40 protein-coding genes, 2 tRNA genes and 1 pseudogene (2 of these 43 cut by a window edge) are annotated in these 57,671 nt (G+C 58.3%); 24 read left to right on the forward strand and 19 right to left on the reverse strand.

Annotated elements, in window-relative coordinates; translation table 11 throughout:
• Window positions 1–788, reverse strand: the 5' portion of a protein-coding gene (locus BLT47_RS05470) for a serine hydrolase domain-containing protein (RefSeq protein ID WP_074662553.1). 124 nt of this gene lie to the left of the window's left edge; only the first 788 of its 912 coding nucleotides appear in the window; the start codon lies at window positions 786–788; its stop codon lies off the left edge, out of view.
• A gap of 289 nt (window positions 789–1,077) precedes the next feature.
• Here BLT47_RS05470 and BLT47_RS05475 point away from each other — a divergent pair, with 289 nt between their 5' ends.
• From BLT47_RS05475 to BLT47_RS05495, 5 genes are all read left to right on the forward strand, one after another.
• The gene (locus BLT47_RS05475; RefSeq protein ID WP_074662556.1) at window positions 1,078–2,478 is read left to right on the forward strand and encodes a GntT/GntP/DsdX family permease; all 1,401 of its coding nucleotides are present in this window, start codon (window positions 1,078–1,080) and stop codon (window positions 2,476–2,478) included.
• A 152-nt stretch (window positions 2,479–2,630) separates the two neighbouring features.
• Window positions 2,631–4,094 (forward strand): D-serine ammonia-lyase, encoded by a 1,464-nt coding sequence (locus BLT47_RS05480; protein WP_083330094.1) that lies wholly within the window; start codon window positions 2,631–2,633, stop codon window positions 4,092–4,094.
• Window positions 4,095–4,357: 263 nt separating this feature from the next.
• Entirely contained in the window at window positions 4,358–5,638 is a 1,281-nt protein-coding gene (serS, locus tag BLT47_RS05485; RefSeq protein ID WP_074662559.1) for a serine--tRNA ligase, read from the forward strand.
• 43 nt (window positions 5,639–5,681) lie between these two features.
• Window positions 5,682–7,040 (forward strand): L-serine ammonia-lyase, encoded by a 1,359-nt coding sequence (locus BLT47_RS05490; protein ID WP_256332543.1) that lies wholly within the window; start codon window positions 5,682–5,684, stop codon window positions 7,038–7,040.
• Window positions 7,041–7,118: 78 nt separating this feature from the next.
• The gene (locus tag BLT47_RS05495; RefSeq protein ID WP_049619517.1) at window positions 7,119–7,892 is read left to right on the forward strand and encodes an HAD-IIA family hydrolase; all 774 of its coding nucleotides are present in this window, start codon (window positions 7,119–7,121) and stop codon (window positions 7,890–7,892) included.
• Between the two features lie 319 nt (window positions 7,893–8,211).
• On the opposite strand, the gene BLT47_RS05500 is transcribed toward BLT47_RS05495, so the two are convergent.
• A complete protein-coding gene (locus tag BLT47_RS05500; protein WP_074662565.1) occupies window positions 8,212–9,078 on the reverse strand; it encodes an exodeoxyribonuclease III in 867 nt (288 codons plus the stop codon).
• A 200-nt stretch (window positions 9,079–9,278) separates the two neighbouring features.
• Between BLT47_RS05500 and BLT47_RS05505 the strand changes: the two genes are divergently transcribed.
• Window positions 9,279–10,049, forward strand: a complete 771-nt coding sequence (locus BLT47_RS05505) for an SDR family NAD(P)-dependent oxidoreductase (RefSeq protein WP_074662568.1) — start codon at window positions 9,279–9,281, stop codon at window positions 10,047–10,049.
• Window positions 10,050–10,186: 137 nt separating this feature from the next.
• On the opposite strand, the gene BLT47_RS05510 is transcribed toward BLT47_RS05505, so the two are convergent.
• A complete protein-coding gene (locus BLT47_RS05510; RefSeq protein ID WP_049619519.1) occupies window positions 10,187–11,182 on the reverse strand; it encodes a hypothetical protein in 996 nt (331 codons plus the stop codon).
• A gap of 440 nt (window positions 11,183–11,622) precedes the next feature.
• Between BLT47_RS05510 and BLT47_RS05520 the strand changes: the two genes are divergently transcribed.
• From BLT47_RS05520 to BLT47_RS05530, 3 genes are all read left to right on the forward strand, one after another.
• Entirely contained in the window at window positions 11,623–12,333 is a 711-nt protein-coding gene (locus BLT47_RS05520) for a TrmH family RNA methyltransferase (RefSeq protein ID WP_083330102.1), read from the forward strand.
• 536 nt (window positions 12,334–12,869) lie between these two features.
• Complete coding sequence (gene aroB / locus BLT47_RS05525; RefSeq protein WP_083078470.1) at window positions 12,870–14,015, forward strand: 3-dehydroquinate synthase; 1,146 nt, start codon at window positions 12,870–12,872, stop codon at window positions 14,013–14,015.
• Between the two features lie 4 nt (window positions 14,016–14,019).
• Window positions 14,020–14,946, forward strand: a complete 927-nt coding sequence (locus BLT47_RS05530) for a cation diffusion facilitator family transporter (protein WP_074662574.1) — start codon at window positions 14,020–14,022, stop codon at window positions 14,944–14,946.
• A gap of 57 nt (window positions 14,947–15,003) precedes the next feature.
• On the opposite strand, the gene BLT47_RS05535 is transcribed toward BLT47_RS05530, so the two are convergent.
• Both BLT47_RS05535 and BLT47_RS05540 read right to left on the reverse strand, forming a co-directional pair.
• A complete protein-coding gene (locus tag BLT47_RS05535; RefSeq protein ID WP_074662577.1) occupies window positions 15,004–15,477 on the reverse strand; it encodes a RidA family protein in 474 nt (157 codons plus the stop codon).
• A 164-nt stretch (window positions 15,478–15,641) separates the two neighbouring features.
• Window positions 15,642–15,980, reverse strand: coding sequence for a WhiB family transcriptional regulator (locus BLT47_RS05540; RefSeq protein ID WP_065415050.1), 339 nt, complete (start codon window positions 15,978–15,980; stop codon window positions 15,642–15,644).
• A 358-nt stretch (window positions 15,981–16,338) separates the two neighbouring features.
• Between BLT47_RS05540 and BLT47_RS05545 the strand changes: the two genes are divergently transcribed.
• The 4 genes from BLT47_RS05545 (at window position 16,339) to BLT47_RS05560 (ending at window position 26,806) form a co-directional block, all read left to right on the forward strand.
• The gene (locus tag BLT47_RS05545) at window positions 16,339–18,603 is read left to right on the forward strand and encodes a transglycosylase domain-containing protein (RefSeq protein ID WP_074662580.1); all 2,265 of its coding nucleotides are present in this window, start codon (window positions 16,339–16,341) and stop codon (window positions 18,601–18,603) included.
• A gap of 175 nt (window positions 18,604–18,778) precedes the next feature.
• A complete protein-coding gene (locus tag BLT47_RS05550; protein ID WP_074662583.1) occupies window positions 18,779–19,915 on the forward strand; it encodes a metallophosphoesterase in 1,137 nt (378 codons plus the stop codon).
• Window positions 19,916–19,976: 61 nt separating this feature from the next.
• Window positions 19,977–20,050: transfer RNA gene (locus tag BLT47_RS05555), tRNA-Pro, on the forward strand.
• An 816-nt stretch (window positions 20,051–20,866) separates the two neighbouring features.
• Window positions 20,867–26,806 (forward strand): Rib/alpha-like domain-containing protein, encoded by a 5,940-nt coding sequence (locus tag BLT47_RS05560; protein ID WP_074662586.1) that lies wholly within the window; start codon window positions 20,867–20,869, stop codon window positions 26,804–26,806.
• Window positions 26,807–27,312: 506 nt separating this feature from the next.
• On the opposite strand, the gene BLT47_RS05565 is transcribed toward BLT47_RS05560, so the two are convergent.
• The 6 genes from BLT47_RS05565 to BLT47_RS05590 all read right to left on the reverse strand — a co-directional run bounded on the left by BLT47_RS05565 (window position 27,313) and on the right by BLT47_RS05590 (window position 33,032).
• The gene (locus BLT47_RS05565; RefSeq protein WP_143021783.1) at window positions 27,313–27,984 is read right to left on the reverse strand and encodes a hypothetical protein; all 672 of its coding nucleotides are present in this window, start codon (window positions 27,982–27,984) and stop codon (window positions 27,313–27,315) included.
• 473 nt (window positions 27,985–28,457) lie between these two features.
• A complete protein-coding gene (locus BLT47_RS05570) occupies window positions 28,458–29,135 on the reverse strand; it encodes a Crp/Fnr family transcriptional regulator (protein WP_049619530.1) in 678 nt (225 codons plus the stop codon).
• A 282-nt stretch (window positions 29,136–29,417) separates the two neighbouring features.
• Window positions 29,418–29,954: a type II secretion system F family protein gene (locus tag BLT47_RS05575; RefSeq protein WP_049619531.1), complete on the reverse strand. Its 537-nt coding sequence runs from the start codon at window positions 29,952–29,954 to the stop codon at window positions 29,418–29,420.
• Window positions 29,951–30,667 (reverse strand): type II secretion system F family protein, encoded by a 717-nt coding sequence (locus BLT47_RS05580; protein ID WP_065415044.1) that lies wholly within the window; start codon window positions 30,665–30,667, stop codon window positions 29,951–29,953. The genes BLT47_RS05575 and BLT47_RS05580 overlap by 4 nt, the downstream gene beginning before the upstream one ends.
• Window positions 30,664–32,034 carry a TadA family conjugal transfer-associated ATPase gene (locus tag BLT47_RS05585; protein ID WP_083330096.1) on the reverse strand — a complete coding sequence of 457 codons (1,371 nt, stop codon included), beginning with the start codon at window positions 32,032–32,034 and terminating at the stop codon, window positions 30,664–30,666. The genes BLT47_RS05580 and BLT47_RS05585 overlap by 4 nt, the downstream gene beginning before the upstream one ends.
• Entirely contained in the window at window positions 32,031–33,032 is a 1,002-nt protein-coding gene (locus BLT47_RS05590; RefSeq protein WP_141670128.1) for a CpaE-like family protein, read from the reverse strand. Before BLT47_RS05590 ends, BLT47_RS05585 begins: the two co-directional genes overlap by 4 nt.
• A gap of 396 nt (window positions 33,033–33,428) precedes the next feature.
• On the opposite strand from BLT47_RS05590, the gene BLT47_RS05595 reads away from it, so the two are divergent.
• Entirely contained in the window at window positions 33,429–34,952 is a 1,524-nt protein-coding gene (locus tag BLT47_RS05595) for a hypothetical protein (RefSeq protein WP_143021784.1), read from the forward strand.
• A gap of 18 nt (window positions 34,953–34,970) precedes the next feature.
• Here BLT47_RS05595 and BLT47_RS05600 read toward each other — a convergent pair whose 3' ends face one another.
• The 4 genes from BLT47_RS05600 to BLT47_RS05615 all read right to left on the reverse strand — a co-directional run bounded on the left by BLT47_RS05600 (window position 34,971) and on the right by BLT47_RS05615 (window position 38,724).
• Window positions 34,971–35,879, reverse strand: coding sequence for a metal ABC transporter permease (locus BLT47_RS05600; protein WP_074662595.1), 909 nt, complete (start codon window positions 35,877–35,879; stop codon window positions 34,971–34,973).
• Complete coding sequence (locus BLT47_RS05605) at window positions 35,876–36,934, reverse strand: metal ABC transporter permease (protein WP_074662598.1); 1,059 nt, start codon at window positions 36,932–36,934, stop codon at window positions 35,876–35,878. The genes BLT47_RS05600 and BLT47_RS05605 overlap by 4 nt, the downstream gene beginning before the upstream one ends.
• A gap of 5 nt (window positions 36,935–36,939) precedes the next feature.
• Window positions 36,940–37,677: a metal ABC transporter ATP-binding protein gene (locus BLT47_RS05610; RefSeq protein ID WP_074662601.1), complete on the reverse strand. Its 738-nt coding sequence runs from the start codon at window positions 37,675–37,677 to the stop codon at window positions 36,940–36,942.
• Window positions 37,678–37,758: 81 nt separating this feature from the next.
• The gene (locus tag BLT47_RS05615) at window positions 37,759–38,724 is read right to left on the reverse strand and encodes a metal ABC transporter substrate-binding protein (RefSeq protein ID WP_049618905.1); all 966 of its coding nucleotides are present in this window, start codon (window positions 38,722–38,724) and stop codon (window positions 37,759–37,761) included.
• Window positions 38,725–39,151: 427 nt separating this feature from the next.
• Between BLT47_RS05615 and BLT47_RS05620 the strand changes: the two genes are divergently transcribed.
• The 3 genes from BLT47_RS05620 to BLT47_RS05630 all read left to right on the forward strand — a co-directional run bounded on the left by BLT47_RS05620 (window position 39,152) and on the right by BLT47_RS05630 (window position 41,077).
• Window positions 39,152–39,331, forward strand: coding sequence for a DUF4244 domain-containing protein (locus BLT47_RS05620; RefSeq protein WP_049618906.1), 180 nt, complete (start codon window positions 39,152–39,154; stop codon window positions 39,329–39,331).
• A gap of 343 nt (window positions 39,332–39,674) precedes the next feature.
• Window positions 39,675–40,097 carry a TadE family type IV pilus minor pilin gene (locus BLT47_RS05625; RefSeq protein ID WP_074662603.1) on the forward strand — a complete coding sequence of 141 codons (423 nt, stop codon included), beginning with the start codon at window positions 39,675–39,677 and terminating at the stop codon, window positions 40,095–40,097.
• A 557-nt stretch (window positions 40,098–40,654) separates the two neighbouring features.
• Window positions 40,655–41,077 (forward strand): Rv3654c family TadE-like protein, encoded by a 423-nt coding sequence (locus BLT47_RS05630; protein WP_074662607.1) that lies wholly within the window; start codon window positions 40,655–40,657, stop codon window positions 41,075–41,077.
• Between the two features lie 69 nt (window positions 41,078–41,146).
• On the opposite strand, the gene BLT47_RS05635 is transcribed toward BLT47_RS05630, so the two are convergent.
• Entirely contained in the window at window positions 41,147–43,531 is a 2,385-nt protein-coding gene (locus BLT47_RS05635; RefSeq protein WP_256332544.1) for a DEAD/DEAH box helicase, read from the reverse strand.
• Between the two features lie 164 nt (window positions 43,532–43,695).
• On the opposite strand from BLT47_RS05635, the gene BLT47_RS09420 reads away from it, so the two are divergent.
• The 6 genes from BLT47_RS09420 (at window position 43,696) to BLT47_RS05665 (ending at window position 52,748) form a co-directional block, all read left to right on the forward strand.
• The gene (locus tag BLT47_RS09420; protein ID WP_074662610.1) at window positions 43,696–45,657 is read left to right on the forward strand and encodes a methyltransferase; all 1,962 of its coding nucleotides are present in this window, start codon (window positions 43,696–43,698) and stop codon (window positions 45,655–45,657) included.
• A gap of 64 nt (window positions 45,658–45,721) precedes the next feature.
• Window positions 45,722–48,523 carry a type I DNA topoisomerase gene (gene topA / locus BLT47_RS05645; RefSeq protein ID WP_074662614.1) on the forward strand — a complete coding sequence of 934 codons (2,802 nt, stop codon included), beginning with the start codon at window positions 45,722–45,724 and terminating at the stop codon, window positions 48,521–48,523.
• 2 nt (window positions 48,524–48,525) lie between these two features.
• Window positions 48,526–49,233: a dTMP kinase gene (gene tmk, locus BLT47_RS05650; protein ID WP_083330097.1), complete on the forward strand. Its 708-nt coding sequence runs from the start codon at window positions 48,526–48,528 to the stop codon at window positions 49,231–49,233.
• Window positions 49,230–50,669, forward strand: coding sequence for a DNA polymerase III subunit delta' (locus BLT47_RS05655; protein WP_256332545.1), 1,440 nt, complete (start codon window positions 49,230–49,232; stop codon window positions 50,667–50,669). The genes tmk and BLT47_RS05655 overlap by 4 nt, the downstream gene beginning before the upstream one ends.
• 211 nt (window positions 50,670–50,880) lie before the next feature.
• Window positions 50,881–52,443: an alpha/beta hydrolase gene (locus BLT47_RS05660; RefSeq protein WP_049618911.1), complete on the forward strand. Its 1,563-nt coding sequence runs from the start codon at window positions 50,881–50,883 to the stop codon at window positions 52,441–52,443.
• Between the two features lie 229 nt (window positions 52,444–52,672).
• Window positions 52,673–52,748 (forward strand) — tRNA-Thr (locus tag BLT47_RS05665).
• An 803-nt stretch (window positions 52,749–53,551) separates the two neighbouring features.
• On the opposite strand, the gene BLT47_RS05670 is transcribed toward BLT47_RS05665, so the two are convergent.
• A complete protein-coding gene (locus tag BLT47_RS05670) occupies window positions 53,552–53,794 on the reverse strand; it encodes an IS30 family transposase (protein WP_065415031.1) in 243 nt (80 codons plus the stop codon).
• Window positions 53,795–54,063: 269 nt separating this feature from the next.
• Between BLT47_RS05670 and BLT47_RS05675 the strand changes: the two are divergent.
• A pseudogene (locus tag BLT47_RS05675) lies at window positions 54,064–54,558 on the forward strand (6-phosphofructokinase); the annotation flags it as partial.
• A 305-nt stretch (window positions 54,559–54,863) separates the two neighbouring features.
• On the opposite strand, the gene purH reads toward BLT47_RS05675, so the two are convergent.
• Entirely contained in the window at window positions 54,864–56,432 is a 1,569-nt protein-coding gene (gene purH / locus BLT47_RS05680; protein ID WP_074662623.1) for a bifunctional phosphoribosylaminoimidazolecarboxamide formyltransferase/IMP cyclohydrolase, read from the reverse strand.
• Window positions 56,433–56,480: 48 nt separating this feature from the next.
• A protein-coding gene (locus BLT47_RS05685) for an ABC transporter permease (protein ID WP_143021787.1) crosses the window boundary here: on the reverse strand, window positions 56,481–57,671 show its 3' end. Its footprint extends 1,332 nt past the window's final position; the window shows 1,191 of its 2,523 coding nt (coding positions 1,333–2,523); the start codon falls outside the window, past its right edge; it ends in the stop codon at window positions 56,481–56,483.

Raw genomic sequence — 57,671 nt, forward strand, 5'->3', positions numbered from 1 at the left:
GAAATACCAAAATGGCCAAAAGTGCGGGGAGAGAAATCATCTGCCAACCAGTGCGGGCGTTTATGACCGCGAATTTCGCAACCCAAACCCCACAAATTGTCTTCCTGATAGCCATAGCCAGGCAAAATCCCCGGTAGGCCCGCGTACTGGGCGCTTTGTGCGTAGCGTGCCAGCGGCTCCGAAATTAGTTGTGGATCCATTAGTTCGCGCACAAAAAGCCGCAAATCTTGCACATTAGAAAAAGCGCCGTGCGCGGGCGAACCGCGCAATTCGGAAGAAACCATGCCGAGCGGGCGAAATACGGAATCATGCACCCAGGTAGCAATCGGCATGCCCACCCGCTCCTCCACGTAACGGCCCAGCACTTCATAGCCATAGTTCGAATACACGCGCCGCTCGTACAGGCCGTGCGCGGGTGGGGTTATTGGCGCATCGGTACCCGGGCCCCACGCCTGGCCCATATCGGATTCCTTTCCGTAAGCGTAACGGGTGAGCCGGCGGGCGCCGTCGATCCGACGCCGAAACTCCCCATCCACCGGAAGCCCGGAAGCGTGCGCGAGCAGCGCGCACACGGGAAGCTGCCACGCCGTAACTTCATCATCTAGATCTAACTTGCCCGCTTCGATCGCCACCAAAACCGACCAGGCCACGATCGGCTTGGTAACCGAAGCTAGCGGCCACACGACTGCTGTGTCCGAATCCCGATAGGTGAGTTCGCCGCCGCGCTGCACCACCCCGAGAGAATGTTTGAAGGGGAGGGTATCCGAAGCCAGGCGTGCACGATTCATGAGGTTATTCTTCCACGCGCGGCGGCTGCCGGGCAGCGCTCTCGGGTCGCAGTTTTGTGGTACCCAGCGCCCGGCGCGCGGCGTTCGGTTAGTACGAACCCGGGCGGTGCCTAGCGCGCGGCGCGCGGCCTGGTACGTAGCTGAGCTGGGGCAATGCTCGGTGCAGGGTTGGTGGCACGCGGCGTTTAGCAGGTAGTAAACAAGCAGGACTAAAGTCTGAGAAAAATGAGGCCTGGCGAATAGGCTCTAAGCCACAAACCAGACCGCTTTCGAAGGAGAAGGAGGCACTATGGTGACTTCTACCGCGGGACTAGTGGGCGTGCTGATAGCCGCTATCCTGCTCATTGTTTTTCTGATTGTTGTCCTCAAAATGCACGGCTCGATCGCGCTGACGATTGCTGCCATCGCCGTCGCCCTCGTTACCGGCGTGAAACTCTCAGACGTGGGCGACCTGTTAGAAACCGGCGTGGGTGGCACGCTCGGCTTCCTGGTGCTGATTATTGGCTTTGGGGCTGTGCTTGGCAAAATGCTGGAAGTTTCGGGCGGTGCGGAACGGCTCGCAAACACTATGCTGCGTGTTTTCGGAGAAAAACGTGCCCCGCTAGTTATGTCCCTGTTGGGGATTATTGCCGGCATCCCGGTTTTCGTGGAGGTCGGTTTTGTGCTTTTGGTGCCCCTCGTTTTCGTGGTGGCCCGCCAGGCTGGAATGAGCAAGCTACGTATCGGCGTGCCACTAATTATTTCGCTCATGTGCGTACACTGCCTGCTTCCGCCCCACCCGGCTGCCACCGCAATTTCTAATACTTTGGGTGCCGATATTGGCCAGGTAATTATGCTCGGCCTGCTCGTGGCCCTGCCGGCTTCGCTGATTGGTGGGCCGCTGTACATGCGCTTCGCGGACCGCTGGTTCGCGCGCCAGGAAGCCAAAGCCGAAATCCGTGCCGAATCCCTCGCCGAAAACCAGGCTGAAATCCATACCGAAAGCAGCGGGCGGCACGCTGCGCCGCAAACCCCGGCGCGGGAGCTACCCGGCTTCGGGATTACTTTATTTACGATTTTGCTGCCGTTGCTTTTGATGATCGGCAAGACTATTACCGAGGCCACGCTGCCGGAGACGCATGCCTTGCAACACGCTTTTGCACTGGTAGGGCACCCGATTATTGCCTTGTTGCTCTCTACGCTTTTCGCCTATTGGTCGCTGGGATTGCACCGGGGTGCTTCGCTCAGTCAGCTTTCGGAAGTAACGGATTCTTCCTTCGGGCCGATTGCGGGCGTGCTGCTAATTATTGGTGCGGGCGGGGCTTTCAATGCGGTACTTACCGAATCAGGAGTGGCGCCGGCTTTGGCGGAAGCACTCGGAAACCTGCCGGTAAGCCCGGTGATTATTGCCTGGCTGATCGCGCTGGTTTTGCACTTTGCGGTCGGTTCGGCCACGGTGGCGATGATTTCCGCGGCCGGGATTGTGCTTCCGATGCTCACTACCAACCCGGATTTGAATCCGGCGGTGCTGGTTTTGGCGGTGGGTGCCGGGGCGATGGGGCTCACGCATGTTACGGATTCCCTGTTCTGGCTGTACAAGGAATACATGGGGATTTCGGTAGGCCGGGCCTTGCAAACCCTCACCGTTGGTACCACGATCGCTTCCGTGGTAGCCCTCGGCGGGGTGCTTATTTTGCACCTAGTTATATAACGACGCCGGCCGCCACCGTATCTGGCACGCCCGGACGGCGTCGTACCCGCTATCGCCGGTAGATAACCGGTGCATCGTACAAAGAGGCAAATCGCCAAAAGCACAAAAGCATAAGGGCGCAAAAGAACCAAGAACTAGAAAGGAAAACTCCCATGACGCAAACACCACAAACCCCAGAATCCAGCTCCGCGAACGCTGCTTCGCCCGCCGCCGCTAATACCGCCGCTAACCCGGAACCCAACCAGGCGAACTCCGCTCCGCAGCAGGTACTTGGCAAAGACCTTTCCGCGTGGGTGGCCGAATATCCGCTTCTGGAAACGCTCATGAATTATCAGGAGACCGCGTGGTTTAACCCGAAGGTCACCGGTGTTGCGGAAGGGTTGGAGCACGTGGGCCTATCCGCGGCGGATGTGGCAGATACGCGGCGCCGGCTCCAACGCTGGGCGCCTTATTTGGCGCAGGTGTTCCCGGAGGCGCGGGCTACGGGCGGGATTTTGGAATCCCCACTGGTATGCGTACCAGATTTTAAGGCGCGCTTGGAAACCCACTACGGCCAGGAAATTTCGGGCCAGTTGTGGGCGAAACTGGATTCACACCTGCCGATTTCGGGTTCGATTAAGGCCCGCGGCGGCGTGTATGAAGTGCTCAAACATGCCGAAGATATTGCGCTCAAACACGGGCTGATAGAACTGACGGACGATTACCGCGCCCTGGATACGCCGGCCGCGCGGGAAGTATTCGGCCAGTACAAAGTGGCCGTGGGTTCTACCGGAAACCTCGGCCTTTCCATTGGGATTATGAGCGCCCAGCTCGGCTTCCAAGCGTTTGTGCACATGTCTGCCGATGCCCGGCAGTGGAAGAAAGATAAATTGCGCGCGCACGGTGTTACCGTGGTCGAATACGAATCGGACTATTCGGTCGCCGTTGCGGAGGGCCGCAAACAAGCCGAATCGGATCCTTCCATGTACTTCGTGGACGACGAAAATTCCACCTCCCTATTCTTGGGATATGCGGTTTCCGGGGCGCGGCTGGCCGGCCAGCTGCAAGCCCTCGAAGTTACGGTGGATGAAGAACACCCGCTGTTGGTCTACTTGCCGTGCGGGGTAGGTGGGGGCCCGGGCGGCGTGGCTTTCGGTTTGAAGTCCGTGTTCGGAGAAGCTGTACGTTGCATTTTTGCGGAGCCAACCCACTGCCCGTCCATGCTGATAGGCGTAATGACGGGCCAGCACGATAAAGTTTCCGTGCACGATTTCGGGATCGATAATGTGACTGCGGCAGATGGTTTGGCCTGCGGGCGGCCTTCCGCTTTCGTGGGTGAACACATGCAGCACCTGGTGGATGGTTACTATACGGTGGACGACGCCGAAATGTACCGGCTCGTGGCCCTCTGTGCCGAAACCGAAAACCTGCGCATGGAACCTTCATCAGCCACGGCTTTTGCCGGCCCGGCACACATTCTTGGCAGTGGCGAAGCCGCTACCGCTTACCGGGAACGCCTCGGGCTCACGCCCGAAAAACTGGCCCGGGCCACCCACCTGGGTTGGGTGACGGGTGGCAATATGGTGCCCCAAGCTGAAATGGACGATTACATTAGCCGCGGCAAATCTTTGCTCTAAACGGCGTCTTTGCTGCGCCGGGCGGCGCGGAACGGCGTCGCCCGGGCATGCACGCAGGAAAGCCGATATACGGTGACTCTGGCGGCAAGCGGCGGGCGTCGCCCGGGCACGCACACAGGAAAGTGCCTGGGCGCGCGGACTGATTCGCGGCGCCGGGCGAGCCGGCGCGCTAAAGTGGTATGAATACAGCTAGGCGGGCGGCTATATCGCAGTTGAGCCCAGAGGGGCACTTATAGCCACCCGCGGACGCACAAAGGAGAAACATGCTTGATATTCGCCTCGTTCGGGAAAACCCGGATGCAGTTCGTCAATCGCAGGAAAAGCGCGGCAACGATCCGGCACTGGTTGATGCCCTGTTGCAAGCCGATGAAGCGCGCCGGGCCGCGCTGAATGCTTTTGAAACCGCGCGTGCGGAACAAAACGAAGTATCTCGCTCTATCTCCAAGGCCTCCCAAGAAGAACGGCCGGCAATCATTGCCCGGGCCAAGGAACTTTCGGAACGCGTCAAGCAACTGGAAGAAGCTGCGGATGTGGCCGAAAAGGCTTATGTGCATGCCAATTCGGTGATTGAAAACCCGATCCTGGAAGGCGTGCCGGCCGGTGATGAAACCAAATCGGAAGTAATCGAAACTATTGGTACGCCACGTGATTTCGCGGCGGAAGGTTTCACGCCGAAAGACCATCTAGACGTAGCCGAAGGTTTTGACGCCATCGATATGGCCCGCGGCTCTAAGGTATCCGGTTCGCGCTTCTACTACATGAAGGGGATCGGGGCCCGGCTGGAATGGGCGCTGCTCAATATGGCCATGGACCAAGCTCATGAGCACGGCTATCTGCTCATGAATACGCCTACGATCGTCAACCCTGATATTATGGCCGGCACCGGCTTCTTGGGCGAACATTCGGATGAAATCTACTATCTGAATGCGGACGATCAATATTTGGTGGGTACTTCGGAAGTAGCTTTGGCCGGCTACCACAAGGATGAAATCATTGACCTTTCGAATGGCCCCCTCCGTTACTCCGGATTTTCGGCCTGCTACCGCAGGGAAGCGGGTTCCTACGGGAAGGATACGCGCGGAATCATCCGCGTCCACCAGTTCAATAAGGTGGAAATGTTCGTGTTCTGCCGGCAGGAAGACGCCGTAGCTGAACATCAAAAGCTTTTGGCGATGGAAAAGGAAATGTTGGCCAAGGTGGAACTGCCGATCCAGGTGCTCAATATTGCAGCGGGGGATTTGGGCTCTTCTGCCGCACAAAAGTTTGATTGCGAAGCTTGGCTACCCAGCCAGCAACGCTATATGGAAGTAACTTCTACTTCGAATTGCACTACCTACCAGGCCCGGCGCCTCAATATTCGGGAACGTACCGAAAAAGGTACGCGAACAGTAGCTACGCTCAACGGCACTTTGGCTACTACCCGCTGGCTCGTGGCCATGTTTGAAAACCACCAGCAGGCAGACGGTAGCCTCTACATTCCGCAGGCAATGCGGCCCTACCTGGGCGGCCTGGAAGTAGTAGAACCGCTCGGCCGGGAAGAATAAATTAAACAGGAGGGAGTGCTTTTCGCTTTCGGGAGGATAAACATTGTTTGTCAGCGTTTTTGACATGTTCAAGATCGGGATTGGGCCTTCTAGTTCGCACACCCTCGGCCCGATGAAGATCGGCAAACAATTCGTAGATGAGCTGCAAGAGCAAGGCTTGCTCACACGGGTGGATAGCGCCGTCGTCGACCTTTACGGTTCCCTTTCCGCCACCGGAAAAGGGCACAATACTGACCTGGCGATCACGCTGGGTTTGGCCGGCGAAGAACCGGAAACTGTGGATGTGGACGCTATCCCGCAGTTCATGGCACAAGTGCAGGCCACCGGCCGGTTGAAACTGGCCGGTACGCAAGAAGTGAGCTTCCCGGAAGAAGCGATTCGCTACCGCACCGAAACTCTACCTTTGCATGAAAACGGGGTCACGCTAACCGCGTATGCGGGCACCGAAAAACTGTATGCGAATACGTACTATTCGATCGGTGGGGGCTTCACGGTGGATGAGGCACATTTCGGGGCGCCCGCGGTAAACGAAGTGGAAGTGCCCTACCCGTACAACAGTGCGGCAGACGTGCTCGCATTTTGCGAACGGGACGGTATTTCCATTTCGGAGATGCAGTGGCGCAATGAGATAGCGGTGCGGCCGGCGGAAGAAGTGCGGGCGCATTTGCGTGCCATTTGGAACGTAATGCAAGAAAATATTCGCCGCGGCACCAGCGTGGAAGGGCCTTTGCCCGGGCCGTTGCAGGTGCCGCGCCGGGCCAAAGCCCTCTACGAACGCATCAGCAAGAAGCGGGATAAAAGTGACCCGCTGCTCGCAATGTCGTGGCTGAACGTGTACGCGATGGCGGTCAATGAAGAAAATGCGGCCGGGGCGCGCGTGGTCACTTCGCCCACGAATGGGGCGTGCGGGCTGTGCCCTGCTGTGCTCGCTTACTATGATGCTTTCTTCGGCCCCACGGATGAAGAAAGCCGCGGCCGGTTTTTCCTCAACGCTTCGGTGATTGGCGCGCTCTACAAAATGAACGCTTCGCTTTCTGCGGCGGAGGTTGGTTGCCAAGGGGAAGTGGGCGTGGCCTGTTCCATGGCCGCTTCTGCCTATGCTGAGCTGCGCGGCGCCGACCCCGAAAAAGCGTGCAATGCCGCCGAAATCGGGATGGAACACAACCTTGGCCTCACTTGCGACCCGGTGAATGGCCAAGTGCAAGTGCCCTGCATTGAACGCAACGCTATGGGCGCGGTGAAAGCCGTGAACGCGGCCGCGCTGGCCATGCTGCGAGATTCCGATCCCATGGTAGGGCTCGACGCCGTAATCACCACCATGTACGAAACCGGCAAGGACATGCACCCGGACTACCGGGAAACTTCCCTGGGCGGGCTCGCCCGCAACGTGCCGTGTGCGTAAACGAGCTGTGGCGCACAGCCGGGCGCCGATTAGCTCCCATTTACCCAGAATTTGGGATTAACCCCGTATCCTTGAGGTATGACACGTGTAATCAAGAATTGGTTGACGGACATGGACGGCGTGTTGATCCACGAAGAGGTTGCACTGCCGGGCGCCGTCGAATTTATTGAGACTTTGCAGGAAAAGGAGTACCCCTACCTGGTGCTCACCAATAACTCGATTTTCACGCGGCGCGATCTTTCCGCGCGTCTGCACGCCGCAGGCTTGCAGGTGCCGGAAGAAAACATTTGGACTTCCGCGAGTGCTACCGCTAATTTCTTGGCCCAGCAGGTGGAGAATAAGCGGGCGTACGTGGTGGGAGAAGCCGGGTTGACGACGTCGATGTACAACGTGGGTTTCATTATGACCGATGTGAACCCGGAAGTGGTGGTGTTGGGGGAGACCCGCACGTATTCGATCGAGTCTTTGACCACGGCGATCCGGCTTATTGAAAAAGGAGCGCGGTTCATTGCCACCAATCCGGATGTGACCGGGCCTTCCGAGCACGGCCCGATTCCGGCCACGGGTGCGGTAGCTGCCATGATTACCGCTGCCACCGGCCGCAAGCCCTATTACATAGGCAAACCGAACCCGGTAATGCTACGGGCCGGCCTGAACTTGGTAGGCGCCCATTCGGAGGAAACCGCTTTGGTAGGCGACCGGATGGATACGGATATTTTGTGCGGTATGGAAGCCGGCTTGCAAACGCACTTGGTGCTTACCGGTTCTTCCACGCTAGAAGACGTGCAAAAGTTCCCCTACCGGCCCGATTACATTCGTAATTCGATCGCCGATATCGTGGAACTTCTCTAGCTCACAACGTGTTAATTCGCGAACGTCCAGCTAGCTGGCCAGAACGCTCCCAGCCTGCTAGCGGATAGCTTGCTAGCGAATAGCCTGCCCGCTCCAGCCTGTTAGCAAATAGCTTGCACGCTCCGGCCTGTTAGCAAATAGTTTGCTGGCTGGTGGCTTGCTAGCAAATAGTTTGCTAGCGGATAGCTTGCTAGCGGGTGGCTTTCTGATTGTGCTGCGGCGCCGGGCCCTTAGCCTGGCGCCTTTCTAGTCTCTGCCAAACCTGTATGCAAACCGGACCTTAGCCCGGCTATGCAAACCGGCCCCTAGCGCGGCGTATTTACGTGAACTCGAGAATAACGGGCACGTGGTCGGAAGCGCCTTTGCCTTTGCGTTCTTCGCGGTCGATCCAGGCCGCCGAAAAATCTTGGGCGAGGGGCTGGCTAGCCCACGCGAAGTCAATCCGCATTCCGTGATTTTTCGGGAAACGTAGCCGCTGATAGTCCCAGAAAGTGTATTGGGCGCCGCTTGCCTGCCGGCTCAGTTCCACCAGTCCGGGTGCCGCCCCTTGGCTTTGCCCGAAGGCATGGAAAGCAGCGCGTTCTTCCGCGCTCGTATACATCTTTATTTCTTGCGCGAACAGTTCCGGATCCCATACGTCTGTATCTTCTGGGGCCACATTCCAATCCCCGCCCAACAAAATTCGGGCTTGCGGGCGCGCCGCCAACTCGGCCTTGACGGCTGTATTCAGCTTTTCTAGGAACTCCAGTTTGTAGTGGAAATGCGGATCCCCATAAGCGCGGCCATTGGGCACGTAAATACTCCACACCTCGATGCCGGTTTCCTTCTCCGTACCGCCCACCTTTTCCGTATCGCCCACCCGCGCGCCGATCGCCCGCGGTTCCACCACGGGAGTAGCCAGCAGAGCACCGCTAGCATCTTGTTTCGCAAAAGCCGGTTGGCCGGGGAACTGGGTTTGCACTTCAGAAATCCCAACACGGGAAATGATAGCCACCCCGTTCCACTGGTTCAGGCCTGCCGCAGCTACCTCGTACCCGGCTGCCGCAAAAGCATCAACCGGGAACTGGTCCGGCCGGCATTTCGTTTCCTGGAGGAGGAGTACGTCTAGGTCCCAGCGGTCTAAAACATCCAGGGCCCGTTCGGTGCGGGCCCGCACTGAATTGATATTCCACGTAGCAATGCGCACGCGCCCATCCTAGCCGCACCAGGATTTTAGGACTATCGGTTAGCTCGTGCCCGCGCAGCTAGAGTGCCCGCGCAGCTAGAGTGCCCGCGCAGCTAGAGTGCCCGCGCGGCTAGGGCAACTGCACAGCTAAGGTTCCCGCGCGGGCTAAGGTACCGGCGCGGGTGCGCGCCGGGCGGGTATGGGCGGCTAGGCTTAACCGTATGGGAACAGCATTGATTACGGGCGCGAGCTCCGGTTTGGGCCGCGAATTTGCTTGGCAACTGGCTGCAGAACGCAATGACCTCGTTTTGGTGGCCCGCAACCGGGAAGCTTTGGAAACCGTGGCGGAAGAAATCCGGCAGGTGGCGAATGTAAAGGTAGAGGTTTTCCCGGCAGACCTCGCTAAGCGGGAAGATGCCATCCGCGTGGGTGAACGCGTAGCCGATACGGCCCGCCCGATCGGTTTGCTGGTAAACAATGCGGGCTTCGGATTAGGGCAAGATTTTGCTACCGGCAGCCTGGAACAGGAAGAGAATGCGCTCGCGGTAATGGTGCGAGCCGTAATGATCACCTGCCACTATGCGGCCCGCGAGTTTTCCCGGCGCGGCTACGGCGGCATTATCAATGTTTCCTCACTAACCGCCCTTACCGCGCAAGGTTCTTATTCGGCCCATAAATCCTGGGTGCGAACATTTTCGGAGGGTTTGGCGGTAGAACTGGCCCCGCACGGAGTATCGGTAACCGCGGTCATGCCGGGCCTGATTCACACTGATTTCCATCGGCGTTCGGCTGTAGATAGTACGCAGTGGCCGGAGATTGCTTTCATACCTGCCGAAAAAGTGGTGAATGCTGCTCTTGAAGCTTGCCGGCGCCGCCGGGTGCTGGTAACTCCCAGCCTGCTATATAAGACCGCTGCCGGTATAGCTCGCTTGGCGCCGCGCAATTTGGTTCGCAAATTTGCGGGGCCAGGCCTTTCCGGCCGCGGGAAGTAACCACAGGCACGCACAGCGCGCGCCCACCTACGGCCATTTGCCGCCGAAGGGTTGGGTGGCTGGTTGGGTAGCTGCCGGCACGCACAAAGCCCGCGCCTTGCCCGGTGCTTATAGTTAGGCAACACCCTGCCCGGTACTTACAGCGCCGTGGCTCCCATAATGGAGTTGAAGATTTCTTCGCCCGGGAATTCCGTGCCGTTTTCGGCTTCGGCCGGTAAAACAATCTGCGGGGTGGCGGTTTGGTCGTACACGCTCGTCGTCGTTAACGAAAACGCATTACCATCAACCTCGGTACCTCGAAAAGTGTACGAAACGCCTACGGATTCGAAAGTTTCCTTATTTACCAGGATTTGCATGGAAGAATCGGCCCCGGAAATCTTCATGCCCTGGGCTTCTGCATCTTTCATGCTTTCGAGGACGAACGGGCTCACGGGTCCGCTAATCAGATACGCCTCCGCGTTTTCTTTCACCTGGTAGAGAGCCGGATCGGCGAACAAATCGAGCTCGCCCGAACTAGGCACGGCAAGGCTGCCACTTTCACTAAGTAAACGATCGAAATCAGTGGCGGAAAGCGTTCCCTTCATCCACATCCCCAAGGCTTTCGCATACAACTTCACCTGCCCGTCCGGGGTAGCGGCAAGATAACCCTCGATATACAGATCCTGCCCGGATGCCTCACCTAGCGAATCGACGGGAATATCGGCCAGGGAATTCATGTCTATCGTGGTGCGCATAATTTTTGCTTGTGCATCAACTTCGTATTCCACCGGGATTGATACGGAAACAAAACCGACCGTAGGGTCCGTGTATTCAAAAGTGGTGACCGTGGAAGTTGCCATGGAACGGGCAAAAATATCGGTGGTGGTAGGCCACTGCGCGGCGTCGGCCTTGGTGCGCTGAAGTATTTGGTCAATAACTTGCTGGGCCGCTTCACCTTCCACCAGCTGGTAGTTTGCCGCGTCTTCGAAACTTGGCAGGTTCTGCGCTTCATCGGTGGCGGTACGCGGGAAGGTGCCCTGCGCGGCCGGGGCTTGTGCGGTTTCGAACAGTTCCCCGCTCCCCGTGTTCGCACAACCGCTGAGCCCCATGAGTGCCGCGGCTCCCACCGCCAAGGTTTTCTTGAGCTTCGCCATTGCTGTGCCTTCCCCGAGTTTCCGGTGTTTCGTGCGGAGCTTCCGGCGGCGCTTACACTTGCGGTGCCGGTGAAAACTTCCCGCGGTGCCTTCCGGATTTTGCGTTACTACCTGTGCAATATCCTACGCGACGCCGCCCCTCTGCGGAAATGCGAAGCCGAACGCAAAATGCGGAATCGTTTTAGTGCCGACGCCGCACACCGCGGAAAACTGTGCGTGGAACGCAAAGCGTACTTGCGGCGTCGGTAACACTAGGGCGAAAAACGCTGCCGCCTCCACGCGGCTACCAATTCCGCGAAATTGGTACGGCGTGGGGGCCGGGCGCATCGTCTAGGCTGGAATGCGTGGAAAATTCGGAAGGAAAGCAGTCAGTAAATCCGGAAAGCACGGCCGCAGGCCCCGCGGGCGCCGAAGCGGGCACCCCGGGCCCGAAAGCGGGCTTGACTCCGGATGCAGAAACGGGGGCCTTCGCCAATACGGTCGCGGGTGCGGACTTGCCGCCCGGTGTGCAACCGGCGAGTGGTGGTTCGCCTTATGGGGAGCGCCGCACGGTAGGTGTGGGGCCGTATGTGGGGCCGTGGCCGGAAGATCCGCGCCTTGACCCGGAACTGTTAGCGGCCGGTGATCACCGGAATGTGCTCGACGAATATCGGTATTGGACGGTAGAGGCAATCAAGGCTGATCTGGATACGCGCCGCGCCCCGCTGCATATTGCGATTGAGAACTTGCAGCACGATCTCAATATTGGTTCGATTGTGCGTTCCGCAAATGCTTTCAATGTAGCCGGCGTGCATATCGTGGGCCGGCATAAGTGGAATCGGCGCGGGGCCTTGGTAACCGACCGCTATCTGAATATGCATTATCACCGCGAACCTGCCGAACTGGCACAGTGGGCGCAAGAGAATAGCTACGAACTCGTGGCGATCGACAACCAAGAAGGAGCCACACCGATTGAGAGCACGGCTTTACCGGCGCAGTGCGTGCTCGTATTCGGGCAAGAATCGGCCGGGATTTCCCCGGAATTGCTAGAGCTTTGCGATAGCGCGGTAGAGATCAGCCAGTACGGTTCCACCCGTTCGCTAAACGTGGCGGCCGCGGCGGCAATCGCCATGTTTGCTTGGTCGCTCCAACACCAGGCCGCGCGCAACTAGGCCCGCTAGGCCGCCCGGGCACAAGTAGATCCGCTCCGCCGGTACCGCCACGGGGGTAGGCCGAACCGAGGCCGCCCGCGCGCAAGTAGATCTGGCCGGGGGAGAGCGGGCTCACGGTGGGCACACGTAGATCCGCCCCGGGCGGCCTGCAAAGGCTCACGCATCTGCATAAACAAGCACTGCGCAGTAACTACCGCGCCACATATTGGCCTGCGCCACCGCCACCGGGCGGCTCGCCGGCTAAGATCGGTGCACATAACCATCATTGTTCAACCTGCTAGTCGGGTTCGGCCTGGAAACAGGCGTGAACCTGAAACCGGGCCCGGCCTGGAGACAGGCTAGAACCCGAAACCGGGTCGCGCTTGGACAACAGGCTCGGCCTGGGTAACGGGCCGGAAACCGAAACCGGGCCACGCCTGGAAACGAGCCGGAACCCAAAAAACCAGGTTGAACCTAAAAGAAGATCCGAAAAGAAGACCGGGAAAAGAACCCCGGAAGAAAAGCCCCGGAAGAGAACCGGAATAGAAGGGATTTACGTGGGAGCAACGCGAATCACTATTGAATTGCAGCGGCAGATCGACGAATCCTATCCGCTCATTATTGGACGCCACGTACTGCCCGAGTTGTTGCAGGTGCTCGCTCAACCAGATTTGGCGCAGCGCCGCATCGCCGTAATTTCCGATTCCACTGTGGCAGAAAATTATTGCGGCGAGATTATGGAGGCGCTGGCCGCGGCGGGCCGGCCCGCACAACTGTTTACTTTCCCGGCCGGGGAGAAATCCAAAACCCGGGCCACGAAGGAACGCCTGGAAGATGAAATGCTGGCCGCCGGATATAACCGGGATACCGTAGTGCTCGCGGTAGGTGGCGGAGTAGTCACTGATTTGGCCGGTTTCGTGGCAGCCACTTTCACGCGCGGAGTGCCCTATGTTTCTTATACGACCACGCTCGTGGGCGCGGCCGATGCGGCTATTGGCGGGAAAACTGCGGTTGATACACCGGCCGCAACCAATCTTATCGGGGCTTTCCACCAGCCGTGCGGCGTCGTTATTGACCTTGAAACCTGGCTCACGCTAGACGCCCCGAAAATTCGGGACGGTTTGGGCGAAACCGTGAAACACGCGTGCATCGCGGATGCCGAATTTTTCGCCCGCCTCGAAGATGCTTTCGTAACCCGCAAACTTACTCCGGAACAGTTCGTGCGGGAAGCGGAACTGGCCCACTATACGGCGCTTCGCAACGCCGAAATTAAACAGGATTTCGTGCAGTCAGACGTTACCGAAGGTAACCGGCGCATGGCCCTAAATTTGGGGCACACGATCGGCCGAGCCTTGGAAGCCGCGCTCGGTTTTACGTGGGCGCACGGCGAATGCGTGGCGGTAGGGCTGAATTTGCAAGCGCGTTTGGGGCGCAGCTTTGGCTACCTCACCGCTACCGAAGCAGAGCGGATTGAAAAACTATTGCTGGCTATCGGCTTGCCCACGGAAATCCCGGCCGGGGTGAGCGTGGACGCCATCATGGCCGCCATGGGGCACGATAAAAAATCCTTGGGCGGGCAGGTCCGCTTCGTATTCCAACGCGGCATCGGTGCCATGCAGACCTTCGAAAATGGTTCCTATGCGCGCGTAATTCCCGTTGCAGATATCCGCGAATTTTTGGAAGCACAACCGAAAGGTAAATAAAACTATGGGGAATAACCATGCCGAGCACGCCCACTCACACGGCGTGAGCCAAGACGCAGATCGGCGTTACTTGTGGGGCGCATTAATCCTGCTCGTGGTCTTTATGCTCGGGGAAGTAGTGGTGGCCTTCGCCTCCCACTCCCTGGCTTTGCTTTCCGACGCCGCCCACATGCTCACGGACACCGCGGCGATCGCCATCGCGATTTGGGTGAGCCACGTGGTTACCCGCCCCGCCACTAAACGCTGGACTTTCGGTTTGGTGCGCGCGGAAATCCTTTCCGGGCTGGCCAATGGTGCCACACTGCTTATTTTGGGCGTAATCATCGTGGTGGAAGCGGTGCAAAGGTTCTTCGCCCCGCCGGAAGTATCCGGGTGGGCAGTGGTGATCACGGCGCTCGCGGGCGTGGTGGTAAATGTTGGGGCCACGGCTCTGCTAGCCCGTGCCAATCGCGATTCTCTCAATATTCGCGGCGCCTACCAGCACATTCTTACGGACCTGTACGGTTTTATTGGTACGGCGGTAGCTGGCGTGATCATTGTGACCACGGGGTGGGTGCACGCAGATGCGATTGCCTCGCTTATCGTTGCTTTCTTGATGTTGCATGCCGGGTGGGGTTTGGTGCGCGACGCCGGGCACGTGCTTTTGGAAGGCGCACCCGCAGATATTAGCGTGGCCGAAGTGCGCGAACATATTACGGGCGTGGAAGGCGTGCTGGCCGTGCACGACCTGCATTTGTGGTCGGTGGGAAGCGAATTCCCGGTAATTTCCGCACACATCGTGGTAGAAGACGAAGCTTTCTACGATGGCCGGCTCCCGCACCTATTGGATAAAGTGCAGGATTGCTTGCAGGATCATTTCGACGTCGAACACTCGACCTTCCAATTCGAACCGGCCGTCCATTCCTCCCACGAACCCCGCAGGGACTGCTAAGGCGGCGCGCCGCCGCTGTCCGCCGTGCTTAGGCTTGGCCGCCGCACTACCTCGAGCTTAGGCTTGGGCCCGTACCGTGAATACTGCTTCCACTTCTACCGGGGCGTCGAGCGGCAACACGGCCACTCCAACCGCAGACCGGGTATGGGCGGCGGCTTCCCCAAAAATCTCTCCGTACAGTTCGGAAGCCCCATTGGCAACCACGTGTTGTTCGGTAAAGCCTGGCGCGGAAGCCACAAATACCGTCAGATGTTCCACTCCGGTTAGGTTGTCTACCCCACCGGCGGCTTGCGCGGCCGCGGCCAAAGCATTCAGCGCACTAACCCGGGCATAGCCAGCCGCCGTGGCCGCTTCGCCGGGCTCTACTTTGCCGCTGGCCACGAGCTTCCCATTCGTGGAAGGCAACTGGCCGGAGGTGCGCACTTTACCCGCGCCGTGGTCGGTTTTGGCCGGCACATATGCGGCAACCGGTGCCGGAACGTTCGGCAAATCAATACCCAGCTCTTGCAAACGCTGCGAAACACTAACCATAAAAACTCCTATCCGCTCAATTTCTTCGATGCCCCACAGGTGTTTTATAGGGCTATATTCATGTACCTATTATGGTGGGCGCGGAGCTGTTTTGTTGGCGCCGCTCATAGTGGGCGGGTGGCTGCTCAGTTGGCGCCGCTTATGACGCGCGGGCAGCTGTTTTGTTAGCGCCGCCGGTTGCGGCGGGCAGGTTTTTCGGCCGGGCCTTCTCGCAGGGTGCGGGAAAGCTCATCTTCGCCTTCCATAATGTGGCGATACCAGTTTGTTTCATGCGGGAACTTGCGTAGAAGGGCCCGCCTTTCGCGTTCCGTCATGCCACCCCACACGCCAAAATCCATATTGTTATCGAGGGCATCGGCTAGGCAGAGCAGGCGTACCGGGCAGGTGAAGCAGATCTGGCGAGCTTGGCGCTGCGCAGCACCTCGCACAAAAAGCGCATCTGGATCGCTCGCGGCACACGCGGCATGGGATGCCCAGTCGGTATGCCGAGACAGCTGCCCCATATTACTCAAACCGTCCTCTTCCCTACTTAGCCAACCATATGTAAACAATTATCAACGGCACGCAGATAATAAAAACCGCTATCGCGGCGCCGCCCGGCAATTCCTATCCGAACGCGAGAGAGCTAAATACTGCACGCAAAACGCCCTGGTTGATTACTTTACTTGTACACCCGCAAGGGTGCCAATAAATGGGCTGAGGGTGGAGTGTGAAACCACAAAAAATACCCTTCTTGCAGCCCGTAACCTGGCCTAGCGGCGTTCTTACTGTACTTTACAGTACAGAACCACTAGAAAATATGGCGTAGCTGGCTCGCGGGCTTCCTCCCTTTTCGCGGCGCAGGCACGTATTCTTGAGACTATGGTAAATAACCGTCCACCTCGGCAGGCTACGGGACGCCAGATCGGCACTTTGCTGCTGGCTCTTATTTTGGCAATCTCGGGAGGAGGCGTGCTTGTAGCAGGCCTCATCCTCCCGCTTGCCATGACGGCCGGTACCGCCGCTAATGCGATAACCGGTGTGTTCGAAGATGTTCCGGATGATCTCGGTTTCACCGAACCTTCGGAACAGTCCGTGTTGCTGGCGGCGGATGGTTCGGTGATTGCGCGGTTCTATGCGGAGAACCGGATCGTGGTTTCTTCCGATCAGATCTCCCAGCCGATGAAAGACGCGGCGGTAGCGATTGAGGATCGGCGTTTCTACGAGCATCACGGGATTGACGTGCAAGGCACCCTCGGCGCCCTCTTCTCCAATATTGTTTCGGGTGGTACTTCGGGTGGTTCTTCGATCACCCAGCAGTACGTGAAGAATTCTTTGGTGGAGCAAGGCCGCACTCTCGGGGACGACGACTTAGTCAAAACTGCCACGGAGCAAACCCTTTCCCGAAAGATTAACGAAGCCCGGTACGCTATCGCCGTCGAAAAGACGATGACGAAAGACGAAATCCTCACCGGATACCTAAACCTCGTTCAGTTCGGCCCCTCCCAGTACGGCGTGGAAACTGCGGCGCAATACTATTTCTCCAAGTCCGCGAAAGACCTCAGCTACCTGGAGGCGGCCACACTCGCCGGGATCACTCAGAACCCGGCGAAGTGGGACCCGGTAAAGCATCCGGATAATTCTTTCGAACGTCGTAACGTTGTTCTTACCACCATGTTGCGTGATGGTTATATCACCCAGGAAGAGTACGACGCCGGTGTCAACGTTCCCGTGGAAGATACTTTGCACGTTTCGCGGCAGGTAGCCGGGTGCGGGGCGGCCGGTAATTCCGCGTACTTCTGCGAATACGTGGTCAAGGATTTGTTGCAAGACGAATCCTGGGGCAAGGACGCTGCCGACCGTACCCGCCAGCTGTACCGGGGCGGCCTGGTTATTCGCACTAGTTTGGATCCGAAGAAGCAAGAAATTGCTTTCAATACGGTAACCAAGCATCAGCCGGTGGATGATCCTTCGGGTATTGAGGCCTCGCTGACTTCCATCGAACCGGGTACCGGGCACATCGTGGCGATGGTGCAAAACACCCGGTGGGGTACACCGAATGAAACTGATGATCGCATGACCCAAGTGAATGTAAACGTGGGTAAGACCATGGGTGGCGGTTCTGGTTTCCAAACGGGTTCTACCTTCAAGATTTTCACTCTGGTGGAATGGATCCGCGCTGGCCATAGCGGGAAAGATGTGGTCTCTTTGAATGCGGATACTACTTTCCCGGCCGGTACTTTCAAGGCTTCGTGTTCCCCGCGTTCGGCAATGACCAGCTGGCGGGTTTCTAACCTGGGCTGGCCGGGCGGTGCAAATACCGTCGAATACGCGATCAAGAACTCGATCAACGGCGGCGCCGCCCACATGGCGATGCAACTCGACCTGTGCGATATTATTAACGACGCCGAAAAGATGGGCGTGCGTTTGGGAAATCCGGATGCGGAATGGAACTACGGGCCCTCCCTGGTATTGGGCGCGAATGAAGCTACGCCGCTTTCGATGGCCGTGGCCGTATCGACGCTGGCCAATGATGGTACGCGGTGCGATCCGATGAGCTATACGACCATCGAGGATCAGGACGGGAACGTGATTTCCAAGCGTTCTCCGAAATGCGAGCAGGTTTTGGAACCAGATGTGGCCCGGCAAGTCACTAAGGTTTTGCAGGGTGTGGTGACGCCCGGGGCTACCGGTGATAAGGCGCGGCTGGCGGATGGCCGCCCGGTAGCTGGTAAGACGGGTACCGCGAATAATGACTGGCACGCGTGGTTCGTGGGTTATACGCCGCAACTGGCTACCGCCGTGTGGCAGGGCCATATCGAAGGCAATATTTCAATGCTCAACTCCACGATCAACGGGCGGTTCTACCGCGAAGTTTATGGTGGTTTGTTCCCGGCCATGATCTTCTCCGAATACACTTCGCAATCTTTGGAAGGGGTGCCGCCGGCAAGTTTCCCGGCGCCCAGCCAGCCTAATATTCCGACGCGGCCACATTATGAGGCGCCAGCGGAAGAAGAGCACGAAGAAGCGACCGAAGAACCGGCGGTTGAGGAACCGGATAATGCTGCTCCAGAGCCAGCGGAAGATCCCGAAAACATGGAAAATAACGGCAATGGCGCAGAGGGCACCGAAGTCGAAAGTAACTAGCCTTCTAAGAATGGATGGCTAGATTCACCAAGCCCGGAAGCAACCAACTGCACCGAAACTGAAACGGTAGCGGCGGTAAGGCCGGAAGTGGCCAACGGCTAACGGTATGGAAATAAAGCAGCTAACAGAACTTGAGTAACACAGGGAACTCGAGTAACACAGGGAAAGGAAGTGCATGGTTTTCTCGCGTAAGGGGTGTGGCCGCCTACTTGGGGCCGGAGTGGTAGCCGGGCTGGGTGTGCTGGCCGGGGCCTATGTGGAGGCCCGGGCGTATTGTTTGCGGCAACGCACTCTTATGCTTATGCGGGAAGGCGCATCGGATAATCGGGCGAGTTCTTCGGAAAACGGCGAGGCTGGGCAGCATACCGGCGAAGAGGAGTCGTTAGTGCCGGAGCGCCCCTTGCGTGTTTTGCACTTGACCGATATTCACCTGGTACCCACACAGCGTAAAAAGATTGCATTTGTGCGGAGTTTGGCCGCGCAGGATCCGGATCTCGTAGTGCTTACCGGTGATCTGCTGGCTGCTCCAGATGCACTGGATTCTTTGTTGTATGCGCTAGAGCCTTTTGCGGGGATTCCCGGTGCTTTCGTGTATGGCTCCAATGACTACTTCTCGCCGCGTCCTAAAAATCCGCTCAGCTATTTGGATAAAGCTCGCTATCAGCACTCTTCGCGTGCCGCCGAGCCGGCTATGGAGGCACCGCGGCGCTTCCCAGATCTGCCGTATCAAGAACTCACCGAACGCCTGGAAAACTATGGTTGGCTCAACGCCAATAACCAGCGCGGGCGCCTGCAAGCAGCCGGATGGGAGATTGATCTGGTAGGTGTAGACGATCCGCATATTGGCCGCGACCGGTTCCCGGAAGCTACACCGCACCTTGCGGAAGGGGTGGCTTTCTCAGAAGGGCAGTCTCTCGTAGCCGGCGTGGATGGAAAATCGCAAGCTGCTGATAAGAAAGCAGATCTGTACGTGGGGCTCACGCATGCCCCCTACACGCGTACTTTGAACGCCATGCTGGCTGATGGCCGCGATCTCGTATTTGCCGGGCACACGCATGGCGGCCAGTTGGCTTTACCGGTGATCGGTGCTCTAACCACGAACTGCGATCTGGTGAACCGCCTGGATTCCGGGCTGTTCTCCTGGCCAGATACGGGTGCGCAACCCGTGCGCGGTGATGGAGGAGTGGTGAGCCTGGAAGGGGAAATGTACGTGAATACGCCAACGGGTATCGGCACTTCCCCATTTGTTCCCTTCCGGGCGTTTCGGCAACCGGAAGCCGTTTTACTCGAAATTCGGGCAACGGTGCGCTAGATCTCATAGCTCAGGGTTTTACGTTTCGGCTTCTCTTGGTTATCATGTATGAGTTGCCAATCGGGGTATGGCGCAGTTTGGTAGCGCGCTTCGTTCGGGACGAAGAGGTCGTGGGTTCAAATCCCGCTACCCCGACAGATAAAGGGAAATCGCGAAAAACGCGGTTTCCCTTTTTTGTTTTCCACGCCGGCGCGCAATCGGGGTGTAGGTGTAGGCGTATAAGGCCTAGGCGGCGTATAAGCCTATAAGGCCGGCCCGCATGGTTCCTCTATCGCGTTGTAAATAAAAGCTGTTCTCTCGCCCCGAACCGGGCAAAAAGTCCCGCCGTAAACCCTTTTCGCGATCTGCATCACTGCTGCTAAGCGTCTGCACAAATGTGAAATATAAGCGGAGCTCCAGCCACTGTTGGTTATGCGGATTTAGGGGCTAGCGTGTAGTTCAGTGACGTACAGATTGCAATACTGTCTTCCAGGTAATCTGCCGGCCTACCAGCGCAAATATCGGCTTGTTATTTCATACGCCTGGGGCGTGCGGCCGGGCAATGCCTTAAGGGTTGCGGCGCGTCACCTAATGCTAAGCCGGGCTCATTGGGAAGGTTTCTCCTGCCCAACAGATGTGTGAGTTTGCTTACTGTGCGCGGGGTCGAAAGTCCCATGCCTACAAACCTAAATGGCGAAGTGGCGCCGAAAGAGCCTGAAAACTAACGTAAGCATTGATTAAATCCGCGAATGTGAAGTTCTCAAGAACTGCTGTGAAATGGCTGAATGCCGCGTAAATTTTTACATACACCTTCGAGGTTGGGATAGCGCACTGGCACGTTTTTCGAGGCTCGGCACGGCCTTGAGCTGCTTCCCGGGAGTTCGGACCCGAGAAGCGAACGACGCGCCCCCCTCCGGATTTTGGCGCGCAAAACCGCCAATTGGAAGGTGTTTGCAAAAATATGGAGGAAATATGCAAGAAAAGCCGAAAGCGCGGCGGCAAAGAGCTAGAAGATCTCTAGCCCTCCTCGCTGTAGCTTCTTTGGTAGGTACGGGCTTTGGGTTGCCCGCGGCCGCCTATGCGCAGCCCCGGGGAGGTGCTCACGCTAATCTCACTCCTACGGATAAGACAGATGTTCGATCTGTCCCGAATTCGGTGGACTCTCCCGGTAGTACCGACACTCCGAATACGATTTCGGGCACGGTAAGCCTACTTAATTCTGACGCCAAGCCGCTCATCTTCAGTACCGGTAAGGTTCCGCTGAAGGGCGTACGTGTATATGCACAGTGGTTCGAGCATGGTGTTGCATCGCCCGTTTATACGTCGGTTTCTGATGATCAGGGCAACTGGGGCATTATCATGCAGCCCTTCCTGGGTGCTGATGGTGCTGTTCATACTTTCGATGCGGATCCGAATCTGCCCGAGGGCGAGAAGTTCCGCGTTTGGTCCGACAATCCTGATCCGTCCTCGTACTCGGTGCAGTACTCGTGGGGAAATCGGCAGATTTTCCCGAAGACTGACGCCTATGAACTGCAGGGTGGTACCAACTTCCTAGTCGGCACGAATGAGATCAAGCCCGTATCCATTTTCTACCAGGCCAATCCGAATCGGGAGCAGTGGCACCTAGATGCGGGTAGTGAGAACCTGGTAGACACTTCGGATGTGACTAAAGATGCGTACGGCCAGATTCGTGGTCGCGCCATGTGGCAGTACGGAGTTGACTCCATCATTTCGAGCTATGGGGTTACGCCGACTACCTGGGCGGCAAAGAATCCCGAGGATTCGTGGGCGCCAGGTCTGCGCGTTACCGGATCGTATCTGAGCGATTACGCGGTCAAGTACATTAACGATAACTTCAAGAGCGAAGACGGGCGCAAAGCTCGCGAGTCTGGCTGGACTGACAAGGATGAAGCCGAGCTTCAGACTTGGATTCAGACGCAGATTGCGCGCGAAGGCAAGGAAAAGTGGATCGCCGAAACGGCGACCGCGACTACCGGTATTGACGGCACGTACCGTCTGCAATTCAAGGGTACTTTCGGTAATAGTGCAACCGAGAAGGGCATTGTTCCTGTGGAAAAGTTCCACAAGCTTGCGAACAGCCCTGCCGACGGTTGGTGGACTGCTGGCGCTCTGGTTTCGAAGCACATCAACTTCGATTACTTCGCACTGACCGCTGAGAACGCTGAAGGTGTTGAAATTGCTAGCGCAACGCCTCGCACTGGTTTCGTGAATGTTTCTACTCAGAACGTCTGGGGCGTTGGTAACCCTGGTTTCCAGGAACGTTACGATTACAACTTCGTTTTGCAGTCGAGCGATCCTCGCTTTGATGTGACGCCGTATGATTCCAACGTCAACTTCGCCAAGATTGGTGACACTGCGGAAACTAAGACGACCGGCCTGGGCTATAAGTTTGACCCGGATCGTACTTACACGATTACGTGGACCACTGAAGAACCTCAGCCGGACGGTAGCTCAAAGACTGTTGAAGTAGAATCGTGTGAAATGGTTCGGCCGAACCAGGATGGCACGCTTGAGTCGTGCCCGCTCACCGTACCGGAAGATGCCTTCTCTCACGGCGAGAAGTCTCGTACCTATACTGCAAGTATTCGTGCGGTAACCAAGGATGGGGAGGTTTCGGAGCCTTTCGGTATCGATTCCTTCACGGCGCTACCGACGCCGGCCGCACCGCTTGGTTCGGTAGGGGACGAATACAACCTGCCGTCGAATTTGGAGCTCACGGTTTCTAAGAAGTCGGATGCAAAGGTTTCGCGCGGTGACTACACCACGGAAAACCCGTTGCCCGAAGGATTGGAACTCGATCCGAAGACTGGCACTATTTCTGGCACACCCACCAAGCCAGGCACCTACCCGGTGACGCTGACTCGGCAGTACACGGTTGAGGTTCCGGGTGCGGATCCGATTTCGGGTACGCAGAAGGTCGAATACACGATCATCATCACCGATTCGCCCCTGACCGACGGTCAGGAGGGTAAGGAATACAGCCAGAAGGTTGAACCGCAAGGTCTTCCGGAAGGTGCCTCGGTTCAGAACATGCAGGTTACTAACCTGCCTGAGGGCCTGAAGTTTGATCCCGAAACACAGACCATCACGGGTACCCCGGCGGAAGGCACTTCGGATCAGAGTCCTTATGCCGATGTGAAGGTCACCTACGATGTAGTCCTTCCTGCAGGTGTGAATGTTGATGGTAGCGAAAAGGTGTATATCGGCAAGAATCCTGCCGACGTCGTTAAGCAGCACACCGATACCGTTACGCTCAACATCACGAAGCCGGAAATTGTCGATGATGATCACGATGGAGTACCCAACGAGCTCGACAAGTGCCCGGAAACTCCGGAGGGTCAGAAAGTTGACGAAAACGGTTGCTCTTTGAGCCAGAAGCTCGAAGGGTCCTACACGGATACTCCGGCCAACATCGGCAAGGAAGCTACTTCGGCTGCGCCGGTCTTCGATAATGTGAAGACCGAGGACGCCAAGGAAGCTGATCCGGCTCCTAAGGGTTCGACCTTCGCGCTCGGCCCGAACGCTCCGGCTGGCGCCAAGGTTAACGAAACCACTGGCGAGGTCAGCTACACGCCGACTCTCGATGATGCAGAGAAGACGATCTCTGTACCGGTTGTTGTTACCTATCCGGATAATGGCGGTACCGACAACCTGACGGCGAACTTCGTCGTCGGGAAGAAGGATGCGGATACGCACAACCCGAGCTATGGTGATGCTTCTGGTAAGCCGGGTGAGGAAGTGACTGTGCCGCTGGTTCCTGGTGATAAGGAACTGCCGGAAGGCACGACCTTTGCTGGCCCGAAGGACGATCCTTCGGTGACGGTTGACCCGAAGACTGGTGAAGTCAAGGTTACGGTTCCGGCTGATGCTCAGCCTGGTACCGAGATCACCAAGGAAATCACCGTTACCTACCCGGATGGCTCGCAAGAAACCGTCCCGGTCAAGGTCAAGGTTGCTGAGCCGATCGATTACCAGCCGGCATACAAGGAATCGCCGCTCGTCAAGCCTGGGGAAACTGCAAAGTCCACCCCGAGCTACGAAGGCGACACTCCGGCTGCTGCTAACTACTCCATCGCTGACGGTTTCGTTGCCCCCAAGGGCTGGAATGTGGCGATTGACAAGGCCACTGGCGAAGTTACCGTTACCACTGCCGCAGAAGGTGTGGAAGGTCAAGAGTTGAAGGTTCCGGTTCGCGTGGAATACCCGGGTACGGGTTCCGCGGCGGACGATATTGAAGCTACCTTCCAGCTCGATTCGGACGGTGACGGCGTGCCCGATGCCACCGACCTGTGCCCCGGTACTCCCGCGGGCGTGAAGGTTGATGGTTCCGGTTGCTCCCTGAGCCAGATCTACGACGGTAGTTACGCTGATACGCCGGCCAAGGTTGGCAAAGAAGCAAAGTCTGCTGCTCCTGTGTTTGACGTCGTATCCACGAAGGACAAGCAGGAAACCGAAGCTGCACCGGAAGGCTCCACCTTCGCCCTGGGTGAAGGCGCTCCGGAAGGCGCAGCGGTAGATCCGCAGACCGGCGTCGTCTCTCTCACCCCTGCACTCGAACAGGCCGGCACGGAAGTTACCGTTCCGGTAGTGGTGACCTATCCCGATAAGAGCGGCACTGATAACCTCACCGCGAAGTTCGTGGTTGAGCCCAAGGATGCGGATACGCACAACCCGAGCTACGGCGATGCTTCTGGTAAGCCGGGCGAGGATGTGAAGGTCCCGCTGGTTCCTGGCGATAAGGAACTGCCGGAAGGCACGACCTTTGCTGGCCCGAAGGACGATCCTTCGGTGACGGTTGACCCGAAGACTGGTGAAGTCAAGGTTACGGTTCCGGCTGATGCCAAGACCGGTGACGTGATTTCTAAGGACATCACTGTTACTTACCCGGATGGTTCGCAAGAAACTGTTCCGGTGAAGGTGACGGTTGTTCCGACCGATGCGGATACGCACAACCCGGCTTACGAAGATGCGTCTGGTAAGCCTGGCGCGGATGTGACCGTGGACCAGACTGGTGATACGAAGCTGCCGGAAGGCACGAAGTTTGCTGGTCCGGAAGGCGATGACACCGTGACGGTTGATCCGGCTACTGGCAAGGTGACCGTGAAGGTTCCGGCTGATGCCAAGGCCGGTGACGTGATTTCTAAGGACATCACTGTTACTTACCCGGATGGTTCGCAAGAAACTGTTCCGGTGAAGGTGACGGTTGTTCCGACCGATGCGGATACGCACAACCCGAGCTATGGTGATGCTTCTGGTAAGCCGGGTGAGGAAGTGACTGTGCCGCTGGTTCCTGGTGATAAGGAACTGCCGGAAGGCACGACCTTTACTGGCCCGAAGGACGATCCTTCGGTGACGGTTGACCCGAAGACTGGTGAAGTCAAGGTCAAGGTTCCGGCTGATGCTCAGCCTGGTTCCGAAATCACCAAGGAAATCACCGTTACCTACCCGGATGGCTCGCAAGAAACCATCCCGGTCAAGGTCACGGTCTCTGAACCGGCTGCGAAGGACGCCGATAAGCACACGCCTGGTTACGGCGAAGCGTCTGGTAAGCCTGGTGAGGATGTGACCGTGGATCAGACTGGTGATAAGAACTTGCCGGAAGGCACGAAGTTCGCTGGTCCTGAGGGTGATGACACCGTGACGGTTGATCCGGCTACTGGCAAGGTGACCGTGAAGGTTCCGGCTGATGCCAAGGCCGGTGACGTGATTTCTAAGGACATCACTGTTACCTACCCGGATGGTTCGCAAGATAAGGCGACCGTGAAGGTGAAGGTAACTGAACCTGAAGTTGTGGTTACGGATGCTGAAAAGCACACGCCTGGCTACAACGATGCTTCTGGCAAGCCTGGTGCGGATGTGACCGTGGACCAGACTGGTGATACGAAGCTGCCGGAAGGCACGAAGTTCGCTGGTCCGGAAGGCGATGACACCGTGACGGTGGATCCGGCTACTGGCAAGGTGACCGTGAAGGTTCCGGCTGATGCCAAGCCCGGTACCGAGATCACCAAGGAAATCACTGTTACCTACCCGGATGCTTCGCAAGATAAGCCGACCGTGAAGGTAACGGTTACCGAACCGGAGAAGCAGCCAACGGATGCCGATAAGTATCAGCCGGTTTACGGTGATGCTTCGGGCAAGCCGGGCGATACCGTAGACGTTCCGCAGACTGCCGATCTGCCTAAGGGCACGAAGTTTGCTGGTCCGGAAGGCGATGACACCGTTACGGTTGATCCGGCTACTGGCAAGGTGACCGTGAAGGTTCCGGCTGATGCCAAGCCTGGTTCTGTGATTGAAAAGCAGATCACGGTTACTTACCCGGATGGTTCTAAGGAAACCGTGACCGTCAAGGTCAAGGTTGCCGAACCGACCCCGGTACAGACGGATGCTGACAAGTATCAGCCGGTTTACGGTGACGCTTCTGGCAAGCCGGGCGATACCGTAGACGTTCCGCAGACTGCCGATCTGCCTAAGGGCACGAAGTTTGCTGGTCCTGCTGGTGACGACACCGTTACGGTGGATCCGACTACTGGCAAGGTGAGCGTAAAGGTTCCGGCCGATGCTAAGCCTGGTTCTGTGATTGAAAAGCAGATCACGGTTACGTACCCGGATGGTTCTCAGGAAACCGTGACCGTCAAGGTTACGGTTACCGAACCGGCAGATACGACGCCGAAGGCGGAGCCTTCCGCCCCGGCAGCGGATCAGTCCGCGCAGAACCAGCCGGCTGCTACGGAAAAGGCAAAGGCTCCGAAGGCTAAGGTACAAGCGCCGGCAGAAAAGCCGAAGCGTGGCAAGCTGTCCTTCACGGGTAGCGATGTAGCTGGCTTGGCCGGTATCGCAGCACTGTTTGCTGTGGCTGGTGTAGCGTTGGTTCGCCGCAACAAGCGCAAGTAACAAGTAGCCTGGCAGTAGTCCGACAGCTATCAAATGAATAGCTATCAAAGTAGGTGGCGCCTAAGATTTGCTTAGGTAACGCCGAGTTCTAAGGTGGCGCCCGCTTCGCGCCGGCTTCCCAAATACTCTCTCAATAGAGGGATGGGGCTGGGCGCGGCGGGTAAAACCAAAAGGCCCCGGCCCGGGAGGACACTACGAAAGTAGTGCTACTCCCGGGCCGGGGCCTTCTACAAATTTAGACGCATACGCTTTAAACGTATATGCGACACGGAGGCGTTTCAGCTACTCAGCTACCAGAGCCTTAGCTGCCGCCTTCAGCTACCGGTCTAGCTCCCAGCTTCAGGTACCAGGTGCTAGCTCCCAGCTTCAGGTACCAGGTTTCAGTTACCACAGGCAGGCAATATTTTTTGCCAGCAAATTGGGTATACCTGGGATTCCAAATTGCCTTGATTATTTTGCAGACTACTAGGCCTGGGAAGCCTAGTAGTCTGGGGTCCCTATTGGGCCTAGGAAGCCGAGCCGGTCGAGGAAGCTGGGTTAGCCGGCGGAACTGGGCCACCCTGAGCCTGGGAAGCCGGGTTAGCTGGCCCGGTTTGCGGAGCTTGCTGCTGGCCCGGCTGGGCGTAAGACGTGGGCGAACCGTAGGCACCCGGAGCGCCATACTGCTGCGTCGGGGCAGGAGCAGGCTGGGTGGGCGGCGTCGTACCTTGCGGATACTGCCAAGCCGGGGAAGCAGCCGGTGTGGCAGCCTGCCACTGCTGGGGCAGGAGCGGCACGGCGCGGCGCTGCGGCCGGAAAGGAATCGACAAACCGGCAAACACCAGGCCACACAGAGAAGCCAAAAGCAGCAAGTAAGCGCCGATTCCGTGTCCAACAATTCGCAACTCGTGCAGGTCCTCCGTAACAAAGATGACCATTATTACGAACTCAAAGAAGAACGTGACGAACGCAAACGCAATAGCGGCGATTCGCACCCCACGTGACCCTGTTCGGAAAGTGAGCCCCGCCAAGATCAGCACCGGCAAGGTGAATATCAGGAACAAAAACCCGAGTGCCATCAGTTCGTCAGTAAAGAAATTGATGGTAAAGCGCCACGCTTTTGCCAACGGCAAGAACAAAGAAATAATCGCGAGACCGGCACATACCGCCACGCCTAACATCGGCCAATTGTTTTTCAATGTGGCCTTATCCCGCACCCACTTGAAATAAACACCCGCCGAGCCCGCAAAAGCATTGCTGGGCTGTTGATATCCGTAACCGGGATACGGAGCCGGGCCCCCACCGGGTGCACCTGCAGGCGGTGGCGGGGGTGTTTGGTTTCCCGGGTTTTCTTGGTGAACCGGTGGGACGGAATTGTTAGTGTACGGATAATCTTGTGGCTGTGAACTCGTCATGAGTAGATGCTTCCTTTCGAGCAAAATGCTTGCGGTGGCACAAGCAGATAAGGAAATACTATTCCAAGGCAGGAAAAGTGGCGCCGAGGTCCGCTTTTTAAACCTCAGCGCCACAAAATATTGGTAACCAGTTATACAACTAGCACGCACGGAGTAGTATGCGCCAAGCCCACCGGTTACCGTGCCTGCACGCAGATCTAAGCGGGTAACCCGCACCCGCACGCCGCCGCCTCAACACAGAAATGGTTTAAATGGTTTTAGTGAGCGCGGCGTTGCAGGCGGCCAATTTCAATCAGCAAGACGGCCCGGCCTTCCAACCGGATCCAGCCTCGCGAAACGAAATCAGCGAGAGACTTATTAACCGTTTCTCGCGAAGCACCTACTAAGTGTGCCAATTCTTCCTGCGTCAGATCGTGTGCCACGAAGACGCCTTCCGGAGTGCGTTCACCGAAGCGATTAGCCAAATCCAGGAGGGCCTTAGCTACGCGTCCCGGCACATCGGAGAAGACGAGGTCTGCCATATTTTCATTAGTGGCGCGCAACCGCTTCGAAAGTTCGCGGAGCATGGAGATTGCCAGTTCCGGATGTTCCCGAATGAAAGCCTTCATATCGCGATGCGAAAGGGAAAGCAATTTCGTGGGGGCAATCGCGGTAACCGTGGAAGACCGCGGGCCCAAATCGAAGAGAGAAAGTTCGCCAATAATTTCGCCCGGGCCTAACACTGCGATGAGGTTTTCCCGTCCATCATCTGAAGTGTGGCTGAGCTTCACCTTGCCGTCGGTAATAATATAAAGGCGATCGCCTTCGTCGCCTTCGTGGAAGAGGCTCTCGCCGCGCTTGAGCGAGCCATCACTCATCATCGACCCGAGAGAAGCCAGATCTTCCTGGCTCAGATCTTTGAAGAGAGAAACTGAACGCAAAACGTCTGTATCCACCGCATCCTACTTTCTGACTACTGTTATATTCGCTTACGCGATCATGGCGCAAAGCGCCACTTTCCGTTCACCTCACATCTTGCCAAAGATATAGCGAAAATGGTGACTTATGGCTCATGAACTGCGTAAATTACGCGAAGAAAGCTCAGAACCAGTGATAGAAGCGCCTTTTCGGCGTTCCTGGAAAGCCTAAAAATCATTCTACCCCGATAACGTGCGGTAGGGCACAACTCCGGTATTGGCGTGGGCGCGTCGCGAAGTTAGCCATGACCAGCTAGAACTCTATCCGAAAAAGGCTAAACCAAGTGAGGCAATGATAGGCACTACGCCCAATAGTACGAAAGCTGGTAAAAAACACGTAGTCAATGGCAATACCAACCGGGTGCCAAGCTCGGCTGCCGCTTCCCGCGCCTCCCGGATGCGGCGGGCTCGGTGGCTTGCGGAAGCGCGACGCAAAAGCGGTACGGGAGCGGCGCCGTCGTGCCACGAAGGGGCAAGGGTATCGCGCAAAATACGGCACCTTTCGGGTACGTGCGCCCAGGCTTCCTCCCAGCTCGCACCTAAAACTAAGAGCCGCGCGGTAAGCTCCAGCCCGCACGGTTCCTGTTCTTCGGCGGTAGCCGCGGCGACGGCGCGCAGTGCGTCTGGTACGGAAGCTCCGGAAACGAGGGCGGCCCGGGCAAGGTCGGCAAGGGTCGCTGGATCGGAAGGTGGCAGGGCCGGCGGCGGGGCCGGGCGGCGGCGCGCAAAGAACCGCGGCGAAGTGTAAGCACCAGCAGTAAAAAGCGCCAACAGGCCAGCGGCAAACGCAAATATCATTGTCCCATTCCTGCCTGGCGCACCAGCCGCCGCGTCCACCAAATCCCGGTGCCCTCAAAAATAATTGCGAGCACCAAACACACCAGCCCAAAAGGTGAACCGAAAAGGAAACCAAGTGGGTTCGCGCCAAAAGCAATCCCTAAGAAAATCCCGAAAATGGGCAGGCAGGCCAATATTCTTGCGCTGGAAAGCGGGCCGGCGAGCGCAATTTGGCGTTCCCCGGCCGCTTCCGCCGCCTCCGTAATACCCTGCGCGCAGGCCTCTAAAACGTCTGCGGCGGAAGCTCCGGTCAGATGCGAAAGCCGGCACACAGCGATCACGGGCGGAATTCCGTACAAGGACACGTCCTTGCGTTTGCGGCGCCGGCTTGCCGTTTCCCAAATCATGCGCAAGGCGCGCGGCACCCCGGTAGCATCAAGTTCGCCGCCGGCAGGTACCGAAAACCCTTCCCGGGCAACGGTTAGCCGCCACGCATTTTCGGTAGTGGCACCAGAACGCATCCGCGCTGCTGCTTCCGCGGCGAGCATACCTATATCCGTAGTGCGGGCAGCTTTCCGTGCGGATTTCTCTTTCGCGCGGCGGGCCTTTTGCGCCGCGCGGCGTTCCCGGTTGCGTTGGCTTTGGGCCAGTAACGCCGGGCGCGTCCCAGCCCGGGGTGCCCGCCGCGTATAAACCGCGGCTAACAAAAGCAAGGCGCAGGCAAGGAAAATCATGGCGCGGCTGGCCTCCTACTACCTGGGGAGCTACCTGGAGGGTTCCCGGGATAGTTACTCGGAAAGTATCCCAGAGAGTTACTTGGAGGGTTCTCAGGAAAGTTACTTGGAGAGCTACCCGCAAAGCCGAGCCGCGGGCCCAGTTTTTTCCAGCCGGCACAGAAACGTAACCGGGGCGGTGCGGGCGCGGCGGGTTTTGCTTGCGCGGCGGGTTCTACCAGGGCGGTGGGTTTTGCCGGGGCAGTGGGTTTTGCCTGCGCGGCGGGTTCTGCCCGGGCTGCAGGCTCTACCAAGATTGCCGGTTCGGCGCGTAGTTCGCCGCCCGCGCGGGTGAACACCCCTATCTGGGTAATCATCCGCATGCCGTGGCGGCGTTCCACGTGGATCACAGCGTCCAGGGCACTCGTGGCCTGGGCAGCAACCACGTCCTCCGACATTCCCGCGAGCGCGCCCAGCGCGGTGAGCCGGGCGGGAACATCCAACGCGGAATTGGCGTGAATTGTTGCCCACCCTCCTTCGTGGCCGGTGTTGAGCGCAGAAAGTACGTCCCGCACTTCGGGGCCGCGGCATTCGCCCAGCACTATTCGGTCGGGCCGCATCCGCATGGCTGCCCGCACCAGTTCACTCATACTCACTTCTCCCACGCCTTGCACATTGGCGTGCCGCACCTGCAAATGCACTACGTGCGGGTGGTGCGGGCGCAGTTCTGCTGCCTCTTCGATAACTAAAATGCGTTCTGTTTCCGGCACTTCCGAAAGGAGCGCGGCCAGTAAAGTAGTTTTTCCCGAACCGGTAGAACCAGAAATCATCACATTGGCACGCCGTGCCACCAAAGCTTCCACGATAGGCAACAGTTGCGGGGCCACCATGCCATTTTCCGATAGTGCCGCCAAACTAAAAGTGATCGCCCGCTGGGTTCGCAAAGAAATAAGTGCTCCTTCCGCCCCGAGCGGCGGGAGTACCGCGTGCAAACGCAAACCCCCAGAAAAAGTGCCGTCCGCAATCGGGGAGGCATCATCGAGCCTTTGCCCGGCCGCCGCGGCCAGCCGTACCGCTAGTGCTCGTACGTCTGCTTCGGTTTGCAAGATTTTTGCGAGTTGTGGGGCCCGTTCCAGCCCGTTCCCGCGATCAATCCATGCCCCGGCCGTCCCGTTGATGAGAATATCGGTGATATCTGGCTGGTCTAACAGGTTTTGCAGTTCCGGGCCAAACCCGGCGGCAATCGCGCGCAGGTTACGGTCGCGGCCCAGGAGTTCTTTGGCTCCCACCGCTTCCGGCACGGTTTCTGCCACCACCGTGGCCACTCTTTTTCCGCGCGCAAGATTTAGCCGTGCCGCCCGCAAACTAGCTTGGTCTGGCCGTTTCATACCGCACTCTTTTCCGCGAGGGTGCGGGCCAGGCGCGAAATGTCTCGATGCGTGGCAGAACGGGTGCGTGAGCCTAGCGCTAGGCCATGCTCAATATCGGCGTCGAACCCACGTAAGGGGCGGATGAGGTGTACGGGGTGGTCGATTTCTTCCGCGAATGAGGCAGCTTCTAATTTGTTGGTGGCGCGCGTGGCTACGGTAACGGTACGGCTGGTGAGCCGGGAGAGAGCGAGTTTTGCTTGGCTCACTCCGCGCACCCCCGGCACGGTGAGGACCACCAGGTGGTCACACCAGTCCAGCCAGGTGGCGGCGGTGCTACCGGGTTGCAAAGCCAGGCGCGGCAAATCTAATACGGTATGGTCATGCGATTGGGAAAGGGCATCAATGGCACGTTGTCCCACGGTTCCGGTGGGTACGACGGCGCCGCGCCCATCTGCGGATAACACCCGCAAGGTGCCGCGTGCTGGCAAAGCGTCGGCCAGGCGGCCGGGCACGAGCACGCCGGCGGATTCGGGAATATCGGCCCAGCGCAGGCCGGCCGCGTTTTCCATGGCTAAGAAACCTAAAAGCCCGGCGGAAGCCGGATCTAAATCGGCTAGGGCCGCCCGGGCGGGCAGGCAGCTAGCAATCCAACAGGCGAGCGCCGTTACCCCAATCCCGCCGCTAGCCCCAACCACGCCGATAGTCAGGCCGCGCCGGGTAGAACCCGCGGCAAGCATGAGTTCCAAAAGGTCTTCGGCTTGGGCGGGAAGTTCCAAGGTGATCGAACCGGAAGCAAAATAGGGCGCGTAGGCCGGATGGAAACTAGCTTTCACCCGCACCCGGGCACCCGCGATTTCTTCAAGCCGCAGCACGGCTTCCTGCCCGCCGGCGCGTTCGGCAACCTGTTTGACGGCGATCCCTGCCAGTTCCGCGATCCGATTCACTTCCTGCACTGTGACCTCGTGCGAACCGGTGAGGGAAACCGTGTCCATAATATTTCCGCGAGTAGCATCCATAGTTGGAAGTCTGGCCAGAAAAGAAAACCGCGGCGTGGCCGGTGGGCGCCGCTGTGGAAAATAGGAACGCGGGGCCAAACTGTGGAAAGTTCGGAGCGAAAGTTCGAGGCGGACGGGCGGCGCGGTAAACCGTTGCGGCGGCTCGCTGGGTGGGCAGGTTGCTGGGTGGGCGGATCGCTGGGTGGGCAGGTTGCTGGGTGGGCGGATCGCTGGGTGGGCAGGTTGCTGGGTGGGCGGATCGCTGGGATTCAGGGTAGTTTTGGGCCACTGTAGGCCGCTGAGCATGGACTTATGGGCCTTGATAGGGAGAAAATGTGCAAAACGCCCGGCCAGTTTCGTACCTACAAAAATTTGTCGCGTATTCTTTTGGCAGAGAAATATTATAAGGAGGAACCTGTGTCAACTCCCAATGATCCGTACAACGCGCAGTCGCGCCGTCCGCTCGATGATGAAGACTTCTTGGCTCCCATCGAGGAATCCGTGCCGCCCGCGCGGAGTGGTAGCGCGATGAGCGCGGCCAGTATGGCCAGTGCTGCCAGTGCGCAGGAAGCTATTAGTGCTTTGGAAGAACCAATCTTCGACGAGCCGGCGGATCAGCAAAACGCAGGTTCTTATTCTTCCGGCACTGCCGGCGTGGCCGGTGCTACCAGTGGGGCCGGCACTTATGGTGCCACTAGCACGGCCGATACCAAAGCTACCGTTGGCGCCGAAGCTATGGCTGGCACGGCTGCCTCAACCAGCACTACCGGCACAACCGATACTGCCGGTACTACGGGCACTGCGGGTGCGGAGACTGCCGCTGTCGAACTATCCGGCCCCGCCACCGTAACTGGCCCAGCTACTGTAGTTGCTCCAGCCGCCGTAACTGGCTCAGCCGCTACTTCCGGCACCGCTGGTGTTGCCGCGGGTACAAGCGGTCCGCGCGCGCGGCGTTCCGTTTGGCCGGCGGGCACCATATCGGATTCCTCCATCGCAGGTGGTGCGGATGCGCCAAGTGCGGCGTCGAGTAGCGCGGCAGGTTCGGTGCCAGATGCGGTGCCACCTGTGGCCGGTACCGAAACTGTTGGCGGTACGAGTTTTGGCACGGGCACAGAAAACGTTTTTGACGGGGTGGGCGCCCCGGCTCCTGCTCCGGCCCCGGCCTCCCAACAGGCCGCTATGCCGCCCGCCCGCGAGTATGCGACTTTGGGTCAAGCAGCCGGGATCGATAAACCGGTGAGTGCAGAAGGCGGGGAGCAAATCAGCCCCTATGTGGCCGAAGAAATCCCGTACACACCGCCGGCCGCGCCGTCCGAGTTCTCACCTGCGCCGGAATCGGAAGCACAAAGCCGCATGTCGCAGTGGGCCACGGTCGAAGGCGGTGCTATCGCACTGCCGGAAGAACCGAAGGGCCGCGGGTGGACGCACGTGTGGGTGACCTTCGTAAGTTTCCTATTAGTCGTGGTCGGTTGGTACCTGATTTCTGACGGTATGGCCGGTTTGCGGCTCGCCCAACCTCTTACCGAAGAATTCCTGGCCGACCCAGCAAGCGCGCACGCAGCCGGCGTTTCTTTCGTTCCCCTCGTGGAACTTTTGGGCGGCGGCGCAGCGCTCCTTTTGCTGGGTTTGCTAGCGCGCAGGTCCAGTTTTGCGGCGCAATTCTTCGGCGTCGTCTTTATCGTGGCAGGCTTGCTCACGCTGTTCGTGCCCGCACTCGGCATGTATGCGGCGCAGGGCTGGGCGCAAGTAACCGCCTCGCTCAACTATCAAATCGTCCAAAATATTACGGCGCACCTGTTCCGCAACTTTATGTGGGGTGGGTTCCTCATCTTCGGGGTGGGGCTGTTCAGCATCGGTTTCGCCGCCCACGGGGCACGACGCCGGGGCGCCCGCCGTGCCGAAGCAACAACCCGCCGCGAAATCTACGAACAGGGCAACTAGCAAAACTAGCAGAGGAGTCTAGCAAGCCGGCTGGGCGGCCGGCGCTACTTCCACGATTTTGGTAGTGCCGTGAATTTTGGTGCGCCGCTTCCAGGCTTGGACCAGGGCGGTAAGGCCGAAGAGCACGCCGTCCACGAAGGCCATCATGGCGGAGGTGGGCAGGTCGAGCCGCCACGCCACGAAGAAACCAATAATCGCGCTGGCAATGGCGATCGCGATCGTCAACGGAATTACCTTGCGCAGATTGTGGCTAACCAGCAGCGCGGTAGCTGCCGGGCAGATCATGAGGGCAATTACCAGGATTGAACCGGCCACGTTAAAGGCCGCCACGATCGTCAGTGCCACCAAGAACATGAGCATATTTTCTACCGCGCGTACCGGCATGCCAGCCGTGAGCGCAAACTGCCGATCGAAGGTCGCGGTTTCTAGGACGCGGAAGTAACGCCAAATAAACAGGGCATTGATCGCGCATACCCCCAGCAGGATCCACATGGTCCGCGGGCCAATATCGTAATTCCCCACGATAATATGCTCGGTGCTCAGCGCCATGAGGTTCAGATCGCCGGCCAACACCGTATCGGTGCAAATATGGATATTTGAGAAAACCGTCGATAATAACAGCACGCCCAAGGAGAAGAGCGCGGGGAAGATAACGCCTTGGTCGGCGTCGCCGGCAAGGAGGCGCGAACCACGTAACCAGTTAGACGCCCACACAATAATCAAACCCATGAGCGTGGCCGCAACCACCATGATGGGGGAGTGTAGGCTCCCGGAAAGCGCCACGCCGATCACGATCCCGGGCAGTACCGCGTGAGAAATGGCGTCCACAATCATGGATTGGCGGCGCAGCACCACAAAAATACCCGGCAGCGCGCAAGTTACCGAAGCAACCGCGGCTAACAAGAAAGCAGCCGTAATAAAACTCATGAAACCGTCACTCCTTGCGCGCCTGCTTCGGGCGCGTCTAGTTTTTGCGCAGCTGCTCCCTGCGCGCCTGCTCCCTGCGTAGCTGCTCCGGGCGCGTCTAGTTTTTGTGCATCGGGTGCGGGCACCTCGGGTTCGGGTGCATCGAGTTCGCGCATTTCCTGCATATCGCCCGAAAGCTTGCGGCCCCGCCGGCGGGGGCTAAGCACCAAACCGACCACGAACATGAGGAACAAGAGCAGTACTACCACGGGCCCGGTCGGTACTTTGCCCGCACAAATTGACAGATAGGCACCTATCCCGCCGGCGGCCGCGCCAAGCAATCCGGAACCAAGCACCATTTGACTCATCGAGCGGGCAAATTGGTGCATTACCGTGGCCGGCAGAATTGCGAAAGCCACCATGAGGATCATGCCTACGGACTTCACGCCGGTCACAATCGCGATGGTAATGCACGTCATGAGCAGGCCGTTCACGATAGCGGGCCGGTAGCCGTAGCTCTGCGCGGTGAGCGGATCAAAAATACTCACTTTGAATTCTTTCCAGAACACGACAAGTACGATGAGGATCGCAACTCCGAACCAGAAAATCGTGGTCAGATCGGAAGCTCGCGTGGTGGCAGCATTACCGAAAATATAGTTGGAAAGGCCAGAACGGTTCGGCAGGGAAGAATGATTTACCATGTGCAATCCGCACATCCCGCCGCCGTAAAACAAGGCGAGGCTTACTGCCATCGCAGTATCGGGGGCGATGGTGGTGCGCGCGGTGATCCAATGCGTGAACGCTACCGAAAGGAATCCGGATATGGCCGCGCCGATCACCAGTACCGTCATCGACTGGCCATTAATACCGAGCACAGCGGTAGCGAAAACGAAAGCTCCCACCACGCCGAAGATCGCCGAATGCCCCATTACATCAGAGAGCAAAGACTGCCGGCGCAAATACAACAAAGAACCAAAAGCTCCGGCTAGTAGCCCTACCAGTAGCGCCGCCAAAAACGTGGTACGAAAACCGTAGGTGCCCAAAAACTCGCTGATTGGGATGAAGGAAAAGTCCATTCCGCTTACACCCCTAGCAGGTCGCTCGAAATTCCATAGGCTGCGGTAAGCGCCTGCGGCGCCAAAACCTTCTTCACATCCCCGCTTTCCACTACGTGCCCGCCGGAAAGTAAAGTGGCGTGCGTGCAGAAACTCGCGAGGTTGTTCAGGTCATGATGCACGATAATCACGGTTTTTCCGTTCGCCACTTCGGCGCGCAGCACGTCAATAATGAGCGCTTCGGAAGCTTTATCAATGCCCGCAAAAGGTTCATCCATCAGTAATAGATCTGCTTCTTGGGCGAGTAGCCGCGCCACAAAAACGCGTTGCTTTTGCCCGCCAGAAAGTTGCGAAATGTGGCGCCGCCCCAGCTTTTCCAGGCCCACCTTTTCCATCGCTTGCTTGGCTAAGGCACGTTGCTTGCGGCCCGGCCGGCGCATCCAGCCCAGCTTCGGGTAGGTGCCCATGAGTACGACGTCGTTCACAACGATCGGGAAATCCCAATCAACATCGGCCGTTTGCGGCATATAAGCTACCCGCGGGCGCACTTTATCGAGGGGTTCCCCAAAGAATTTCGCGCTCCCCGTAGTGCCGGCCAGCAGGCCGAGCGAGGCTTTGAGCAGTGTTGATTTCCCCGAACCATTCGGCCCCACAATGGCGTGGATCGTTTGCGGGGAAACGGTTACTGAAACCGAATCGAGGGCGAGAGTGCGCTGGTAACCGGCACTCAAATCGCGAACGCTCAACGGTGCGTGCTGTGTCATTTTCACTTCCTCAGGAAAAGAAATCCTCCCGTTGTGAAGAATAACGAGGGAGGCTTTCTTAGCTAATTCGTGGCAATCGCGCTATTTGGTAAGCGCTCCCACAATTGCTTCAATATTGTGTTCGAAAGCGCCCAGGTACGTATCCAGAGGCGCGGTTTCGCCGAGGGTATCAGCGAAAAGCTCGGTATCGGAGACTTCCACGTTTCCGCCCTTGGCGTGCACGGAATCCTGCAGGTGCTTAATCACTTCCGGATTCTTCAGGTTATCTTGGAAGACGACGCCGATCTTATGGTCCACGATCAACTGGGCCAGTTCGTCCATTTCAGCGGCAGACATTTCTGATTCCGAAGAAACGAAATCCGTGGCATAAACTTCCAGATCGTAGGTCTTGCCCAGGTAGTTAAAGGCATCATGGCCGGTAACCAGGAAACGCTTTTCCTTCGGGATTTGAGCCATTTGTTCCGCGGCCTTTTCATGAGCCTTTTGGATTTCGGCATTGTACTTTTCCGCATTCGCACGGTAGGTAGCCGCATTATCGGGCCGCAGCTCGCTGAACTTATTGGCAATGTTGTTTACCGTGTACTGCCACAGTTCGGGCGAGTTCCACACGTGCGGATCGTGCCCCTCGATCTTGCCATCTTCTTCCCAGGGGAGAAGTTCGTTTTCGGGGATAGCTTCTGCCGCGGGCAGGGACCGTTCTCCCAGGTTATCGAAATGGTCCATCATACGATGTTCCATATCGTGGCTCGTCCACACCACAACGTCTGCCTTATCGACCTTTTCGATATCGGCCGTGGTTAGTTCTTGGGTGTGGGGATCGCCGCCCGGGGCAACCAAGGTGGTGACTTCAGCTTCCGGATCAATATTCTGGATCGCGTCGGTAAGATAGCCGGTAGTGGAAACTACTTGGATCGGGCCGGAAGAAGTAGCACCGGAGGTAGCCTCGGCTGTACCTGAATCGGTGGCCGTGTCCGTGGCACAACCGCTCATAGTGGTAAGTGCGAGGACGCAAGCGGCAACCGATCCGAAGATGCGTGCGATTTTCATGTGTTCTCTTTCTAGGCATAAAGCCGTCGAATAATTCCAATTTGCGTTAGAGCTAGAAACGCTATAGCGCGCTAGTACGGTTAGGCTAACCTAATTCGCTACCCGCCGTAAAGGTAGAGAACCTCTCATCTTTGAAAACCATTCGCATTAACGCTGCTTACGTGCATGAATGCGTGATTGATCGCCTGGCGCGCGGTGCACATGGTTTCCACAGTTGGCGGCGCGGCACGCAGATTCACAGTTTTTCCTCCCGGCCGGGTAGGGCCAGGCCACTTCGACGATTCTTTTCCTAGGCGCTTTTCGAAGACGCCGGCACGCTCGCCGCATTATCACGCACCGGAGTTTTAGTTTCCCGGTTGTTGGTAATTGCAATGCGGCTGCGAGCAAACAACTGGAAGAAAACAAAGAAAACAACAGTGGAGGAAAAATGTCTACACATTACGCAGATATTCGCCATAATCCAGGTGAAGAAGGAATGACGACGGCGGAATATGCTGTCGGTACTGTAGGTGCAACAAGCATTGCCGGAATCCTGGTTTGGCTAGCCCAACAAGACTGGTTCAAGGATATGATTTCGGCGCTCTTCAAGAAAATCTTTCGCCTTTAAACGTATTTATCCTTTGTTCATTATCTAGGCCTCGCCTTGTGCGGTCTTTAGATACAAGGCGAAATAAGGCAAATTGCGCAGAAAAGTTATTTTCTGCCATCGTGTGTCATTTTCTAGCAACTGGTGGGCAGGCCGAACGGCAGAAAAATCTGCTGTTCGTGCCTGCCCACCAGGGAAGGCCGCCGGGAAGTCCCACGGTAAAGGCTTCCGGTAAAGCCGCAGGGAAATGTCCGGCGAGGGCCGAGGGAAGACACTGGGAGGCACTGGGGACGGTCGCAGGGGAGGCCTCACAGTGCGGGAAAGAAAACAGAGTAAAGGGACTAGTGGTAGGCGGCGAAAGTAGATGCAAAAGAAAAATAAGCAGAAGATAGATTTCGGCGAACCCGCATCTGCGGTGCGCTGGGCGGGAAAATCTAGGCGCGATAAATCCGAAAGCGGCATGGTAACCGTGGAAATTGCCTTAGGAATGCTTGCTTTGCTGAGCGTGGTGATTTTGGCGCTATATGCCTTGTGGACGGCGGTGCAATATTTTGAGGTGCAAGATGCGAGCCGGGAAATTGCGGTGCTAGCGGCCCGCGGTAGATCTTATGAAGAAGTTTCGAGCCAGGTACTTCCTTCCGGTGCCAGCCTAAAAATTGATACTGGTTCGGGGCAATCAGGCCGGGCACTAATAACGGTAGAAAAACGGGCGGCCGGCCCTTTTAATCTCCAGCTTCGTGCCGAAACCCTGGTTGATCTAGAACCGGGTGTGCTGCTCGAAAAATAAGCCGTAAGGCCGGTGCCGAGGCATAAAGCCGCGGTCAACGCCGCGGAGAAATCCGGGCCAGAACCCGAGCAGAACCCAGCTATAACCAGGGCCAGAACTCAGACTAAAACTTAGCCAGAACCCGGGCAGTAGCCCGGCAATAACCGGGCTGCAACCGAGCAGCAGTAAAGATCAGAAATCCCAGTACTAACCGGCATCGAAAAAGCATGGCGCCGCGAGCATCGGAAGTAACACGGATACCGCAAACAAACTGAGTACTGCGAATAGCACAGGAATCCAAACAGCACGGTCAAGAAAACAACACGGTCAAGAAAGAACACGGTCAGGTAAGCGGCACGGTCAGGAAAGCGGCACCGTCAGGAAAGCGGCACCGTCAGGAAAACAGCACCGTCAAGAAAGCAACACAGGAAGGCAAATGTATGGAGAAGTGGAAGTGCCGGTATGTCGAAAGCCGTCAGGTCCGCCCGCGCTCGCGGCAGCGTGCGTGGGTGCTTCCACATTTGCATAAACGGAACTGGCGGAAGTCCCGGGGAAGGAACCGCGCAAAGACCTGGGGAATGGGCCGGGCAAAATTCTGGGGAAAGAACCGGGCGAAAGCCGGGCAAACACATGTAGGCCCGCCAAAAACTGGTGGTGGTACCGCAGAAGTAGGGGCGGGAAGTGTTTTGACTATTGGGGCTATTGCCGTGCTACTCGCGGTATTCGCGGGTGCTATTGCGGTTGCGCAAGGCCTGAAAATACGTGGTCAAGTGCGCATGGTGGCGGACGTAAATGCAATCCAAGTGGCCGACCGTATTATTAACCAGCACCAGGAAGTGGGCCAGGCCTGTGCGCTGGCCGCCGCGAATGTACAAGCGCAGGGCCTGGAACTCACCTCTTGCCGGGAAAATGAAGAAGTCGTGACGGTAGAAGTTCGCGGCAAAGTGCCGGCGTTGCCAGGCGTATATATGTGCCAGGAAGCCCGGGCCGGCCCGGTATAAACTTCGTGCCGGCCGATATGAACAAGGCATATTTTGCTAGGGCTTTCCGCTGTGCTTCGTGTAGAACATTTAGGCTTCTTGTAGCGCATCTAGTAGTAAACGCAGGAAAGCTATGGCGGCCTTTTTGTGTAGCGGTTCGTTATTGTTTCCGCATTTGGGGGATTGGATACAGCGGGGGCATCCGCTATCACACGGGCAGGAAGCAACCAGGTCCAAAGTGGCGGCTATCCAGCGGGCGCCGGCGTCGTACCCGCGTTCGGCACAGCCGGAACCACCCGGAATCGCATCGTGCACGATCACCGTGGCACACCCCGTATCGGCATGTAGAGCCGTGGAAAGGCCGCCCAAATCCCACCGGTCGCAGGTGGCGAAAAACGGGAGCATGGCGATCGCCGCGTGTTCGGCACCGTGCAGGCCGCCCGGCACTTCGGCCGCTAGAATTCCGCTCGCGGCCAGAGCCGCCGGTGTGATCGTCCACCAGGTGGCTTGCGTGCGTAGCTGCCGCACGGGCATGGTGAGTGGCACGAAACCGAGGTACATGCCATCGCGGGCGCGGCGCAAATCGTATCCGGTGACCTGCGATTCAACGAGCACTTCCCCGCGCGCCCACACGCCAATGGAAGTAGAAACCGAGTTTTGGGTGTCCAAGATTTCCACGCGCGATTCTTGCCGGGCAAAGGTGCGCAGGTCGGCTTCATCTTGCCGGGAGACGAAGGCTACTTCAGCGGTGAGTGATTCGACGTGGAAGGCGGCGCCTTGGTGGATGTAGATCGCGCCCGGGAAAACAGTGGTGTCGGCCCGGTTTGAATCGACCGTGCCCAGTAGCGCACCCGTGCTTTGCTCGATAATGGAAACAGTGGTGCCACTACCGCGCAGATCTACGACGTCGTGCGCACAAACTCCGAGGGAAGTGTTCCAGAACCAGCCGGTGGGGCGTTTCTTCAAGAACCCTTCCGCTTCCAAGCGGGTGAAGAACTCGGGGCCGCTCACCCCAAAAATGTTGGCATCGGCGCTCGTGAGAGGTAGTTCGGCGGCAGCCGCGCACACGTGCGGGACTAACACATTGGGGTTGGCTGGGTCGAAGACGTTTGCTTCGGCTTGCCCGGTAGTGATTTGTTCCGGGTGGGAGAGGAGGTATTGGTCGAGCGGGTTTTCGCGGCCAATAAAAATGCCGACGCCGCTTTGCCCGGCCCGGCCGGCGCGGCCGACCTGTTGTAAGAAGGAAGCGCGTGTGCCCGGCCAGCCGCAGACGATTACGCCGTCGAGCCCGGAAATGTCGATTCCGAGCTCCAAGGCGCTCGTGGTGGAAAGGCCGCGCAAGGTTCCTTCCCGCAGTTCTTGTTCGAGCAGGCGGCGTTCTTCGGGAAGATAGCCGCCGCGGTAGGCAGCCACCGAATCACGCAGGTGCGGGGCAATTTTCTCTAAATATTCGCGGGCGATTTGTGCCACGCGTTCCGTGCCTGGCCGCGAACGCACAAAAGTGAGGACCCGCCCGCCGGCCGCAACCAGGCGGGCCATGAGTTCCCCAGCTTCCGTATAAGCGGAGCGCCGAATTTTCGGCGTGGTGGTTTCGGTGGTTTCGGTGGTTTCGGTGGTTTCGGGGGTTTGGGGAGTTTCGGGATGTACCGCTACTTCTTGGCACCGCCAGAAAACGATATTCCGAGCACCGCTCGGCGAAGCATCCGCGGTTACTACCGCAACGTCCCCAAAAGCATCCCCTAAAAACCTGCGCGCAGTACCTTGCGGATCACCAACGGTGGCAGAAAGGGCCACAACGGTTGGCCGGGCCCCGTAGTGCCGGGCCAAGCGCAATAAGCGGCGCACTACATGCGCAATATTTGCGCCAAAAACTCCCCGATAGTAGTGGAACTCGTCGATAACGAGCACTTGCAGGCCGCGTAATACCCGCGTCCACCGCGGATGGTTAGCCAAAATCGAACGGTGCATAAAATCTGGGTTGGAAAGCACAATATCGGCATATTCGCGGGCAAAGCGCCGGCCGTCCCGGTCCGTATCCCCGTCACAAACCGCGGCCGTGACCTGCGGATTTGCGGCAAGCAGGAGGTGGTGGAGGGAATCGTATTGGTCGGCGGCAAGAGCTTTGGTAGGGGCCAAATAGATCCCAGTAGGCCGGTGCCGCACTGCCGAAAGCCGGCTGGGCGATTCATGGGCCGGCAAGATTTTGGCCAGCAACGGCACCCAGGCGGCCAAAGATTTTCCCGAACCCGTGCCCGTAGCTACCACGGTATTTGTGCCGCGGTAGATAAGGTCGGCAGCACTAGCTTGATGCGTCCACGGTTTACCGGCCCCCGCCTCTTCCAGTGCGGCCAATAGCTCTGGTGGCACCCAGCTCGGCCATTGCCCATAGCTGGCCGGCCGGGCGGGTATTTGCACCTCGCCCGCAATCTGGCCGGCATGGGCGCTGTGCCGTATCGTATCGAGAAGGAAATCCACGGCTACCAGTGTGCCACGCCCTGCCGCCGGCGGCTTTCGGCGCGTGTTTCCGTGTGGGCACAGGTTTGATTTGCGGCCACGTCCGCGCGAGGAACGCTAGTTTTTGGTGAGAGGTTTCCGCGCGGGCGCATAAACACGGCAGCGCAGGGCAGTAGGGTGAACCCATGGACGAATTCTTGCCCGCCGCTAGCGTGGAACAACTTGCCGCTACTTTGCGCGCTGACCTTGCCGATTACCGAACCGGCCCGGTGCGTGAATTACTTGGCGAGGTAGCTTACGGTGCCGTTTTGCGTGAACAGCGCGTGCCCGCAGCGCGGCGCTGCCACGCGCTACTAGCAGCCAGCCCGGAGCCTTCCGGGGCATTTTCGCCTGCCCAGCGGCTGGCGGCACAGATTTTGCTGCTAATGCTCGGTGAACCGTTACCTGCCGGCACGCTTGCCGCGGCTTTGCCTGCCACGTGGGCAAACCCGACGGCGCGGCACGCGCTACTCACCATGGCCACGCCCGCAGCGCTACCCGAAGCCGAGGGACCAGATTCCACAGCTCCGGCAACCGCGCCCGCAGCCGCGCGAGCTAAATCCACAGCTCCCACAGCCGCTCCCGCAGCTGCGCCGGCAGAACCCGCCACGCAAGATTTGTGGCAAGCACAGTTCCAAATAGTGCCGGTGCTAGACGGCTATGCGGCCGAAGCTGCGGAAGCAGGTGCCCCATCCGCAGGGGCAGGCGCCACACCTGCAATGCTTGACGGCGGCCAAAATATGCGAAGCGCCAAGCGCATCGATAGACGCGGCGGCGCTCGCGGCCGCGCTAACCACACCTCCGGTACCGGTGCCGGCTCCAACACCGGCAGCGCAACCAGCACCATCGCCGGTACCGCCGCGAACGCCAACAGCTCAGTCAGCGTCACCAGTACCGCGAACGCCAACAGCGCTGCCACCACCGGCCAGGAGTTTCTGATTGCCTCCGATTTTGGGGAGCTCGCAGGCCGCACGCCCAGCCCGGACTTCGTGATGCCGGTGGGCGGGGCTACGAGTACTTTGGCGCGCGTAGTCATGTACCCGGCGGGGCGGGTGCTCGATTTAGGAACTGGCGCTGGATATCACGCAATTGTGGCGGCCCGGGCCGGATGCCAGGTAGTGGCCACCGATATTTCTACGCGGGCTTTGCGTTTTGCGGCGCTCAATGCCGCGCTGGCGCAAGTAACAGAAAATATCGAATTGCGGCACGGTTCGCTTTTCGAACCGGTAGAAGGGCAATTCCAGACGATCGTTTCCAACCCGCCCTTCGTAATTACCCCGCAAAGTTTGCGCGAAAAACGCGTCTTTGCCTACCGCGATGGTGGTATGGGCGGCGATGAGCTCGTAGGCGAGCTGATTGCCGGGCTCGGTAAATATTTAGCTCCGGCAGGCCGGGCCTATATTTTGGGGAATGCGGAAGTGCCGGGCGGCCAACCCTGGTATGCCCATCCGCGGCGTTGGGCACAACAATCCGGGTTAGATGCCTGGTTTATTGAGCGGGAAAGAGTAGATTGTGCCCGCTATGTAGAAATGTGGTTGCGCGACGCCGGTTCCCGCCCTCGCGATCCGGACTATGAGGAAAACTATGCGGCCTGGCTGGCAGATTTCGAAGCCCGCGGCGTCGCACATATTTCTTTCGGCTACGGTATTTTTAGCCAGCCCCATAACCCCCGCACCCCGGTTTTCTGGGAACAAGAACTTTCTGGCCAGCCGCACGCGAAGTTGCGCTACCATTTGGCACGCGTGTGGGGTAGCCGCCATTTATGCGGGGTAGCGGATAGCCGCCATCTAGGTGAAGCAGCTATGGAAAAACTGCGCTGGCGCAAGCGAGATGTGATGGAGCACCGGGTGTATGCGCCGGGCGCGGAAGATCCGGCGCGGATTATGCTCGTGCAAACCGCCGGTTTTGGGCAATCTTTGCCGGTCAGCTCGGAAACCGCCGCCATTATTGGGGCCTGTGATGGGGACGTAACGCTCGGTGCCCTGATCGCGGCGGTTGCTAGCATCTATGGCGAAACTGAAGAAAAAATTAGAGATACGGTCATGCCGGAAATTCGAGAAGCCGTTATGCTCGGGGTGCTTGAGGAATACGCAGCAGCGGACGGATGAGGCAATGTCTCGAAACCCGAATGTGTAGACTGCTATTTCACCAGTGGAAAGTGGAGGGAAGCTTTTGAGCACGCTCGTTATTGTGGAGTCGCCGGCCAAAGCAAAAACTATTGGCCAGTACCTGGGCCCCGAATATGAGGTTATGGCCTCGGTGGGGCATATCCGGGATCTTCCCCAACCATCAGAACTTCCGGAGTCGATGAAAAAGGGCCCGTACGGGAAATTCTCGGTGGACGTGGAAGGGGATTTCACTCCTTACTATGTGGTGGCGCCGGATAAAAAGAAAACGGTTGCTGAACTCAAAGAAGCACTGCAGGATTGCGACGAACTCCTACTCGCCACCGATGAGGATCGCGAAGGGGAAGCCATTGCCTGGCACTTGTATGAAGTGCTCCAGCCCGAAGTCCCTACCAAACGCATGGTTTTCCACGAAATCACGCAGGAAGCGATCAATCGCGCCCTGGAAAATCCGCGAGATTTGGATACCAAACTGGTAGATGCCCAAGAATCGCGGCGGATTTTGGACCGTTTGGTGGGTTACGAAGTCTCCCCGCTCCTGTGGCGTAAAGTTTCTGCCGGTCTTTCTGCCGGGCGCGTGCAATCCGTGACCACGCGGCTAGTGGTCGAACGCGAACGGGAACGCATGGCTTTCGTACCCGCCGGATATTGGGATGTAACGGCCACTTTCACCGCCGCGAAGGGCGAATTTGAGGCGAAACTACAGTCCGTAGATGAGGCGCGGATCGCCACCGGAAAAGATTTTGGCGACGACGGCGCTCTCACGCCCCGCGCCACCAAGGCCGGAGTGCGCGCCCTCGACGCGGAAGCTGCTGGTGCAATCGCGGAGGCGATTAGCGGCGGGCGTGCCACCATCACCTCGCTGGAAGAAAAACCGTATCGCCGCCGGCCTGCGGCGCCGTTTACGACGTCGAGCCTGCAGCAAGAAGCGGGACGTAAGTTGCGAATGTCCTCCCGGGAAACCATGCGCACCGCGCAGCGTCTCTACGAATCCGGGTACATCACGTATATGCGTACGGATTCTACGAACCTTTCCACGCAAGCGGTTTCGGCGGCGCGCAAGCAAGTCAAGGAACTGTACGGGCAAGATTATTTGCCGGAAAAACCGCGTATTTATGCTTCAAAACAGAAGGGCGCGCAGGAAGCACACGAAGCTATTCGCCCGGCCGGTGACCATTTCCGCACCCCTGAACAAGTACGCCGGGAACTGCGCGGGCAAGAATTTGCGCTTTATGAACTGATTTGGAAACGCACGGTAGCCTCGCAAATGGCAGACGCTACCGGGCACACCGATTCTTTGCGGATCGAAACCCCGCTGGGCGGGGCTGCCGGTGCACAAACCGCGGTTTTCGCCGCTTCTGGCACGGTGATTACCTTCCGCGGGTTCTTGGCTGCTTACGAAGAAGGTCGCGATAAAACACGGTACGACGACGGTAAAGAAACCCGCTTGCCCGAAGTCACGCAGGGTGAAGAGTTGGCCGTTTCGGAACCGCAACCTACCGGCCACGAAACTTTGCCGCCGCCGCGCTATACCGAAGCTTCCCTGGTGAAAAAGATGGAAGAGTTGGGGATTGGCCGGCCTTCTACCTATGCTTCTACGATTTCGACGATCACTGACCGGGGTTATGTGGAGCATCGCGGGCAAGCTTTGGTTCCCACCTGGACGGCTTTTGCGGTAATCCGTTTGCTGGAAGAAAACCTGCCGGAACTGGTGGATTATGATTTCACCGCCAAAATGGAAGAAGATTTGGATCTGATCGCGGCCGGGAAAGAAGACCGCGTGGATTATCTTTCCGCTTTTTGGCGCGGCGATGGGGAAAATAAGGGCCTGGAAGGCCGCGTGGAATCCCTGGGAGATATTGATGCGCGGGCGGTAAATACCACGCCGATTGGGGAAGGTATTAACCTGCGCAATGGCCGGTATGGTCCTTACCTGGAAGTGGAAGAAAGTGGCCAGCGGGCTTCGGTACCGCAAGGTATGGCTCCCGATGAGCTTACGGTAGAAGCCGCGCAGGAAATTTTGGAGAAGGCTGCGGCCGGGGATCGGGAACTGGGAATCGACCCGGAAACGAACCACGAAATTGTGGTGAAAACCGGGCGTTTCGGCCCCTATGTTTCGGAGATTATTCCGGAAGGGGAGGTGGCTTATACGCCTACCGGCCGGGTTTCGAAGAAGGCTCCCAAGCCGCGCACGGCTTCGCTACTGAAGAGTATGCAACCGGAAACGGTGACTTTGGAGCAGGCGCTGATGCTTTTGCGCCTCCCGCGGGAAGTTGGGAAAACTGCGGAAGGCGAACCGATTATGGCTACCAATGGCCGCTACGGGCCGTACATTAAGGCCGGTTCGGAGAGCCGTTCTTTGGAAAGCGAAGAACAGATTTTCTCCCTCACGGAAGAAGAAGCGCGGGCTTTGCTCGCCCAGCCCAAGCAGCGCCGCGGCCGGCAAGCTGCACCTCCGCTCAAAGAATTTGGGAACGATCCGGTAACGGGTAAACCCGTGGTCCTCAAAGACGGCCGGTTCGGCCCCTACGTAACGGATGGTTCCGTAAACGCTTCTTTGCGTAAGGAAGACAGCGTGGAGGATATAACCGCGGACCGTGCTTTCACTTTGTTGGTGGAGCGGCGCGAACGCATTGCCGCAACGAAGAAAACCCCGCGCGGCAAAGCCAAAAAGCCCGCCGCCAAGAAGACCACCGCGAAGAAGAGCACGGCTAAGAAGAGTACGGCTAAGAAGACTGCTACCACGAAGGCGGCTACGGCAAAAGCAAGTACCACCAAGGAAACGGCAGCTAAGAAGCCCGCTGCGAAGAAGAGTACGGCAACGAAGAGCACCGCGAAGAAGGCATAACTATGGGGCAGGGCATCTTTATTTCTTTTGAAGGTGGGGATGGCGCCGGGAAGACCACGCAGGCCGCACTGTTGGGCCAGTGGTTGGAAGCGGAAGGCTATAAAACGCTGGTGACCCGCGAACCGGGCGGTACCCCGCTGGGTAAAAGAGTGCGGCAGATGCTCTTGCATGGCGGGGAAGTGGCACCGCGGGCGGAAGCCTTGCTGTATGCGGCAGACCGCGCCCAACATGTGGCCACTCTGATCCGCCCGGCCCTAGCCGATGGCTCGATTGTGATCACGGATCGCTATATCGATTCTTCCATCGCCTACCAAGGGGCCGGCCGGGATCTTACCGGCATTCGCGAGATTTCCGAATGGGCTACCGGCGGGCTGTGGCCGGATATAACCGTGCTGTTGGATATGCCGGCAGATATTGGTTTGCGGCGCGCGAGCAAACATACCGGCGCAGACCGGATTGAAGCAGAAGGCTGCCAGTTCCACCAGGAAGTGCGCGATAAATTCTTGGAAATGGCGAAGGCCGAATCCGCCCGTTACCAGGTTGTGGATGCGGCTGGTACGCCCGAAGAAATCGCGCAAAAAGTACGTGAAGTGATCGCCCCCAAACTCGCCGGCTTGCGGCTTACTGGGACGCCAGGCCCCGCCGGTGCGGCGGGGCCGGCCGAGGCGCCGGCGGGCCTAGCAGGCATACCAGAAAGTGGCCAGCTGTGAGTGTGTGGCAAAGCTTGATCGGGCAAGCTGCGGCGGCGCGCGAACTGTATAAAGCCGCGTGGGCGGCCCGGCTTACCGACGCCGCGGCAGGTACGGCGTCGTACGCCACGCCCGCCGCGCCTACCGCTGGCCCCATCTCCACTAGCGCTGGCCCCACCTCCGCTACCGGAGGCTCCGCCACCGCAATTTCTAGCGCGGCGCCCGCCGCAACACCAACCCCGGCTTCCTCTGCCACCGCTGCGGTGCAGATTCCGGAGCAGGTGCGAGCCGCGTTCGGGGAGATTTCCCCGCAAGCTATGGCACAGGCCTGGCTGATTACCGGGCCACCTGGTTCGGGGCGTTCGCAAGCCGCCCGCGCTTTTGCTGCCGCCCTGCAATGTACCGGCGCCGCACCCGGATGCGGAACCTGCCGGGCTTGCCAAATGGTAATGGCCGGCACCCACCCGGACGTGGAATGGCTCTCCACCTCCGGCGTCACTATCACCGTGGAAGAAACCCGCAAACTGGTAGCTAGCTCGTACGACTATCCCACGGCGGGCCGGCGGCGCATTATCGTGATCGAAGACGCCGACCGCATGCTCGTACGCACCACCAATGTGATGCTCAAAGCCATCGAAGAACCGCCGCGCGATACGGTGTGGATCCTCATCGCGCCCTCACCGGAAGACATGCTTCCCACAATCCGTTCGCGCTGCCGCCACGTTTCCCTGGTGGTACCGCACGTGGAAGACGTTGCCCGCCTGCTTACCGAACGTTACGGTACCGACCCGGAAAGTGCGCTGCAGTATGCGCGCGCCGCCCAGTCGCATATCGGGCGCGCTACCGGGTTGGCTACCGACGCGAAAACCCGCACCAACCGGGAGCTTACTTTGCGGGGTGTGTTTTCTATGAAAACCGTGGGCGACGCCGTGCTCGCCGCCCAGCGTCTATATAACGACTACAAAGATTCTGCGGAAGAAAAACGGCGGGAAAACGAGCTTGCAGCGTACGCGAAAAAACATCCGGAAGATGAAGAAGCCCAAGTCAAAAATCCGTGGCTTACCGAACTGGAAAAACGCGAACGCAAAGAACTCAAACGCCAACTTGGTGTTACCCACAGCCGGGAACTGAAACCGGCACAACGCGGCATGTGGACGGACCTGTGCCGCTGGCAAAAACAGCGGCAAACCCGCACCACCCGGGACCGGCTCGATATGGCCCTCCTAGATCTGCTTTCCGTTTACCGGGACGTACTCACCGTGCAGGTGGGGGCCGGCGTGCCGCTCGTCAATGCCGATTTTTCTGCCCAGATCACCCAGATCGCGGCCAGCACCACGCCGATTTTGACCGTCAACCGGATGGACGCGCTCACGGAAGCCCGGCAAAGACTAAAAGCCAATGTGGCACCCCAGCTCGCCCTCGAAGCGGCCTACGTGACCTTGCGCCCGCCAAAATAGGAAATAGTACGGCAGCGCGGCGCGGGCGCCCGGTTGGCTGGGTAATGGCGGGAGGCTGGTGGTGGGCACCCGGTCGATCTGCTGGATGCGGTGAGAAGTTACGGGGCGCGAACGCTACCCGGGTGGTAAGGGCCGCGCGGAAACGTCCCTGTGGAAACGACGCTTTGTGGAGAACTACGCGGCGGGAACGAAAGTCTAATATCGTCTACGTATGAGGAAAAAAGCCGCCGCAGTAACCGCCCTTGTGGCCCTGGTTATGCCCCTCGCGCTCGCGGGTTGTGGCACGGGAGCCCTGTACGGGAAAGATAAGCAGGAAACGAGCGCTTCGGCGCCCGGCCCGCAAGCCGGAGCTGAATCGCCACAGATACCCGCCGGGCCGATCCCGGAAGGTCTCGAAGAGTTTTATAACCAGCCCGTGGAGTGGAAAGACTGCGGGCCTGCGGCACAGTGCACCGATATCCAAGTGCCGCTCGATTACGCCCAGCCGGAAGGTAAAACTATTACCGTGGCCATGAAGAAACGCGTGGCCTCCGGCAAGAAAATTGGCACTTTGTTCGTGAACCCGGGAGGTCCGGGTGGTTCCGGGATCGAAATGGTAGACGGGATCAACGCTTTCTTCTCGGATAAAGTATTGGCGGCGTACGACGTCGTGGGCTTCGACCCGCGCGGGGTGGGCAAATCTACCCCGGTAAAGTGCCTGAGCGATGCCGAACTAGACCGCGTACTTACCGCAAGCTACCCGGATGACGATCCGGAAACCCCGCAAAAACTTGACGCTGATCTGCAAACTCTCAGCAAGGGATGCGATGCGCAATCCGGGGAACTGCTACCTTATGTGGGCACTAACCAAGCCGCTCGCGATCTGGACGTGATGCGCGCGCTCACTGGCGAGGAGCAGCTCACTTACGTGGGGTACTCGTATGGTACTTTGCTCGGCACGCAGTATATGGAGTACTACCCGCAAAATGTGGGGCGGATGATTCTCGACGGCGCGGTGGATCCCAGTTTGGGTATTCAGGAAATGTCGGTGGAGCAAACCGCGGCATTTGAAACCGTCTTCCGGCGGTTCATGGCAGATTGTTTGACGCGAGAAGACTGCCCCTTCCACGGGACTGTGGATGAAGGCATCGCGCAAATGCAGGAACTTTTGGCCCGCGCGCAAACCCAACCCTATGAAGGTGAACCGGGCCGGCCAGTAAACGAAGGGCAAGTCATGACCGGGCTGGTCACTACCATGTATGACCCGGACTATTGGCCGATCGCGCGTACCGCTTTCGGCGCGATGCAAAAACACAATGACGCCTCCACTTTCCAGCTGATGAGCGATTTGACTGTTGGGCGTAAACCGGACGGCAGCTACGACAATTCTTCGGAAGCAAACTTTGCGATCAACTGCGCGGACTACCCGGCTGTTACCGAAGCAGAACTAGCCGCGGGAGTAGAGAAAGCTAAAGACTTCCCCATTCTGGGGGCCATGTACGTTGGTAGTGACTCGTGCAAATTCTGGTCTTACCATCCGGATGCTGTGCCCGGGCCTTTCACCGGGAAGGGAGCTCCGCCAGTTGTGGTAGTAGGAACCCGCTACGATCCGGCCACGCCTTATCAGTGGTCGGAAAACCTGGCGAAGGCCTTGGAATCGGCAGTGCTCGTAACCTATGAAGGGGATGGCCACACCGCCTATAACCCGGACAACCAGTGCATTGCCGCGCCGCTCGATAAGTATTTGCTCGAGGGCACCGTGCCCCAAGACGGCCTAACCTGCCCGGCGCAGTAATGGCGCGGTAAGCACAAAGCACAGTAAGTGCAGTAAGGCAGTGAAGTTCGTGCCGCCCGCGCGGAAGGTGTCCAGTGCGCGGGCGGCGGCTTCCCGCGTGGAGCCTTCCCGCCTGGAGTTGTGAATACCACTCCAAAATATTTGCGGGAAGGGTGAACCTATCGCTAAGGTTATACGCGTGCTTTCGTCTAACCAACGGTATCTAGCCAACAGGTAAACGAAGCAACAGGCCACCTTAGCTCAGTCGGCAGAGCGATTCACTCGTAATGAATAGGTCGAGAGTTCGATTCTCTCAGGTGGCTCCATTTTCTTTTTGATATGAGCGCGTTTGTTGTGAGCACGTTCTGTTACAACCGCTTATATCTACCCCGCTTTTGATATAACCCGCGTTGAAAATGGCGGATTTTGGGCGGTAATACTGCTGGGTCATTACCATGCGTGGGCGCCGGTTTTACCAGTTATGTTCTCGGTACCAGTTTTATCCTCAGGCATCGGCTGCGCGGTTGTGCGGAAGCCGGCAGGAACGTCCAGGTGTAGATCCGCAAGATAGCGCCGGCAATGCATGGGACGAAAGTTCTAAATGGGTGCGTACGGGCCCGTGCCTGAAATCTTGCAGTTTGAAAACCTCGCGCGAGGGGTCCGTCACACTTTTAGGATTGCGGTCTAGTGCTTTAGTCCGGGGTGAGGGCGCCGGAAAATCCTTGAGTATTCGCCAAACTTTGCATCGCTGAGAAGATGAATTGCAAGTTACTGTGCGCCAATTTGTGGCGCTAAAAAGGCAATTGTGAAAAATGTTCACAACCGCGATTGTTATGCTGAGGCAGCTGAATCATGCACAGTTTCGTCGGGAATGGATTCGCTACATGCTTACAAATCTCTCCACTGTTCTGCGGCGTCCTCAGCGTGGGCGCCTTAACCACCCTGGCAAGCGAGCTTCACAAAAATTATGTGCTGCCGGATTAGCGGTAGCCGTGGCCAGCATGGCGCTGGTACCAGCCGCGATACCGCAAGCCGTTGCGGGGGAGGAGAGTGCTAAAGCTTCCATAGTCAATATCTCTATGGGTACCGATAGCAGTGGGTAGGTTCAGGCGGTCAATGCATCATTTATTTATTCTGTTAGTTTCTCGTGTGGTGTCATGCCGTTGAGGACGACACGGGGTCGGTTGTTGATTTCGTCCTGTGCTTGTTGGACTTCTTCGTCGGTGATGCAGGTGAAGACGGTTCCTTTGGGGAAGTGCTCACGGATGAAGCGGTTGTAGCGTTCGTTTGATCTGCGTTTCCATGGTGAATTCGGGTGAGCGAGGTACGCCTTGACTCTGGAGTCGATCTCGAAGTCATGAACTTCAGCCATTTACGCTCCTTGATCCCAGGTCAAGGTAACCATTTTCGCTGGCAGGTCTTTGATCATCACCTTCAACGCTTCGATCACGGTAGGTGAATCGCGACGGGCGGGAAGCCGGTAGATTAAACCGATGCTGCATTCACCCCGCGAACCTACCCACGGCGGCCTACGAGATGCAACGCGAACAAGACCGCTACCCGGCGTTCAAAATCCCGATGATGCTGGTACCCACGTCGATCGATAACAATCTGCCCGGCGCTGAATAGGTTTATCTTTACGAAGACGGCGTGACGCTCAGCCAGCTGGCACGCGACACGAAGAAGATGATCAGCTCGTTTGAATCCGGACGCCAACTCTATCTTGTGGTCCGTAACGAGAACGCGTCAGAGTATTACAACGCGAACGTCATGGGCAACTTTTTCGAACAGGAAGGCAATCAGCTGTTTGATGTGCGTTCGGTTGTGCTTGGGCACGCCCAGCAAGGCGGGAACCCTTCACCGTTCGATCGCACGCTAGCGGTGCGGCTCGTGGACGCGGCGATGACGAAACTTCAGGAGCTTCTTGACGCCGGCCGGCACGTGTCCTACCACGTGGGCATGATCGACGGCGAAATCGAAGCGCGGCCAATCGCGCACATGAACGAACTGATCGACATTGACGACCGCCTGCCCTACGACCCGTGGTATCTACCGCTGAAAGACATCGTCTACGTCGTCTCCGATTCAGCGGCTGATCTCGACTTGCGCCAGCTGCACCTCGTGGTGGACGACTAGCCGGCTACACCGGCAAAGTGTTTCCCCAGCTTCCAAGCACAAACAGGAGCGCCGCGAAAACGAGGGCGATCCCGGCGTCGTTAATCTTCGAGAACGCACGCGTGGGATGGCTCCCGTCGGCAAGATTGCCCGAGCACCGGCGTAGGCGATAAGGGAGCCGCCCAGCACGTAGGCCGCGGTTTTCACGTCGACAGCAAACGCAAGCGCGACAATGATGCCCAACCACAGCAGACCGAGCGCGTAGACGCCCGCTGGCGGGAACTTGTTCGGTGTACGCGAATCTGAAACTACCGGGTCCCCGCTCATCAGTGCGCGAAATGTCTGGTGTGCGTGAGGTACATGGTCATGCCGGCCTCCTGTGCGAGGGCGATAACCTCGCCGTCGCGGATCGACCCGCCTGGTTGCACCACAGCTCGCACGCCATAGTCAGCCAGCACTTTCACCCCGTCTGGGAATGGGAAGAACGCATCCGATGCTGCCACGCTTCCCCGAGCACGCTCGTGGTCGGTGAGAGTGTTCGCGCGCATGGCAGCAAGTAGGCAGGCGTCCACACGGCTTACTTGCCCCATCCCGATACCGACTGTTGCGCCGCCGTCGGCAAGCAAGATCGCGTTCGACTTCACGCACCGCACTGCCCGCCAGGCAAACTCGAGGTCAGCTCGCATAGCAGGATCAGCGGGTTGGCCGGCCACGAGCTCCCAGTCGTCCAGGTTCGCGTACGCCATGTCGCGTTCCTGGATGAGCGCGCCGCCGCTAATCGGCACGACGCCGTACCGCTCATAATTCGAGCCCGTCTGAACGATCCGCAGATTCTTCTTCGTGCGCAAGATCGCGAGCGCGTCGTCGTCAAAACTTGGTGCGACAATCACTTCGGTGAAGATGGGCGCGAGCTGCTCGGCCAGTGCTGCTGTGACGGGGCGGTTCGCGGCGACGACGCCGCCGTAGGCCGACACAGGATCGCAGGCGTGGGCGCGCTCGTGTGCCTCGCGAACGTCAGCACCGATCGCAACTCCGCACGGGTTTGCGTGTTTGACGATGGCGACGGCGGGCTGCTCGTGGTCGAAGACCGCGTCGACAGCTGCCTGCGTGTCCTGATAATTGTTGAAACTCATGGCTTTACCGCCCAACAGTTGGGCGTGCGCGAGCCCGACCCCGGAGGCGTTCCGATACAACGCTGCCGGCTGATGCGGGTTTTCGCCATAGCGCAGGTCGGTTTCTTTGTGCCATGTGGTTGTAAGCGTCTGAGGAAGCGCGCATTCGTCGCCACCGGCTGCTTCACTATCGGCCACGTCTGGGTCTGCGAACCAGCGAGCGATCTGCTCGTCGTAGCTGGCCGTGAGCGCGAATGCTGCAGCGGCCAATTCGGCACGCAGGCCATCGCTGACCGTGCCGGACGCTTCCAGCTCCGCTGCCACTTGATCGTATTGACGAGGATCAGTGACGACGGCGACGTCGCGATAATTCTTCGCCGCCCCGCGAATGAGCGCCGGCCCGCCGATGTCAATCTGTTCAATACACTCGGCGTGGCTTGCCCCGCTCGCCACTGCCCCGGCGAACGGATACAGGTTGACGACGATGATATCGATCGGCTCAATACCAAGTTCGGTCATCTGCTCGCCGTGCACGTCACGCCGAGCGAGGATCCCGCCGTGAATGTGCGGATGCAAAGTCTTGACCCGTCCGTCGAAAGACTCCGGAAATCCCGTCACGTCTTCCACGAGCGTCACGTCGAATCCTGCAGATTCGATCACGCCAGCCGTTGAGCCGGTCGAGACGAGCTCGTACCCCGCGCCGGCTAACACCCGGGCGAACTCGGTGATGCCCGTCTTGTCGAATACCGAAATTAGCGCACGTTTCGCCACAATAACCTCCAACGATCACTGCGCCCAGTCTATGCCCTCGCCACCAACACAACTGCGAGGCTAGTCCTCGGCAATCGCATCCAACACGTCCAGTTTGGCGGCCTTGCGGGCCGGCAAGAACGCGGCCAGCGCGCCCACGATCAGAGCAACCACGATCACTACTCCGATCGCCTGCCACGGAATGACGTAGGTGGTGGCGACGTCGTCGGCCATAAACCGGGTGAGCCCAAGCCCTAGCGCCGTGCCGAACACGACCCCGACCAAAGTGCCAAGCAAGGTAATAATCACCGATTCTTGTAACACCATGCGCCGCACGCCCGAACGCTGCATGCCAACGGCGCGGAGCAGCCCGATTTCGCGTGTGCGATCCACCACCGACAGCGTGAGCGTATTGACGACGCCGATCACGGCGATCACCACCGACAGCGCAAGAAGCGCATACAACATGGTGAGCAGCATAGTGACCTGGCCGCCGGCAATATTCTTCATATCGCCCCGATCTGAGACAAGCCACACGTACTGGTCTTTCACCAGATCGTTAATCTCAGCTTTGATAGCTGAAACGTCAGCGCCGTCTTCGACGAACACGGCAATGAGCGGATTATGTGACTGGGCAGGCTGCAGATCTTGTGCAAGGCGCGCAGGCAACACGATCTGTGGCTGGCCGAAAGTGAGCGTGCCGGTTTCGATAATGGCACCCACTTTCACGACGACCATCCCATCTGGAGAGGTCAGCGCGATGTCGTCACCGACGCCGACGCCGATGCTCGCGGCCGTGTTATCGAACACCGCAGCTTGACCGGATTCCAACACGTCCGGTTCGCCCTCCACGAACTTCATACCCAATGACCCGATGGCCTTGGCCGACGACGCGCCCGCCATCACCGTCGCGGTACTTGGCTCCTGTGCGCTGACCGGGCTAGCTACGGCCCATCCGTTCGTCATCGACGCATCCACGGTTGCCACACCGGGGATCTTCTCGAATTCTTTCGCGATCTCCGGACCGTTTTGCACCTGCATGTGTGTGGTCACCAAAATGTCAGCAGAAATCTCCGTGTCGACGTTCTCGAAGATCGTCTTTTCTAGCGAGGCAGCCACCGAACTTCCCGCACACACGAGAGCCACGCCGATCGCGAGCGCCACCGACGTCGTGGCTGTCTTGCGCGGACTGGCAGTGAGCGAACGCGAAGCCAGAACACCAGTTGCCGGTGCGATCCTGCGAGCAATCCAGCCTGCCGCACCCGCAATCGG

Origin of the sequence: Actinobaculum suis, assembly GCF_900102025.1 — a bacterium.
Taxonomy (GTDB): Bacteria; Actinomycetota; Actinomycetes; order Actinomycetales; family Actinomycetaceae; genus Actinobaculum; species Actinobaculum suis.

What these genes read in the sequence shown, in the direction of transcription:
- BLT47_RS05475 (WP_074662556.1), top strand. Translation starts at nt 1,078, where the DNA reads ATGGTGACTTCTACCGCGGGACTAGTGGGCGTGCTGATAGCCGCTATC.
- BLT47_RS05480 (WP_083330094.1), top strand. Translation starts at nt 2,631, where the DNA reads ATGACGCAAACACCACAAACCCCAGAATCCAGCTCCGCGAACGCTGCT.
- serS (WP_074662559.1), top strand. Translation starts at nt 4,358, where the DNA reads ATGCTTGATATTCGCCTCGTTCGGGAAAACCCGGATGCAGTTCGTCAA.
- BLT47_RS05495 (WP_049619517.1), top strand. Translation starts at nt 7,119, where the DNA reads ATGACACGTGTAATCAAGAATTGGTTGACGGACATGGACGGCGTGTTG.
- BLT47_RS05505 (WP_074662568.1), top strand. Translation starts at nt 9,279, where the DNA reads ATGGGAACAGCATTGATTACGGGCGCGAGCTCCGGTTTGGGCCGCGAA.
- BLT47_RS05510 (WP_049619519.1), bottom strand. Translation starts at nt 11,182, where the DNA reads ATGGCGAAGCTCAAGAAAACCTTGGCGGTGGGAGCCGCGGCACTCATG.
- BLT47_RS05530 (WP_074662574.1), top strand. Translation starts at nt 14,020, where the DNA reads ATGGGGAATAACCATGCCGAGCACGCCCACTCACACGGCGTGAGCCAA.
- BLT47_RS05535 (WP_074662577.1), bottom strand. Translation starts at nt 15,477, where the DNA reads ATGGTTAGTGTTTCGCAGCGTTTGCAAGAGCTGGGTATTGATTTGCCG.
- BLT47_RS05540 (WP_065415050.1), bottom strand. Translation starts at nt 15,980, where the DNA reads ATGGGGCAGCTGTCTCGGCATACCGACTGGGCATCCCATGCCGCGTGT.
- BLT47_RS05545 (WP_074662580.1), top strand. Translation starts at nt 16,339, where the DNA reads ATGGTAAATAACCGTCCACCTCGGCAGGCTACGGGACGCCAGATCGGC.
- BLT47_RS05550 (WP_074662583.1), top strand. Translation starts at nt 18,779, where the DNA reads ATGGTTTTCTCGCGTAAGGGGTGTGGCCGCCTACTTGGGGCCGGAGTG.
- BLT47_RS05560 (WP_074662586.1), top strand. Translation starts at nt 20,867, where the DNA reads ATGCAAGAAAAGCCGAAAGCGCGGCGGCAAAGAGCTAGAAGATCTCTA.
- BLT47_RS05575 (WP_049619531.1), bottom strand. Translation starts at nt 29,954, where the DNA reads ATGATATTTGCGTTTGCCGCTGGCCTGTTGGCGCTTTTTACTGCTGGT.
- BLT47_RS05580 (WP_065415044.1), bottom strand. Translation starts at nt 30,667, where the DNA reads ATGATTTTCCTTGCCTGCGCCTTGCTTTTGTTAGCCGCGGTTTATACG.
- BLT47_RS05585 (WP_083330096.1), bottom strand. Translation starts at nt 32,034, where the DNA reads ATGAAACGGCCAGACCAAGCTAGTTTGCGGGCGGCACGGCTAAATCTT.
- BLT47_RS05590 (WP_141670128.1), bottom strand. Translation starts at nt 33,032, where the DNA reads ATGGATGCTACTCGCGGAAATATTATGGACACGGTTTCCCTCACCGGT.
- BLT47_RS05600 (WP_074662595.1), bottom strand. Translation starts at nt 35,879, where the DNA reads ATGAGTTTTATTACGGCTGCTTTCTTGTTAGCCGCGGTTGCTTCGGTA.
- BLT47_RS05605 (WP_074662598.1), bottom strand. Translation starts at nt 36,934, where the DNA reads ATGGACTTTTCCTTCATCCCAATCAGCGAGTTTTTGGGCACCTACGGT.
- BLT47_RS05610 (WP_074662601.1), bottom strand. Translation starts at nt 37,677, where the DNA reads ATGACACAGCACGCACCGTTGAGCGTTCGCGATTTGAGTGCCGGTTAC.
- BLT47_RS05615 (WP_049618905.1), bottom strand. Translation starts at nt 38,724, where the DNA reads ATGAAAATCGCACGCATCTTCGGATCGGTTGCCGCTTGCGTCCTCGCA.
- BLT47_RS05620 (WP_049618906.1), top strand. Translation starts at nt 39,152, where the DNA reads ATGTCTACACATTACGCAGATATTCGCCATAATCCAGGTGAAGAAGGA.
- BLT47_RS05625 (WP_074662603.1), top strand. Translation starts at nt 39,675, where the DNA reads ATGCAAAAGAAAAATAAGCAGAAGATAGATTTCGGCGAACCCGCATCT.
- BLT47_RS05630 (WP_074662607.1), top strand. Translation starts at nt 40,655, where the DNA reads ATGGGCCGGGCAAAATTCTGGGGAAAGAACCGGGCGAAAGCCGGGCAA.
- BLT47_RS09420 (WP_074662610.1), top strand. Translation starts at nt 43,696, where the DNA reads ATGGACGAATTCTTGCCCGCCGCTAGCGTGGAACAACTTGCCGCTACT.
- tmk (WP_083330097.1), top strand. Translation starts at nt 48,526, where the DNA reads ATGGGGCAGGGCATCTTTATTTCTTTTGAAGGTGGGGATGGCGCCGGG.
- BLT47_RS05660 (WP_049618911.1), top strand. Translation starts at nt 50,881, where the DNA reads ATGAGGAAAAAAGCCGCCGCAGTAACCGCCCTTGTGGCCCTGGTTATG.
- BLT47_RS05670 (WP_065415031.1), bottom strand. Translation starts at nt 53,794, where the DNA reads ATGGCTGAAGTTCATGACTTCGAGATCGACTCCAGAGTCAAGGCGTAC.